The sequence below is a fragment of the Mariprofundus erugo genome (assembly GCF_005818865.1).
Classification (GTDB): Bacteria; Pseudomonadota; Zetaproteobacteria; order Mariprofundales; family Mariprofundaceae; genus Mariprofundus; species Mariprofundus erugo.
The window spans coordinates 230,394-288,064 of sequence record NZ_VBRY01000001.1 but is presented as its reverse complement, the minus strand read 5'-3'; the positions used below and the strand labels follow the sequence as shown (position 1 = coordinate 288,064).

Below are 57,671 nucleotides of genomic sequence, written 5' to 3'. Positions count from 1 at the left end.
TCGTACGCAAGGTCATGTTCGTCAAATATTCGATGGGATATGTCTGCATGCCCGGCGGCTTTGGCACACTCGATGAGTTCTTCGAATCGCTCACACTGATGCAAACACACAAAACATTTCCGATGCCGCTGGTATTATATGGCAGTGAATTCTGGGGTGGATTACTCGACTGGATCAGAAATTACGTTCTCAAATACGGACTGATCACAGCCGAGGATCTTGATCTGATCAAACTGACCGATGATGTGGAAGAGATTGTCGCCATTATGAAATACCACCGTGACTGGAAAGCACACCAGGTTGAAATCGCCCGCTCACAACAGCTGCCATAGGGAGGTGCTGATGGATGCCCTCCTGGCAAAAATCAGTTCGCCAAGACAAAAGCGTGACAAAGAGGGAGGAGCCGACCGGACGGCCAACAGCCGCCCGCAGGGCGAGGGCATGATGCCCGAGTCACTGTTCCTGTGCTTGCAAATCAGATGCCGGCTCCGTTCGCCACCACAGCAATCTCATGCTCAGCCACACCTGTATACTTGCCGATCATCCCTGCCGTAATCATCTGATCACTTCCGAATGTATCGGCTACCACCTCGGTAGCCCCTGCCTGATAAAACTGGTAGAGATGAATCTCCTTGCGTGTCCGGACAATAATCGGCAGCTCACTATCCACCGAACGGATGCGGCAAATAATTTTCATCGCTGTATGGAAATCAATCATACTGATCACGACCGCTGCCGCCCTGCTGACACCACAGGCATAGAGAAGCTCCAGACTCCCCGCATCACCATATGAGACAGGCTTTCCGCAACTGACCCCCTGCGTCACCAGCTCCGGTTCAAGCTCGATTGCCATGCACGCAATCCCTTCGCTGAGCAACAGATCGAGCGAGTGCTGCCCTACCCGACCGTAACCACAGACAATCACATGCCGATCAAGTGCACCGGCTGTTTCAAGGATACCATCCCTGATCTGCTGCCTGCTTTTTGTCACCGACTCCGGTAACAGGAGACTCACAATCTGGCCATTATAACGGATCAGTAATGGTGCCAGCATCAGGCTCAACAGCATCACCGCCAGCATCAGCTGCCCTTCAACCGGTCGCAGCACCCCCGCCTCCATAGCCAGAATGAGAATAGCGAAACCGAACTCCCCCCCATGTGCCAGAATAATGCCGGTTCGCAACGATACGGCCCCATTCCAGCCGGCCATACGACAGAACAACGCAACCAGCACCAGTTTGCCGGCAATCAACAGCAACAGCATGCCAATCACCCACCCCCACAGATCGGGCAGCAGGGAGATATTGAGCATCATACCAACGGCGATAAAAAACAGACCCAGCAGGACATCCCGGAAAGGACGAATCTCCGACTCCACCTGATGACGAAACTCGGTTTCACTCAGCATGACACCGGCGAGGAAAGCCCCCAGCGCAAAGGTCAGACCGATCTGATGGGTCATCCAGGCGGAACAAAGTACAACCAGCAAGACGGTCAGGGTAAACAGCTCCGCTGAATGAAACCTTGCCACCTCCCGGAACAGCGGTCTCAGCACCCATCGCCCGATGGCAAAAATAAGCAGCAGCGCAAACACACCTTCACCCAGAGCAACCACCACGGTCCAGGTCGATATTTCAACCGATGTACCGCTCAGCATGGCAACCAGAATCAGAAAAGGCACCACCATCAGATCCTGAAACAACAGAATACCGAGACTGTTCCTGCCATGCCGGGTTTGCAGTTCGGCCTGATCAGCCAGCTGTTTGGTCACCAGTGCCGTCGATGACATGGCAACCACACCGCCCAGCACCAGAGCACTCCCCGGCGAACGATCGGCAAGCAGTGCCAGTGCTGTCGTCACAGCTGCCGTCAACAGCACCTGCGCACTGCCAAGCCCAAGCAACGTCGACTTCATCCGGGAGAGAATGGCAATGGAAAATTCCAGCCCGATGGTAAACAGCAGCAAAACAACACCAAATTCCGACAACAGACGAATCTGATCAACATCGTACACCAGCCCCAGACCGTACGGACCAATGCTCGCCCCGACGACGAGATAAGCCAGGATCGGCGGCAACCCGATACGCAGAAAAAAAACCACAACAAACACCGTCGCAGCCAGCATAATCAGGGTATCATTGAGGGAGCTGTATTCCATCGCGTCTCCATGATTCACCTGCCGTTGGCAGGTCTCCCCATGCTTCCCCCGGGGAGAGACTGATCTGTCGCCATCCGGCGCATCAGCACTCCCTTTAAAATATTGTAAAAAGCACCTTAATGCAAGTCGGCCGCCCCTTTCATCGCCCCGTTCTCTTCTGTAGCTGATCCGCGCAGGGCAACACATCGATATGGCTATTCCCTCGCTGAAACGTATGATCGCCACTATGGAGATCGTCACCCTGATTGCACATGAGACACCGCCTGAACCGGGCGCCATGGTGGCTGCTATCGATGTAGGATCGAATGCGATCCGCATGGGTGTTGCCACGCGCGATGCCAATGGTATGCCGATTCTGATCCAGCGTTATCGGGAAGCTGTACGACTCGGACATGATGCATTCACGACCGGAGTTTTGAGCCCCGCAACGATGGAAAACGCCGTGGAAGCATTCCGGCAATTCCGCCGTATCCTTGATCAGCATCAAATCGGCATTTACCGGGCCACTGCAACCAGTGCCATGCGTGACTCCCGCAATGGGGCAGAGCTGGTCAAGCGCATTCAGGATGAGGCCAATATCCGGCTCGAACTGATCAGTGGTGAGGAAGAGGCCCGGCTGGTGCACTACTCGATCTCGCGCCGCGTTGATCTTAACAACAAGTTCACCCTGCTGGTCGATATGGGCGGCGGCAGCGTCGAGGTCACACTCTGCGATAACGGTGAGGTCATTGCCTCACAAAGCTTCAAGATCGGTACGGTGCGATTGCTCGAAATGATGGGACAGGGTGGCAACTTTAATACCCTGTTATCGGAATACCTTGATGCCACGCGCAAGAAAATTCGCGAGCAAATCGGTCGACGCAAAGCCGATCTGTGTATTGCAACCGGAGGCAATGCCAGCGCCATCGGAGAGCTGGCCAATCAGCTGCTGGCGACACCATCCATACAGACCATCACGCGCAAACAATTAGCCACACTGATTGAGAAGCTGTCCGCCCTGACCTTTGAAGAACGCGTTCGCGATCTTGGCCTGCGCCCGGACAGAGCCGATGTGATCCTGCCGGCAGCCATGGTGTTTCACGAAATCATGTCACTTGCCGGTGCAAAAATCATGGAAATGCCCGATGCAGGACTGCTTGACGGTGTCATCCTCGATATGGTGGACGGGGAAGAGCGCACCTTCCTGTCCAAACGAAAAAACCTGATCGCCTGGACTCGCAGCCTGAAAAGAAAATATCACGTCGACCAGAGATATGCCAAACACGTTGCCAGCCTGTCGCTGGCACTCTTTGACCAGTTAACCGAACTGCACAAACTGGGACCGCTGGAGCGGCTGCTGCTGGAGGTTGCCGGGCTGGTTCATGAAATCGGTATGTATATACGTGTGGGCGGCCACCACCGGCATGCCGGCTATGTCATTTCAGTCTCGCCACTGCTCGGCCTGAGTGATCGGGAGAAGATGTTGCTGGCTCAGGTTGTCCGCTACCAGCGTAAAGGGCCGCCATCCGATACACACGAAGGCTTCGCTGCCCTGCCGCAAGAGGATCAGAAGAAGGTCTGGCAACTCAGCGCCCTTCTTCGCCTTGGCATCGCCCTGAACAAAGAGCGACGCAACAGAGTCCACAACATACAGGTACATACCGACAAAAAGCAGATCGAGCTTGTCCTCAATGGCGAGGGTGATCTGCTACTTGAACGCTGGGCTGTCCTGCAAACATCCGATTATATCGAGCAGGCATTCAACCGATCGATGCATATCGACATTACCAGCCCCGAAAACAACTGAGCTCGCGATTAATAGCGGCGCTGATTGACCACAATACTGTTTCCGGCAACAAGCTTCGCCTTGTGCTTCACCTCGCCGGCCACCTCTGCCACCTCGACGTGCGACTGAAACACGCCGCCCTCACATTCAACCACTGCAATCGATAAACTCATCAAGCTGAACTGCATACGGTCACCCTGGCGATTCTCACCAACCAGATAGCCGCACTGACGATCGGAAGCATCGTAAAGCAGCAACGACTGCCGCTGAAAACTCTGCAGCACCCGCTCAAGCCGCAGACGCCATTCCGATGGCGCCAATAACATAACAAAGTCATCACCGCCTATGTGACCGATAAAATCACCGGCCGCGCCGGACTGGCGCAAAATGCCGGCAACCAGCTGGATCACCCGATCGCCTCTCTCATAACCGTAGTGATCATTGAAAACCTTGAAATAGTCCAGATCGATATATGCCAGCACAAAGGAGGCTTGTGCCTGCAGACGCATATCGATCTCGCGATTGATAATGTTATTGCCTGGCAAATGGGTCAGCGGGTTGCTGTCAAAGGCACGTTCAAGGCGAATTCCGGTAATGGCACGCAACACCGTAATCACCGAAAGAAGCCCGCAATAGCTGCCGTCACAGACCATAATCGCCGGATCAAACACACACTGCTCATCACGGGCGGTCATCGCCTGACTCACCTGCTCGATACCGGTATGGACATCCAGTATCACGGCCTGATCCTCCATCAGAATATCCACTGACTTCCGTCGGTTTAGCTCATGGGAAAATTTATGCCCGAACACCGAAAGGGTTTTGCGACGGGTGACAAGACCAAGCGGCCGCATCTGATCATCCACCACCGGCAAAGCCACCAGTTCACCATCATTGCGAAAGCGCTCCAGCACCGCCGTTGACATCATGTGCGAGGAGAGCGGCTCTACACATGTCACATGCAAGCCGGATGGTATGGAGAGCTCATCTCTCTGTTTCCTGATGTGATTCTCGCCCGTCATATCGTCAGCTCCGACCTTGACTCATCCACATAGTCACACATCACCGAACAGCCCGCCCGCCCGATCATACGCGGCAACAACACAAGCATGGAGGCAACCGTAGCGGGAGAGAGGCAGTAGCGCTGATCGGCATAAAGCATCAGACACTGCGGTTGCAATTGCTCAATCAGGGCCAGCTGGAGATTGCCGCCACGCAACATCGCAGCAGCAATGACCACGCCGGCACTGCGCAGACGGGCAACAGAAGCGGGGATTGCCCGGATCGGCATGTTCGGAGCCTCGTCACCTGTGACCACAACAACCAGCCTGCCGGCATCGATCGCAAGCATCCCGGCAGTCGTTAACAACATGGCTGCATACTGCTCATCGACAAGCTCGGCGAGTGTCGCATCCAGGTAAAGATAGCCGGGCATCTGCTGGGCGGCAAAACTGCGCAGGGCGTTAAGCATGCATACACATGCCTGCCCATCGCCATCACCGACAGCTGCAGCGTGAGTGCGACACAGGCACTGTGCCCGACTGCCATCCATAGGCTTGCCAGCCAGTGTATATAAGGGTTTGAAAACAGTGTGCAGGCCGGTGAGTGAGGCAATCATCTGTTCGGCAAGACTGATCGAGCCTCTCCCGTCGATCCATTGACTGGGTGTGGTCAATATCTGCATCCGGTATCTCCTTGACCCGGCGGGGCTCACAGTCCCCCGTTTACCGGAGTCAGGGAAAAACTAGGCAGCGTTCATGTCAACGTAATGACAAAGAATTAAACCATGCGCACAGACAGCTGCAGCCATGAGATGACCGGCAGAAAGCCGGGGCATCCCATGGCTGCAGGAGGCACGGGATAAACCTACCCCTTGATACAGCCAAGAATCTCCATCAGTTCCCACTGGGCACTGCGAGACTTGTTCGGTGAGCGGACCCGCTGATACACGCCATCCCTGCGCAAATTCCAGGCCCCCGTGTTATCAGCCAGAAATGGCCTCAGACCAAGGTTAAGAATGTCTTTTGCGAGTTTTTTATCGCGTACAGGGAAACAGGTCTCCACACGGCGGAGCAGATTGCGATTCATCCAGTCGGCACTGGCGCACAAGACTTCCGGCTCACCCCCATTATAAAAGTAGAACACGCGAGTATGCTCAAGAAAGCGGCCCAGCACGGAACGAACGCGGATATTTTCCGATACTCCCTTGATACCCGGACGCAGGCAACAGATGCCGCGTACAATCAGATCAATCTTCACCCCGCTCTGCGAAGCACGATACAATGCCTGAATAATCTCCGGCTCTTCCAGACCGTTCATCTTGGCAATAATACGGCCTTTACCACCTGCCCGGGCATTGGCTGCCTCCACCCCGATGCGCTCAATCAGGCCACTATGCAAGGAGAAGGGAGCCTGCAACATGGTTTTAAGTTTGGATACCCGCCCCATGCCGGTCAGCTGCTGGAAAATCCGGTGTACATCCTCACCCAGATCCGGTTCACAGCTCAACAGACCGAAGTCTGTATAGAAACGGCTGGTCACCGTATGGTAGTTGCCGGTTCCCAGATGCACATAACGCCTTAGCGAGCGCCCTTCGCGGCGAACGATCAGCATCATCTTGCAGTGGGTTTTGTAACCCACCACGCCATACACCACCTGCACACCGGCAGCGGAAAGACGATCCGCCAGAGCAATATTATCCTCTTCATTAAATCGGGCGCGCAGCTCGATCACGGCCACCACCTCTTTATTGGCACGGGCTGCCTTGACCAGTGCATCCACAATCGGCGAATCCGGCACCACCCGGTACAGCGTCTGCTTGATGGCCAGCACATGCGGGTCACTTGCCGCCTGCATCAACAGCTCAACCACCGGGGTAAAACGGTGGAACGGGTGATACAGCAACACATCACCTTCATTCAGAATCCTGAACAGATCCCGATCCTCCCCCTGCAGCCGGGCAGGCGTCGCCTGCTCAAATGCGGGGTACTTCAAATCAGGTCGATCCACCTGATCACAAACCAGAGCCATCCGGTAAAGGTTCACCGGCCCCTCAACCCGATAGAGATCGTCCTCTTTCAAACCGAACTTTTCGAGCAGAAAATCGGACAGTTCGGCCGGGCACTTGTTGGATACCTCCAAACGCACGGCGCGGCTGAAACGACGCTGCAGCAACTCACCGGCAATCGCCTGTTTCAGGTCCACCAGCTCATCATCCACATCCAGCTCGCTATCCCTGGTAATACGGAACTGATGACAGAACTTTGCCCGCATGCCGGGAAACAGCTCACCGACATGGGCATGAATAATCGATGAGAGAAAAACATAGCAGTTTTCGGAGGTCGCCACCTCATCCGGCAGCCGAATCATACGGGGCAACGAGCGGGGAGCCTGCACAATGGCATAGTTCGAATCACGACCGAACGCATCCTTGCCTTCCAGTGCCACCATAAAGTTAAGAATCTTGTTGAGAAGACGCGGAAACGGGTGCGCAGGATCCAGTCCGATAGGGGTTAATACCGGAAGCAGCTCACGGTTAAAGAAGCTGTGAATCCAGGCCTTCTGCTCGTCATTCCATTCAGCCCGGTGCAGAAAGCTGATCCCCTGCTCGCGTAGCGCCGGAATAAGCTCACCATTAAGCAGCTGATACTGGTCACGCACCACTCCCAGCACCTGCTCACGGATCCGCTTGAGAATTTCGGCAGCGGTCAGACCATCGGCCCCCTTACGCATTGAGCCAACAGACATCCATTGCTTCTGGATCGCAACCCGCACTTCAAAGAACTCATCCATATTCGATGAGCAGATACAAAGAAAACGTAAGCGCTCCAGCAACGGAACATTCGGGTCCGCTGCCATCTCAAGCACACGCCGGTTGAACTCCAGCATGCTAAGATCCCTGTTTAAATATAACTCCGGGCTATCAAGCGATAACTCAACTTCCTCTTTCAAGCACTCACCTCGATTCATGGGGGTCAAACTCCGAACACTATCCATTGATGGCAGCCTGTGACGGATGCAGCACGCCACACTACCGGCCCAACATGACAGCAACATGTCATTACAGGACGATTGTCATCGAACTGTAACAGGATTGCCACCAACATGACATCTTCAATCCATAGCCTTCGCAACGGAGGAAGAAAACCACATCATGAACACCCATTTTTCAGAGCCGAATAACATGGCTATCGTCATCAGCCACCACTCACCGGCCAGACAACAGGCGATTAACTGGCTTGAGCAGCAGGGGTACGAATGCATCCTGCTATCAGCGTCAGAAACACCCAGGCAGGCCCGGCTGCCCGCAGCCAGCCTGTTTGTCATTGATATCTCACCGGCCAACCGACAGGGCATCGAGATCCTGCAACAACTGCAGCTGCAGCAGCCACAGGCGCTGCTCATCGCCCTCTGCCGGGGCGGTAACAGCCCGGTCATGCGTCGCGCCCGCACCATCGGCATCGACGGTTTCCTGTATATGGATGACGCAGAAGCAACGGTTGATCTGCAACGGGGATTTGCTGCAACCGTCTCGATGTTCCAGACAGATCACGTTTTCAGAGCCGGCAGCCATAGCCGCCATCAGCTGATGCTGTCACAGCCACGCCACACGCATGTCACTACAGTGTCATCATACCCTGTTCGCATGCATGCATCTTCGACAAGGAGGTTCCCATGGGTTCCTGCAGACCATTAAAACAGGACAACAGTCCGACCTGCGAGCATAACGAGCCGGAAGCACTTTCACTCTGCTGCATCGGCGCCATGATGTTGATGCCCTATTTGCCTGATGACAGTGACCTGGACAATAACCGGCCTCTGCACCGGCCAACCTCGCACGGCCGCCCCTCCGCTACACTCTTCATTTGACCTCCCCCCCGGCCCTGCCATCATTGGCTGGTGTCCGACGCCCCGCTTTCACCCGTTTCTGTTACCCAGTTAACCGCCCGCATCAAACAGATGCTCGAGCAAGGCTTCGCCAATGTTGCGGTCAGCGGCGAGGTCTCACGCCTGACCCGCCCCTCCTCCGGCCACCTCTACTTCACCATCAAGGACGCCCATGCCGCCATCGCTGCGGTGGTCTGGCGCTCCACCGCCCTGCGTCTGCGTGAAGCACCCGAAGAGGGGGGCGAATATATCTTCACCGGCCATATCAGCCTCTACGAACCACGCGGCAGCTACCAGCTGGTCGTCACCCGCATTGAAGCGGCCGGCGCAGGCCAGCTGGCAGCAGAATTTGAACGGCGCAAACAACGCTTTGCCGGCTATGGCTGGTTTGAGCCGGGCAGGAAACACCCCGTGCCGCCGCTGCCTCACCACATTGGCATTGTCACCTCAGCCACGGCAGCCGCATATGAAGATGTCAAAAAAGTACTGGCCACCCGTCCGGCCTGGCTGCAACTGACGCTAAGCCCCTGTCTGGTACAGGGAACCGCCGCCCCTCCCACCATTGCCCGCGCACTGCAAGCGCTCATCGACATGCCGGCGCCCCCTGAGCTGATTCTGCTCGTCCGCGGTGGCGGCAGCATTGAAGATCTGTGGTGCTTCAATGATGAGGCGGTGGTTCGCGCCATCGCCGAAAGCCCGATCCCGATCATGACCGGCATTGGCCATGAAATCGACATCACACTGGCGGACTTTGCCGCCTCGCAGCGCGCTGCAACCCCTTCCAATGCAGCAGAACTGGCCTGTCCGTCACGGCAGGAGCTGCATAGACGCCTGCCCAAAGTCAGCAGCATGGCCGGCATATTACGGCAACGCCTGAACGAATCCCGCCACCGCAGCAGTGCACTTGCCCATCGACTGCAACATGCATGGCAACGCAGAACGGATGGTCGCCACCACCGCTGCGAACAATTGCACAGTCGCCTGAGTCATCAGCGCGTTCCGCTGTTGCAGCAACGCCGGGAGCGCCTGAGAGCAGTCGAGAAAAGACTCGCCGCGATGGAGCCTGGGCGACAACTGCATCAACAGCGCCACCGTCTGAGCCAAAGGGTCAATCAGCTGCACCAGGTTTTGCACCACGACCTGCAGCGCAAAACCGGACACGCGCGCCAGACACAACAGTCACTGCTACTGGCCGGCCGCGATCTGCTGCCGCCACAAAAACAGCAACTGCTACCGCTCACCCTGCGGCTGGGACAATTGCGCGCCGACTTTATTCCGGATCGCAAACAACTGCTGACCCTCTTCGACAGCCGGCTGCGCAACTATGACAAGCAGGACATTCTTGCCCGTGGCTATAGCCTGAACTACGATGAGGATGACAAACTGATCACCCGTATTGCACAATTGCAGCCGGGAGCGCTGCTGCGAGTTGAATTTCAGGATGGCTCGGCTGCTGCACGCATCGAATCAACAAAAAGGATTCCGACATGAAACGATATGCCTGCCTGCTACTGCTGGCAGCCTGGTCACTCCCTGCTCAGGCAACCGAATACACACTGACACAGGGCGATGTCATCACCGTTGAGACGACGCTTAACGACAAGGCTCCGACGCTCCACTGTTTCGGCAAATCATGGCCGCTGAAATCACTCGGCGACCACCGCTGGCGAGGCTGGATTGGTGCCGACCTGAAGAGCAAACCGGGCGACTATACCGCACAGTGGCAACATGGCAGCAAGGTACTGGCCTCCGACCATCTGCACCTGAACAAGGGCGAGTTCCGTATCTCGCGGATTACGGTTGAAAAGAAAATGGCCGAATTTGACGCAAAAACCATCGCGCGCATTCAGCGAGAGGTAAAGGCACTTAAAGCCACTTACACAGAAACAGTCCGGGCGAATCCGGATATCGTGATGCACTATCAACCGGTCAACGGTGAGGTATCCACCCCCTTCGGAGCCCAGCGCTATGTCAATGGCGAAGCCCGCTCACCGCATTCCGGCATCGATATCGCAGCCCCCGAAGGATCCCCCATCCGATTGCCACTGGCAGGAAGCGTACTGATGGTCACCGATATGTACCTGAATGGAAAAACCATCGTCATCGGCCATGGTAATGGATTAGTTTCCGTCTATTCACATATGCACGCAACCAATGTCAGCAAGGGACAATGGATTAAAACCGGAGAACAGATCGGCAGCGTCGGTGCAACCGGTCGCGCCACAGGCCCCCACCTGCATTGGGGCGTGCGCTTTAACAATGCGCGCGTCAACCCGGCCAGCCTGCTGCCACAAAACAACTCATAAGAACCCGAGGTATGCCCATGTCGATCAAGGTCCTGATCATTGATGATGAAGATTCCGTCCAGTCCATTCTGACAGCGTTCCTGAACCGCTATGTCAGCAACAGGGGCATGCAATGCGAAATTGTCACCATGGGAGATCCGGTTCAAAGCCTGTTTGAACTGACAACCTCCGGCTCTCAGTACCAGCTGGTGCTGCTCGACGTGCGTATTCCGAAACTATCCGGTGATGAAATCTACAGCTCCATCGAGCAGGTCAATCCCGACATTCTCGGACGTATCATGTTTATCACCGGCTACCCGGAAGATCTGTATGAGCGTTTTCCCGGCAAACGTTTTAATGTACTGCAGAAACCGTTCCGCTTCGAAAGCTTTTCAAACAAGCTTGATGAACTGCTGAACCGCTGACGTCACGATGTCAGAATCGACCCACTGGCAGGCTTCGCAGGCCGAACACCGTATTGCCTGGATCACTGCCGGCATCTGCATTGCCCTGCTGTTTATCGCCTCGCTGCGACCGCAATGGTTTGAGTTTTCTCTCCCCTCATTCGACAACAACACGTCATTTACCAGCCTCCATGAGGATGAGCCGGTAGCAGCCCGGCCTGAGGCCGAGGTGCCATCAGAGCCGGAGCCACAACAAGCCGAGGTCATACCGCCTCCTGCCGAGAAGAAAATCGCCACGGTGACGCCATCCACCCCGGTGGCTGAGCCTGCGAAAAAAAGTCCGGCTAAAGAGATGATCCACGAACGGCAGCCCCCCCGGCAGGTCACCAGACAACCGGCTCAGCCGGCAAACGGCTATTATGTCCAGCTGGGAGCCTTTAGTGAGCAACCCAGGGCTCAGGGGCTGGCAGACCGACTGACCAGCCTCGGCTTTCAGGCTCAGGTTGTGACCCGGGGCAAGTTGCACGCGGTATGGGCAGGCCCCGCGCCTACGCAACTGAAGGCCGAACAACTGCAAAAAGCCATCGCATCCAAATTATCCAACAAGGGCTTTATTACCCATCAGACGGGCACATAAAGCCGATGCAGCAACGCCATGGTACGTTAAACAGAGGTACGGTTGCAGCCGGCCACCCTGCAACAGCTGATGCAGGTGCAGCGGTATTGCGTATGGGCGGCAATGCTGTCGATGCGGCCATTGCTGCAGTAACCACGGCATTTATTGCAGAACCGGCCCTGACCTCCGCCGGTGGTGGCGGCTTTCTGCTGCTTTGCGATCGTCACGGTAAATCGGTGCTTTATGACGGCTTTGCCCGCATGCCTTCAGGACGCATGCCCGACGGCTACAAGGCGCTACTCAAACCTGTTGCCATTGATTTCGGTGATACCGTACAAACCTTTCATATCGGTCAGGGCTCTGTCGCCACACCGGCCTTGCCTGCCCTGCTGTTCCATGCCCATCGCCAGCACGGACGACTGCCACTGGCCGAGGCCATGGCCCCCGGCATCGACGCCGCACGCAATGGTATACGGCTCAATCACCTGCAGGCCTCGCTGCTGAAGATGTTACAACCGATTGTGACCGACACGGCAGAGGCATCCGCCCTGCATGCACCGCACGGCGAACTGATCGGCGCAGGCGATCTTTTCTGCAACCGGGCACTGGCCAACACACTTGAGCTATTGCTGATTGAAGGCATTGACGAGATGTATCATGGCGATCTGGCTCGCGCCATTGTACGAGCCTGTGTCCCGTACGGACTACTCGGCATGGAGGATATGCGCGCGCCTCAGGTTGCCACCCGCACACCGCTGGCCACCCCGCTCTTTGGCGGCACGCTGCTGACCAATCCGCCACCGTCGTCCGGTGGTCTGCTGCTTACCTGCGCTGCACTGTTATTTGATCAGCTCAAAGGAAAGGCGGAAGCCCCCGTTCTTCTGGCCGAATGCCTGCGTGCGGCAAGCATGTTACGCAATCACGGCATCACTGGAGAGTCCTTTGATGCGCGCATATACCAGCAGGATATTGCCCTGCAGACACTGGATAAACAGGCCATACAGCGGTCCGCTGATGCCATATGCGATCGCCTGCGTCATGCAGCCGACACCGGAAAAATCGATCCTGAGGCCGATAATCGCCATGGCAGCACCACCCATATCAGCATCATCGACAAGGATGGCATGGCCGTTTCACTGACCAGCAGCAATGGTGAAGGATCCGGCATTGTCGTACCGGATAGTGGCATCCATCTGAACAACATGCTTGGTGAAGAGGATATCAATCCCCTCGGTTTCCATGCCCTGCCTGCCGGCACACCACTCTCATCAATGATGGCGCCATCCATTTTCCTGCGCCATGGCCAGCCCGCCATGGTGATTGGCAGTGGCGGTTCCAACCGCCTGCGTGGTGCCATTCTGCAGGTTCTGCTGCACCATCAACTGCTGCAACAGGACCTGGAAACGGCGGTTTACGCCCCGCGTCTGCACAACGAAGCGATGCGACTTGAGTGTGAACCCGAATACATGAATGATCAGCTGCGCGAATCACTGCAGGCACTGGGGTGGAATATCCGGGAATGGCAACAACAAAGCGTCTACTTTGGCGGTGTACATGCCATTGCGCTGGATGAGCGCAACCGCATTCAGGCCAGTGGTGATCCCAGACGGGGAGGAGCGGTGGCATTTGCATGAATGAATATCTGATTGCGCTGGGAGGAAACCTTGGTGATGCGCCGGCAACACTGCGCCGTGCCCGCACCGCCATCGCAGCACTTCCCGACACCTCGGTCACTGCCTCATCGCTGCTCTATCGCACGCCGCCCATCGGCCCGCCGGGCCAGCCGGACTACTACAATGCCGTCATCGCCGTGACCACCGCACTATCGCCACTGTCGTTGCTTGATGCGCTGCAGGCAATCGAAAACTGCCACGGCCGGGTGCGACTGGAGCACTGGGGCGCCCGCACGCTTGATCTGGATATCATCGCCATGGGCACTCAAATCATCGAGCAACCACGGCTGATCGTCCCTCACCCATATATGCACTGTCGCCAGTTTGTACTCAGGCCCCTTTGCGATATTCAACCGCAGTGGCATCATCCGTTGCTGGGGAAATCGGCGACATCGCTATTGGCAACAGTTGAACAGGATGAGGGAGTGGCGCTGACAATGGGGGAAATATGGTAGAACGTCAGGAGCTCGGGACACGCAGTGCAATGGATGCACGCGGGCGCCCATTGAATCAGTGTCACATCGCCATCGAAGGCGCCATCGGCGTAGGTAAAAGTACGCTGGCGCGCAGACTGGCCGACCGTCTTGGTTCAGCCCCCCTGTTTGAGCAGATTGATGACAATCCGTTTATCGAGCTGTTTTATCAGGATCCCTCCCGCCATGCACTCTCCGTCCAGCTCTCATTTCTGTTCTCCCGTCTGAAACAGTGGCAGGCCCTGCAGCAGCAGGACCTCTTCCTGCAGGGGATGATCAGCGACTACCTCTTTGCCAAAGACCATATCTTTGCCACTGTCACCTTAAGTGATGAAGAGCTGGCACTGTATGAACAGGTGGCACGCCTTGTCAGCACCGACATCCAGCGACCGGATCTGGTGATTTACCTGCAGTCCAAGCCCGAGATCATCATGGACCGGATACGTCGCCGTAACCGCCCGATGGAGCGCGGCTTGCGCATGGATTATCTGGAAAAGATCATCACCGCCTATGACCAGTACTTCTTTCATTATCAGGAGACACCGCTGCTGATTGTGCAGACAGACCGGATGAATTTCGCCGACCATGAAGGGGCGGTGGATGCACTGATTACGCGTATCAGCAGCATGGGATCAAAAACCGAGTTCTGGGCTGACTACAGCTGATTGCGGCAGCTGTCAGGCGACAGGCAGGATTATACCCCGGCCTCGATGGCCTTGAACTGCTTCATTTTGGAAAAAACCTTGTTGGGATATTTATTCTTGCCAAGTGAACCGTTGTAGGCTGCCAGCGCCCGCTCCAGTGAGTTGTAGCGGTCCAGATAATGGCGAATGATGGCACACCCATAACGAATATTGGTTTCAACCTTGAGCAGGTTATCCTGTGGCTGTCCGAGCTCTTTCTTCCAGAAGGGCATCACCTGCATCAAGCCGACAGCGCCGACATTGCTGACTGCAAAATGATCAAACTGCGACTCCACCGCAATGACCCCCAGAATCAGCTCCGGTGACAGACGCGATTTTTTGCTATAGATATAGACCCAGCGGGCAATGCTCTCAGCCTCCTGCTCATCCGATACCCACGGTGAAATCACCCCGGCGATATCCTTGACCCAGACAGACTGCTCGAAGTCGGTTTCCTCAGGCTCCGGAGCAGGCTCCAGCATCCGGCGCATCTCTTCCTTCTCTTTCGGCATAATATCGAGCAGGCCGATATTTTTTTCCACCATCTGCCGGACAGCGGTTTGTGCCATGTGCTGCTGATCCTCACCCGTGCTGTACATCCACAGCGGTATGGTGGCGACAAAACCGATCACCATGACGCCGGCCAGCAGCGACTTGGGGGAGATCCCCCCCAATAATCGCGTCAGCCCGTCAGCATTCAAACAGCAGTCCTGCCACCACTGGCAAGCTCAGCCAGCGTTTCAGCTACCACATCCGCCACAGCGATCTCGCGACGATCACCACCGCGCCGGCCGAACTCGGCCACACCTTCAGCCAGACCGCGATCACCCATGACAACCTGCAACGGAATACCGATCAGTTCGGCATCCTTGAACTTCACACCCGGGCGCTCCTTGCGCTCATCCCAGAGGACATCCACACCCGCACGCTTCAACTGCTGATAGATATCCCCGGATGCCTCCATCACGCCATCCGACTGCCCCATCGAAACAAGAATCACGGTAAACGGAGCCAGCACATCCGGCCAGGCAATACCGCCCTCATCATGGCACTGCTCAACCACTGCCGCCATCAGGCGCGATACACCAATGCCATAGCAGCCCATCGTGGCAATCTCGCGCTTGCCCTGCTGATTCTGGAACTGCACTTCCATCGGTTCGGTATATCGGCGTCCCAGTGCAAAGACCTGTCCCACTTCAATACCACGTGAAAGTGCAATACTGCCATCGCAATGGCTGCAGCGATCACCCGCCCGCGTTTCACGCAAATCAATAAAACGCGCCTGTGCGACATCGCGCGCCACATCAAGGCCGGTCACATGCAGGTCGCGCCGGTTGGCACCTGCCACCATGCCGATGGCCCCCTGCAATCCGATATCCATCCACAGCTCAGCCTGCTGCAACCCGACAGGGCCGACAAAACCGGTGACACCGCCAATCGCCTCAATCTCGGCATCGGAAGCAAGCTCCACAGCATCGGCAGCGAGCGCATGAATCAGCTTCACTTCCTGCAGCTGATCATCGCCGCGCACACATGCAGCGACAATCGCACCATCCTGCTCGCCACCGCAAACACGGTAGACCAGGGTTTTAATCAACAGTGCCGGTTCAATACCGACAAATGCCGCCACATCTTCAGCCGAAGTCACACCCGGCGTATGCAACTCGGCCAGTGCTGCCGGAGTACCTGCCGGCACACTGCGCACCGAGACCGCTTTTTCGACATTGGCGGCATAATCGCAACCATCACAATGGGCAATGACATCCTCACCGGAATCGGCCAGCACATGGAACTCATGCGAATCATTTCCGCCGATCGAACCGGTATCTGCCTCAACCGGGCGGAAACGAAGACCAAGGCGATCGAAAATACGCGTATAGGTATCAAACATGTTGCGGTATTCAGCCATCAGACTTTCATCATCGGCATGGAAAGAGTAGGCATCCTTCATCACGAACTCACGCCCGCGCATCAGACCGAAACGGGGACGGATTTCATCACGGAACTTGTTCTGAATCTGATAGAGATTGATCGGCAGCTGTTTGTAGGAGCGCAGCTCACGACTCATCAGGTCACAAATGACCTCTTCATGCGTCGGGCCGAGGCATGACTCATGATCATGACGGTCCTTAAAACGCAGTAACTCCGGCCCGTATTTCGCCATACGATCCGATTTTTCCCACAGCTCGGCCGGCTGTACCATCGGCATCAGCAGCTCCTGGGCACCGGCCTTCTCCATCTCTTCCCGGATGATGGCCTCAATACGGCGCAGCACTCGCAGTGCCAGCGGCAAGTAGTCATACACGCCGGAGGTAACACGGCGAATATAGCCGGCTCTGAGCAATAATTGATGGGAGATCACCTCGGCATCGGCCGGTACATCCCGCAGGGTAGGAACAAAACAGTTGGAATAACGCATGGCGCCATCATAGCGACAGCCATACGGTTCAGCCAAGCAATCGATATTTCAGTGCGTCGCAGCCGCTATTTCCGCCCCCGTCAGAGGCGGAAAATCAATCACATCCGTTGCGACCAAGACGGGCGAGCAGATCAGGAATGGTGGCCTCGGCCAGACATTGGCTGTCGATATGAACGACAGGAGCATAATGGCACAGCCCCTTGCAATGACCATATGCCGTGGCGATATCAAGCTCCGCCAGATCACGTCTCAACTCAGGGCCTCCGCACTCGCTGCACTCGGGCCCCTGACACACCTCAATCCTCACATGCTCTCGCCCCATAAGCCCGGATCAGGCCACCTGCGGGCGTGACATGGTGACCACGGCCTCCTGCTTGCGGTAGTAGAAGTGGCCCATGACAGCCAGAGACAGAACAAAGACCATCACCTGCATCGCAGTCGGCGCCTCATCATAGCCCATCAGCACATGCAGCAGCTCACCCGCCATACTCTCCTGTGGCAACAGTGCCGCCGAGTTCCACAGCGGATCAGCAATCGCCGGCAACCAGTCGATGGCCACCAGGTTCCATGCCGCCTGTGAAGCCATGCCCGCTGCCAGCAACATCAACAGCCAGCCGACAACGGTGAACAGTGCTTTCACTGGTATACGAATCATGCCCAGATAGAGCATCCCGCCAACGAAGAGTGCCACAACCGCCCCGAGCAGACCGCCGGTCAACATGCTCCAGCCATCGCCGGCCACCCCCTGCGCAGCACCGAAAAGGAAGAAGACCGCCTCCGATCCTTCACGCATGACCGCTGCCATCGATACCATCGCCAGCGACAGAAAGGGCAATTCACCCCGCCCTACCAACTGCCCGACCTGCTGCATATGCTGACTTGCCTGCCGTCCATGCCGGCGCATCCACAATACGGTCCAGGCAATCAACACCGAGGCCATCGACAGCAACAGCGCATTAAACAGAAATTCACCGTTACCGCCGAATGAAGATTCCATCTGCTCCATGAATATACCGAAGAAACCGGCACCGAACAGGCCGACAACACAGCCGGTGGCAATCCATAAGCGGGATCCGGCCAGTCCGCGCGTCGCTGCCATCAACACGCCGATCACCAGCACCATCTCGAGCATTTCCCTGAACACAATTACCAGTGAAGCTATCATTTGACTCCTCCTCAGGGGGCCATTCACAGGCCCTGGTTGCTACATCCACGGCACAGACCGAAAATCACCAGCTGGTGGCCACTTACCGTAAAACCTCTGTCTGCAGCGACCGACAGCTGCAGGGATTCGATGGTCGGATGGGCAAACTCTTCAATCGCACCACAATCGGTACAGATCATGTGATCATGATGTGCCTTGTCCGCCCGCTCATAGCGCTTCTTGTCGGCCAGCTGAATCGAATCGAGCAGTCCGGCCGACTCAAGTGCGGCAAGCCCGCGATATACCGTGGCAATTCCCATCGGGGTACCAGCGTCCGCAAGTGCGCGGGCCAATTCATCGGCATCCCAGTGGCGATTGGATGCGTTAATAAAATCCAGCAACGCTTGTCGTTGTGATGTCAGCTTAACCATGGATGCAAATGATAATCATTATCAATATCATGTCAAGTGCAAAAAGTCCGTGCTATCCCCGGCGTCATCAGGAACAGAATAAGATGGTATCATCGAATGAATCCGACATGGGGGAACAGGGCGATAACCCCGGCTCTTGCCAGCCATACGCTTACGCGACCGGCGTATGGCTGGCACTCCCGTCAAAGGCGACGGGGGACGATGCATGGCATCATCAGCTCAGTGGTGCAAACAGCGACTCCATATCTTCCGGCGTCCACAACGGAGCCTGACCCCCGCCCTGCTGCTGGATGATGTTCGCCAGTTCACGCTTGCGCTCCTGCATCTCAAGAATGCGCTCCTCAACGGTGCCTTCCGTCAGCAGCTTATAGACAAACACCGCTTTATCCTGACCGATACGATGAGCACGGTCTGTTGCCTGGGCTTCCACTGCCGGATTCCACCACGGATCATAATGAATGACCGTATCAGCAGCAGTCAGGTTCAATCCCACGCCACCAGCCTTCAGACTGATCAGAAACAGAGGCACCTCACCGCGCTGGAAACGCTCCACCGGCAATTCACGGTCCCGCGTCTGGCCGGTCAATTTGACATATTCAATGCCAAGCCCCGACACCGCTTCTTCAATCAGTTTCAGCATCGAGGTGAACTGTGAGAAGAGCAGAATCTGGCGCCCTTCCTCGATCATTTCAGGCAGCATTTCCAGCAGCATCGCCAGTTTCGCCGAGGCCGGCGGCTTGACCTGTAAACCGCTCATCAGGCGCGGATCACAACAGACCTGTCGCATCTTCATCAATGCATCCAGCACCACAATCTGGCTCTGGGCCACGCCCATCGAGGCCACCGCATCACGCACCCGCTTCTGCATGGCCAGACGCACACTCTCATAGAGCTCGCGCTGCGCCCCCTCCATCTCGACAGAACGGATAATCTCGGTTTTCGGCGGCAGCTCAAGCGCCACCTGATCCTTGCTGCGCCTTAGCAAAAACGGGCGCACACGGATATGCAATGCCTCCTGACGTGCCTGATCCCCCTGCAGTTCAATGGGCTTACGGAACACACGGGAGAAAAGACGCTTGTCATGCAGGTATCCGGGCATGAGAAAATCAAACTGCGCCCACAACTCACCCAGATGATTCTCCATCGGCGTGCCGGTCATACACAGCTTGTGCGATGCATGCAGGCGACGCACCCGCTGCGCTGCTTTTGAGCCGGCGTTTTTGATGTACTGCGCCTCATCCAGAATCAGCAAATGCCATGGCTGAGCCTCGAGCACCTCGAAATCACGAACCAGCAGCGGATAGGTTGTCAGCACCACATCATGTGAGGAGATCTCACCGAATCGCAGGGCCCGATCCGGCCCATGCAGTACGAGAACAGAAAGATCGGGCGTAAATTTGCCGGCCTCCCGCCGCCAGTTGTGCATCAGGCTGGTCGGAGCAATCACCAGCGCAGGCTGTTGCAGGCGTCCCTCCTCCTTCTCGATCAGGATATGAGTGAGTGCCTGAATCGTTTTACCCAATCCCATATCATCGGCCAGAATACCCGCCAGTTGCATACGGCAGAGCATCTGCATCCAGTTCACACCTTCATGCTGATAGTCACGCAGGGTGGCTTTCAGCCCGACCGGGAGCGTGCAATCAGGCACACTGCCGATATCGGCCAGCTGCCGCATCTGCCGCAACCACGCCGTCGTCGACACCTGCACATCACCGCCTTCAAACTGTTTTTCCAGCGCCAGCATCTGGGGCACACTGAGCTTTGCTTCTGCGCCGCTACCGCTGGCAAACAGGTCGAGCATATAGTGCAGAATATTGGCGATCGCCTCACCCGGCGCCGCCAGAAAGCGTCCGCCCGGCATGGGCAGCGCAATGCTTGCCTGCTCGCGAATCGAGGCCAGCGAGCTTTCGCTCAACAGATTCGGCTGACTGCCAACCCAGCGCGCCAGCACATCAATCAGATCCACCTCTTCGCCATCATGCAGGGTAGCGGTAAACATGGCCTGCCCCATCAGGCGACTGCCACCACCTTCAGCAAGCTGCAGATGCCAGTTTTTTGCTGTCTCCATGCGGTAAGGAAAGTCATCCATCACCTCAACACGAAACCCCTGCTCTTCCAGTGTCGGGGTTTCATAAAGCATCCAGTCCGGCCACTGATCATCATCGGTCAGAATGAAATGGTTCTCATCAATATCCGCGGCGGCGGCAGTGCGATGTTCCTGCAGTGGAAACAGGCCAGTGGCCGAGAGCGCATCCACAGCTTCAGCGTGGGCCACGGAATCGGGTGAAAAATCAATCACCCGATCACCTCGAATACTGCGAATCGATTTCGGACTGGAGGTATAGGGTACCCGCATACCATCATAATCAAGATAAAGACTGGCGACATGAAACTGCTCTGGATTCCTGTAGGACCAGCGGGTTTCAGGGCGAATCGTGGTCAGGCGCAGCAGTGGCAACGGTCTGACCCGACGGTGCTCATGCAGCAACCGGTGCGGCGCAGGCACTGCCCCCGGCAACTGCCGGTTCACCGAGGCCAGCACCTCATCGGCACAATCAAGCTCTACAGCCGGCATATTCAACAGAATCTCGGCCACTGAAGCAGGCTGGCCGCTTTCGATCGGACCGCATACCCCCTTGTGCAGATCGAGGTACCAGGGGGGAGAGGTCGGCACCACAATCTCTTCGGCACTCATGGCCAGCGTCAGATACTGATCACCACGCCCGTCCAGCTGCCAGCGCCACTCACCATGCCGCTTTTCCCCCTGCCGGATGGCCGGGGCCTCCTTGCTCTGCCAGTGACAGCGCCCGCTGGCGACCACCCGTTTAAAAATTCGCAGGCCATCCTCACCCTGCAGCCGGTAACCATGCAGGCTGCCCAGTGAACGATCCATGGCCACCTCGCGCAGAATCCGCTCATCGGAAGAGAGAATATATTGCGGCGTATGGCTGCCCAGGATATTGGCCGCATTATAAGGCGTGGCCTTGCCATAACCGCCGCCCTTGAGCATACGCGCCACAATGAATTGCAGCCTTACATTGCGCTCGCCATCCTGATGCAGAATAAACAGCAGCCGTTGCCGGGTGCTGTCGGGAAACTCATCGTGCGATGGCTTGCCGTCACGCACCTGATCCAGCGCCCCCAACCACTGGGCAAATGCAAACGGAGCGGGGGCGGCAACGGCTGCCTGCTCTTCATGCGCACCGTCCTGCTCTTCCATCCATGCATACAGAGCGGCAGCCACATGCTTGCATTCACCGCCAATCGGACAGGAGCAGCTGGAGACCAGCGCCTCATGATTGCCGAAGCGGACATGCACCTGATAAGGGGTGACGCCTCCGCCCCTGACTTTTGCCATCAGCAGCCCGTCATCCATCTCCAGCTGCAAGACATGCCCCTGCTGAAAATAGCTCTTGCCACGCGCACTGTAAATGCTGCCCAACCATTGCTGAATCCGTTTCTCGCTAATCACCGGCCATTCAGCCATCCATGTTCTCCTTTAAGCCAATCAACTCATCTCTATAACGTGCAGCATCCTCAAAACGCAGGTCAGCAGCGGCTTCAGCCATCAACCGCTCCAACTCACGCATACGCTGCTGCCGCTCCCCGGCGGTGACAGGCTCAGGCTCTGCCACTTCGGGAATATGAGCGTAATCCATTTCATATACTGAACCGAGTACATCCTTGATCTCTGAACGGACGGTCTGCGGGGTAATGCCGTTGGCGGCATTATATTCAAGCTGCCTGGTACGCCGTCGCGCGGTCTCATCCATCGCCCGCTGCATCGAATGCGTCACTTTATCGGCATACAGAATCACCCGCCCCTCGACATTTCTCGCCGCCCGCCCGATCGTCTGGGTCAATGAACGCTCCGAGCGCAAAAAACCCTCTTTATCGGCATCAAAGATGGTCACCAGCGCCACCTCGGGCAGATCCAGCCCCTCGCGCAGCAGGTTAATGCCGATCAGCACATCAAACGTACCCATCCTCAAATCACGCAGGATCTCCATCCGTTCAACCGTATCGATATCCGAATGCAGATAGCGGACCCTCATTTCAAGTTGCGTCAGGTACTCTGTCAGATCCTCGGCCATGCGTTTGGTCAGGCAGGTGGCCAGCACACGCCAGCCGGCCGCGATCACAGGCCTGGCCGCCGAAATAAAGTCATCCACCTGTGACGATGCCGGGCGCACCTCCACCAGCGGGTCGACCAGCCCCGTCGGGCGGATCACCTGCTCCACCACCACCCCCATACATTTCTCAAACTCATAGGGGCCGGGAGTCGCCGACACATAGATACTTTGCGGCACAATCGCTTCAAATTCATGAAATTGCAGTGGCCGGTTGTCCAGCGCCGATGGCAGCCGGAAACCATAATCCACCAATGTGGTCTTACGGGCGCGGTCACCCTTGAACATGCCCCCGATCTGGGGCACGGTGACATGCGACTCGTCCAGCATCACCAGTGCATTATTGGGCAGATAATCGAGCAGTGTCGGTGGCGCCTCACCCGGTGTACGACCGGTCAGGTGACGCGAGTAGTTTTCCACTCCGGTGCAATAACCCACCTCCTGGATCATCTCCAGATCAAACATGGTGCGCTGCTCCAGCCGTTGTGCCTCCACCAGCTTGTTCTGATCATAGAGCTCGGCCAGCCGCTCGGCCAGCTCATCACGAATGGCATCCATCGCCCGCAGCAGCTGATCACGCGGCGTCACAAAGTGGCTTTTCGGGAAGATGGTGTATTTATGCAATGACTCGATACGACGACCTGTCAGCGGATCAAAACGGCAGATGGCATCGACTTCATCACCAAAAAACTCGATACGAACAGCAAAATCCTCGGCATGCGCAGGAAATACCTCCAGCACATCACCGCGCAAACGGAAGGTACCACGATGAAAATCCATATCGTTGCGCTGGTACTGCAGCTCAACCAGTTTATTGACTGCCGCCCGCTGATCCGTTTCACGACCCTGCTCGACATAGAGCAGCATATTGGCGTAAGCCTCAGGACTACCCAGACCGTAGATACAGGAGACGGATGAAACAATTATCACATCCTCACGCTCCAGCAGCGCCCTTGTCGCGGCATGGCGCATGCGGTCAATCTGCTCATTGATGGCAGAGTCCTTCTCTATATAGGTATCCGACTGGGGCACATAGGCTTCAGGCTGGTAATAGTCGTAATAGGAGACAAAATATTCAACGGCGTTATCGGGAAAAAACTGTTTGAACTCGCCATACAGCTGGGCTGCCAGCGTCTTGTTCGGAGCCATGATCAGTGTCGGCTTTTGCGTCCGCTCAATGACACAGGCCATGGTGTAGGTTTTACCGGAACCGGTGACACCCAGCAACGTCTGGTGGCGGGCATGCTCATCCATGACCCCATGGACCAGCTGTGCAATCGCCTGCGGCTGATCACCCCGGGGCTCAAAATCTCCTGACAGTTTAAAACGCATCGCGCGATACTACCGCGACACTCCATGCTGACCAGCCTGTGATTGCCCTGCCCGGCATCGGCGACAGCTTCCGGAAGCACCGTCTCTGCCGTGATCGCCCGCCAGTCGCCGCTTTCAGACCACGCTTTTAACCCCCGGAAGCGCTGTCCTCATGCCTGTAGCGGAGCACATCCGGCAACGCCTCTATCCGACCAGCACCTGCCGGATCACCCGACTAAAATCATCGATATTATATGGCTTTACAATGGTCACATCGGCATTGGCCAGCGCATCCTGCGGCAGCGCCAGCTCCTTGTCATAGCCGGTACAGAAAATCACTTTTGCCTCAGGTTTGATCATTCGGATCTTCTCCACGGCCTGCACCCCGCTCATGTGCGGCATGACAAGATCCATCACCACCAGCGCGACCTCATCCTGACTGGCAGAAAACAGCGCCACCGCCTGCTCACCGCTGTGCGCCTCAAGCACCCGATAGCCCAACCGCTTCAATACCCGCGCCCCCACCGTAATCACCTGCGGATCATCATCAACAAGAAGAATCAGCTCGCCATGGCCACTGACCACCTGTGTCGCGACCACATCCACCGGCACCGGCTCGGCATCAACCAGTGGCAGATAGATATGGAAGCAGGTTCCGGCATCACTGCTCTCCACCTCAATAAAACCGTGATGGGTCTTCACTGCTCCGAACACCATCGCCAAACCGAGCCCGGTTCCTTTGCCTTGCTCCTTGGTGGTAAAAAACGGGTCAAAAATATGCTCGATCAAATCGGCCGGAATACCACAACCATTATCCTGCACCCGCACATCGACATAATCGCCGGCCTCCGCCTCCGGATGGAGGCGCCTGAATGACTCATCGCCATGCACAGGCACAAGTGCCACTGAGATCTTCGGATTTTCCCGGCCAGCCAATGCATCACGGGCGTTATTGACCAGATTCATCACCACCTGATGCAGCTGGGTGGCATCACCCCTGATCACCAGCGGATGATCAGGCACATCGACCTTCAGGGCGATGTTCTCGGACAGGGCTGACTGCAAAAAGCGGATCATCTCCTTGATAAAGGAGGGTAAAGGCAGAGGCTTCATATTGACCCGATCCTTACGGGCAAACGTCAGCAACTGCCGAATCAGCTCGGATGCCCGCATGGAAAGGTGGTCGACGTTGCGGATATGCTCCAGGGTTTCGGGATGAGCTGTCTCATCCAGACCGGCCAGATAGAGGTTACCGGTCATACCTGCGAGGATATTATTAAAATCGTGGGCAATCCCCCCCACCAGCGTGCCGAGAGCCTCCATTTTCTGGGCCTGAATAAACTGCTCTTCAAGCTGCTTGTGCTCGCTGATGTCCTGAACCGTACCATTGACCGACAGGATCCTGCCTTCGCCATCGCTCACCACCTCACTCTGGCAGCGCACATAAATCTCCACACCATCCGGCCTGATGATACGGAACACCTCCGGCAACGGCGCCTGGCTGGCAAGGCACTGCTCCACCCACTTCTGCATCAGCAAGCGATCGTCAGGATGGGCAAGACTGGCAAGGCTGCCACAATCGGGAGTGAACACGGCCGGATCAAGACCGAAAATGTGATAAAGCTCATCCGACCAGGTAATCCGCCCCCCGCCATCGCAGCTCCAGCTGCCGATATGAGCCGTTTCCTGTGCCTGACGCAGCGTCTTTTCACTGACTTGCAAGCGCTCCTGAGCCAGTTTTCTCTCATTGATATCTTCAATCACCGCAATAAAGTAATCGGGCTCGCCCTGCTCATTGCGCACCAGCGCCACGGTCAGGTTGATCCATAACGGTGCGCCATCCTTGAGAAGGTAACGCTTCTCCAGCGTATAATGAGGAATCACGCCATCAATCAACTGCTGCATCAGCTTCAGATCGGCATCGAGATCATCCGGATGAGTAATCTGCTGAAAGGTCTTGCCCAGCAATTCGTCATGCGTATAGCCGAGCATGGCGGCCAGACGCCGGTTGATACGCAACCACTCTCCGTCAATACCCACATGCGCAATACCAACCGCAGCCTGCTCAAAGGTTTCGCGAAACAGCTGCTGCGAATCCCGCAGTAACTGCTCGGCCTGCTTACGTTCAGTAATCAGCTCGGAGAAAATGATAACGCCACTGATTTCACCATGGGAGTTGCGCCAGGGAAGCTCCTGCCAGCGCACCCAGTCGATGCTGCCATCGGCACGCGGGAACGGATCCTCATCACATGATTCCACCGCTCCGGCCAGGCAACGGCGGTGAATCTCTTTCCAGCGTTCGGGCAGATCGGGAAACACATCATAGTGGCTGAGGCCGGCAAGCTCCCGCTCACCAAGGTTGAAATCCGTACGCCAGCGCCGGCTGGCAGCAATATAGCGCATGTTGCAGTCAAACATGGCAATCGCTGCCGGTGCATACTGAATAAACAGATGCAGCTGCTCCCGGTGCTCCCGGATCTCCTCCATCGCCATTTTTACCGCCGTGATATCATCAAAGGTAATCACGGCCCCTGTCATCTCGTTACCCAGTGAGCGGTAGGGAAGAATGCGACAGTTATACCAATCTCCACGATGGTCGCGCACCTCCCGGTTAACCCCCTGCCGGTTTTGCAAGACTGCATCAATATCCTGCAACAGCTGAGGATGATCAAATTTTGCCGCGATATCCGAAAGCGGACGCCCGATATCGCTGGCGATCAGATTGAATAACCGGCGCGAGGCTGGCGTAAAAAAGCGAATCTGCAGTGCTGCATCAAGAAAGACCGAAGCGTTATCCGAACTGGTCATCAGGTTATTCAGATCGGTATTGGCCTGTTCCAGTGCAATAATCTTTTCCTGCAGCTCACTGTTAACCGTATTAAGTTCTTCATTATAGGACTGCAGCTCTTCCTTCGAGGTTTCCAGCTCCTCATTCGAAGACTGCAGCTCCTCGTTGGAGGACATGGCCTCCTCATTGGCCGTCTTGAGCTCCTCATTGGAGGACTCCAGCTCCTCGATCGTGTTCTGCAAATCCTCACGTGTACTCAAAAGCTCCTGCTCAAGCTGTTTGATCAGGGGCTGGCTGTCAGGCTGAAGATCATCCGTATCAAGCGGGCAGATGCTGCCCTGATGTGAGGCATTTTCGAAACTGATCAGGATTAAACCTTCGCCACCCTCAAAATCAGCCAGTGGCTTGGCTCTCAGGTTGACGTGCATCAGCTGATCATCCCGCTGGATCCTGGCCCCCTCGACACGAACGCCCTTTTTCTCCTTGAGAGCCTTATGAATCGCCGTTCGTACGCGTGCTCCCAGGCCTTCACGCAACAGCGCAAACAGATCATGGGTAGACTCACCGGTCGGATAATGAAGATAACCGGCAGTATCACCATAGTGATAGAGCACCTGATATTTGCTATTGATCAACACCGAGGCCGGCACGTACTCCTTCAGCAGTACCTGGGTGGCAATCTCGCTCACACGTGGCACTGGCGGCCGTCGCTGTAAATCAGCAGCCTCCTGCATCGAGGCGGAGGATTTAAACTGGCGCGCCAGCAGGCCGGGATTGCGCTGTTTACCGCTGTTGATACGGCGGAACAGGCGCCACTTTTTCGAAATGGTCTCGAACAGATGCGTCTGATGGCCAATCGATTCGGTATTGCCCAGCAGCAGATAGCCGTGTGGATTCAGTGAAAAATGGAAGATCTCAAGTACACGGGCCTGAGCCTCGGATTGCAGGTAAATAAACAGATTCCGACAGATAATCGCATCCAGTTTGGAAAATGGCGGGTCACTGAGCAGATTCTGCTCGGAAAAAACAATGCCGGCGCGCAGCGAAGGTAACACTCGATAATGGTTCCCCTCGTGACTGAAAAAGCGCTGCAACCGTTCGGCAGAGAGGGTATCGGCAATATTTTCAGGGTAGATGCCACTGCGAGCGCTGGCCAGGGCACGGCTGTCGATATCGGTGGCAAAAATCTGATAATCAAGGTGTATGCCTTTTCTGGCGATATGCTCCTGCAGCATGATCGCCAGAGAATATACCTCCTCACCGGTGGCACACCCCGGCATCCATATGCGCAGCGATTGCCTGCCATCCTCCCCAAGCCTGGCAATAAACTCCTTCTGCAACTCACCCCATACATCAGGATCGCGGAAAAAACTGGTTACGCCGATCAACATATCCATAAACAGCTCTTCCGTTTCTTTATGGTGGCTGAGTATGTAGGCGGCGTAATCCGCGATACTGTCGAGATGCAACACCGCCAGACGTCGCTTGATACGACGCAGCAGGGTGCTTTTGCGATAGGAAAAAAAGTCATAACCGAGCTGCCGCCGTATTGCTGAAAGAATGGCGTAGTAATCATCATTCTGATTATCCAGATGACTGATACGGGTCCCCAGAAAACCGCGCGCTCGGCAGTGCTGCAGATAACGCTGCAGTGCCGAACCTATTTCTGCCGCCGGCAAAATATAGTCGGCCGCGCCGCTCGCCATCACATTGGCAGGCATGCCATCATATTGCGCATCATCCGGCTTCTGCACAATCACCAGGCCGCCGAAACTCTTGATCGCTTTCATCCCGGCCGTGCCGTCGCTGCCGGTACCGGAAAGAATAATGCCGATCGCATTTTCATTCCGCTCATGGGCCAGCGACTGGCAAAAGCTGTCGACCGGCAGGCGCAGACCGCCCTTCCTCTTCGCCTCGTGCAAACGCAACACGCTGTGACTGATACTCAAATCATAACCGGGCGGAATGACAAAGATCCGGTTCGCCATAACCAGTGTGCCATCGGTAATATCCGATATCGGCATGGCTGTGTGACGCGCAAGAATCTCTGCCAGCATGCTGGTATGGGTCGGATCCATATGTGAGATCACAATAAAGGCCGCACCGGTATCGGCCGGCGTATGATCAAACAGTGATTTTAACGCCTCAAGGCCGCCTGCAGATGCGCCAATGGCGACAACCGGCAGATCCATCACCACTGCATGCTCTGAACTGGAGGGAGAGATAAAATGCATGGTTGCAGCATAGGCGGCAAACGACCCTTCATCAACTCATCCGAACCGATAATCATTTCCGGCCCGACCACCTGAAAAAAATCAGTGCTCGGCCTTCACCTTGATACACTTTTCGAGAAAATCATTATCCTCGATATCGAGCAGCTTGGCGGCCCGATAAAACAGAGCCTGCTCCCGCTCTGCAGCTCTCCCGTCGGCAATGGCAACAGCCCATAAATCGCGCAGCAGCTGCACGCGCTCGCCAACCGGAAGCGCCCGCAGAGCCCCCAGTGCCAGGTGGGAGTCCTGATGGGCAGGGTCAAAGGCATCTATTTTCCGGTGCACCGTCTCTTTATCAAAACGGTAAACCTGCACAAGAATTTTGCTCAGCAACTCCTTCTTGCGCTCATCGGGCTGGCCATCCAGCCATGCCATTTGCATCAGGAAATGTAACACCAGCTCCTGCAGGCGATCGCGACTAAGCTGGCTTGCCTGACTTTGCCTGCTTCTGAATAAATCAAAGAACATCTGTTCCTCCGCTTCCGCCCGCAGTGTTTGCCACATTGCCCCGGTCAGTCGACCGGGGAACGTTGGCAGTATAGCACAAATGCAGACGCGCAAGCTCGCATCACCCGCAGAGCAGCGCTTCCTTAGGCGCGCTTGATATAATGAAGGAACTGGCTGATACGACCGGCACGCAAACCGCGCTGCTCGAACTTGGTTTCCGGACGATCCTCATCACGTTCAACAAAACAGCCTGTGCCGGCAACATTTTCGAGCCCCGGGGTTGCATCGAGAATATCACGCATCCACTCGGCCAGATCCGCCTTGTCACTGGCAAGCTTGATATATCCGCCCGGCTTGAGCCTTGTCACCATCAGCTCGGCAAAATCCTTCTGGATAATTCTGCGCTTGTGATGCCTCGCCTTCGGCCACGGATCCGGATGGTTGATATGAATCCCGTCGAGCGAAGCCTCTCCCACCTGATGTTCAAGAACAAACTGGGCCGGCAGCTGCGTGATACGGGTTCGTTCAATAAAGCCGGCATCCTCCAGGCGCCCCACCGCCTTGGCCACACCCGGCAGATAGATCTCCACACCGATCAGCGTCCAGTCAGGATGGTTCTGCGCCAGGTGCACAAGAAAATCACCGTTACCGAAACCGATCTCCATCACAACAGGAGAGCCGGCCGGAATATTGGCATCGGCCAGCGTTTTCTCTTTCGGCAGCCCGATCAACGGCAACCAGTGCAGCAACCGTGCCTCCTGACCTGTGGTCACAAAGCCGTTTTTACGGCCATGGGTACGCATTTCATGCTGAATAAACTGATCTCTGAATTCTTTAGTAAGTCTCATGCCGCCAATATTACGAGCCGGCGCGCATAAGCCAACTGACAAAAAACGGACAGGTGCCGGATGAATCAGCGCCTCCTTATGCTACGTTCATCCAAAATGGAATCGGCAGCGCCCGCAAGCGCACCACAATCTTCTGCTGCTCGGACATGACAAGCTTCTGAATCAACTCACTGAATGGACCAAGGGAAGTAAAAGCAAGGCCTGCCTGACAACGGCCATCCGCCTCATGCACCCAGCGGACTATCGCCTCGATATAGATTTTGTTTGCATCCAGCCGCCATAAACATCCCACCGTTTCTCCAGGCTGCAGCCCCACCTGTGAGGCCAGCTCCAGCCCCACACCGTCGACGGAGATATCATGCATGGTGGCAACCACCATCTCCCCATGCCGCATCAATCTCAGCTCCGGCGCCGTTTCCGGCTGCACACGTACCACCTTGCGCCGCTCCCGCCGGGCCGGCTCAATCGCCAGCACCTCCAGACGCAAGCTGCTGGCGACAACCTTGCCACCACCAAAGCGTACAATCCGGCTACCATCAGGACACATCGCATATGCCTGCCGCTGCTCTCCCGCAGCAGCAAACACCCGGGCCACCTCTGCTGACAGAGCCACCTCGATATGCATCGCTGCACCGGTCAGATAACCGGCACGGGCAGAGACAGGCATTTCGTGATAATAATTATGTAGTTGCACAAACCCCTGCTGCGCCCAGCCTGAGCTGTATGCGCCAAACTCACTCAGCTTGAACGGCACCAGCATCTGTCTGGCGAAAGCCGCCAGAATCGACTGCTGCAAGGCCTTGATCTGATCCAGACACTGCGCCAGCAGTACCAGCGACTTCGGCTCAGCCGTTGCTGCCAGTTGCTGAATCAATGCGTTTTCGCAGCTCATCAGGAGGTGCAGCAGTGTGTCGGGCATCGCCCCTGTAGCCACCAGAAGATCGGAAAAATCAGCCGTTGAGCGCTCCACCGGCTGACAGCACAACAGACTCGCCAGTGCAGCACAGTCCTGCTGCCCCACTTCAGGCAACCCGCTTTGCAGGATCTTTTTAAGCATTGCGTGCATGTAACCCTGATTCCCCCTGCGCCCGAATGGCTGCAACTGAACTCAGCACAACCGTATACAGGCAAGCAAGTTAGGCGCCATCGATCCGTGCAAGATTATGCATGCCTGCCCGCCATCATCAGGGTAGCATAGGCAACCGAATGATATTTCAACCATCAGATCATCATCAGGAGCAACCCATGTTACGTACCGCCGCACTGCTGGCCCTTATCACCCTGCCAGCCCTGACAGCAAATGCAGCTGCCACCTATACCTACGCCATTGATCACGGCACCCCCGGCGTCATTGTCAGTGAATCAAAAATGGCCCGTATCGTTATCCAGGCATCCGGTGACTGCACCAATATTCCTTATGAGGTCATCACTGACGGAGTCAAATCCATCACCGGCAATTTCAATCTGAAAAAGCCGCTCTCGCTGCCGCTCGACTTTACCACAGTCACCCTTTCCTGCGATCAGGAGGGCGTCAAGGCAGCCATCAAGAAAGAGACCAGCCCGCTGATGTTCTGATTGATGGACGCAGGGCATGCCCTCCGGCATGAATGGCTCCGCGCACTCAACACATCACAACAGCGATGGGCGCAGACGACCGGCAGGTGCAGCACTGATGCTCACCTGCACGAATCAAACAATCGAAAGGAGATGCGTATGCTGCTAAGTACCACACCTGTCATCGAGGGAAAACAGATCACTGACTATAAAGGCGTTGTGGTCGGTGAAGCCATTCTGGGCACCAATATCTTCCGGGATATGTTTGCCGGCATCCGCGATATTGTTGGCGGCCGTTCGGCTGCATATGAAAAAGAGCTGGCCAAATCACGGGAGATCGCCTTCAGCGAGCTGAAAGAGCGGGCTGCCGAGCTGGGCGCCAATGCCGTAGTCGGCATTGATATCGACTATGAGGTCGTTGGCAAGGATGGCAGCATGATGATGGTGAGTGTATCGGGCACGGCAGTTACCCTGAGCTGAACGGGGACAGAAAAGCGCTGATTCACTCAGCGCTTTTCTGTCCGACCGGCTTTATGAACCTTTATAAAACTTCTTCATCTTTTTGGTAATCATTTTACGTTTCAACGGGCTGAGATAATCGACGAACAGCTTGCCATCAAGATGGTCAAACTCGTGCTGCAAGGCCACTGCCTGAAACCCTTCAAAATCCTGCTCATGCTCAACACCGTTTTCATCAAACCAGCGCAGACGCACAGCAGCCGGACGGCTCACATCACCATAGGTCTGGGGAACCGACAAACAGCCCTCTTCCCAGGTCGCCATCTCTTCGCTCTTCCAGACAAACTCGGGGTTAATCCAGACCTTCAGCTCACGGCGCCCCCCCACCTTGTTGCTGTCATCATGGCGGACCTCTTCATCACGCCATACCGTATCGGTGATCGCCAGTCGCAAGGGGACCCCCACCTGGGGTGCGGCAAGCCCTACGCCGGGGGCATCGTACATGGTATCCGCCATATCAACGATCAACTGTTTCACATCATCAGAAAGCGGAAAACTGACAGGCGAAGATACCTGCAGCAGACGCGGATCGGGATAGATCAGAATCTCTCGAACAGCCACTAGAACGTCCCCCCATCCCAGCCAAACATCGCCGCTTCGGGTGCGGCAAACTCGATATAGATACGGGCAGGATCAAGCCCTGTTTCACGGGACAGCAGTGCACACAAACGCTGTGACAACGCGGCCGTCCGGTCTGAAGTCAGCCCCAGACTTTTCAGCTCCACAAAAGCCAGCGGTGCATCGGAACCGGCAAAAAGCATCGGCTTTGCATCCGATATCTCCACCATCACATAACGCTCGGGTTTCCCCAGTGCGGCCGCTGCCTCTGCCGAAAGCACCCGCAACAGCCCGGCTGAGTCAGCCACCTCAATGTTGGTATGAACGTGCAGATACGGCATCAGCCCTCCTTACCGGCAGCAGCCGCTTCGCGCGCCTTTCTGGCGGCCTCCTCACGCTCCCGGTTTTTTTCAATACGCATGCGCTTGGTCGCATAAAATGCAGCCCACCAAAGCCCTGCACCAGCAACCAGTACAAATATGATCAGCGTCCAGTCCATTATCCGACCTCCACAGCAACCGCAGCATCACCCGATGCAGCCCGGGCTGCAGCACGTGCAGCAAGGCGGCGGTTGATCCAGTTCACTCCGGCCAGAATAAAGCCCAGTGCAATAAACGCACCCGGCGGCAAAATAAACATCAGCACATCAGGATAGCTGTCGCCAAAAACCGAAAATCCGAACAGCTCACCCTGACCGAGCAACTCGCGCACCCCGCCCAGCAGAATCAGCGCGAAGGTAAAGCCGAGACCGACGGCGACGGCATCCACCACCGAATCGGCCACACTGTTCTTGCTGGCAAAAGCCTCCGCGCGACCAAGAATGGCGCAATTCACTACAATCAGCGGAATAAACAGACCAAGCACAAGATACATCTGATGCATCCACGCATCCATCAGCATGCCGATAATCGTCACGAATGCGGCAATGATGGTGATATAGGCAGGGATGCGCACATTTTTCGGAATCACGCCCCGCACCAGCGAAACCACCAGGTTGGAGCCAAGCAATACCAGCAACGTCGCCACCCCCATCCAGAAACCGTTCTCGGCCGAGGTGGTTACCCCCAGCAACGGACACATACCGAGCAGCTGGGCGAAAATCGTATTGTTATGCCAAAAGCCGTCGACAAAAAGTGCCTGCCTGTTCATTTGCCCACCTCCGCTGCAACTGCAGCATCTGTCGAGTCACCAAAACGGGTGACAATGGCGGCACGGTTAGCCCGATAAAACTCCAGTGCCCCCTTGACTGCCTTGACAACTGCACGTGGCGTAATCGTGGCACCGGTAAACTGATCGAAATCACCACCGTCCTTTTTTACCAGCCAGCGAATATCATCAAGGCCGTGATCACGGAAACTGTCCAGCCATGACTGATTGCGGACAATGCCATCACCCAGCCCCGGGGTCTCTTTGTGGTCGGTGACACGGATCGCCAGCAGACGTCCATCCGGGCGCAGACCAATCAGAATATGAATCGAGCCGGAATAACCATCAGGTGCCACCACTTCCCAGGCGAGCCCTGCCAGCGCATGATCCTGACGGGCCGGATAAATCTCATGCCCCGCCACCACAGCCGCTTCCGCCTGTGGATCGTTATTATGGCCAGGCAACACCTGTTCAAGCGCGTGATGCAACGTCTGACGCTGCGCTGCAGCAATCGGCTCGCGGGTAAACAGATCGGTCATCCCCAGCAACACAGCAGCAATGGCCGCGACCAGAAAAAGAGCCAGCACCATCTGCAGTTGTTCACGATCAAAGCGCATCATACACGTCGTCCGTCATGACCATAGACCCTTGGCCGGCAGTAATGGTCAATCAATGGCACCGCACAGTTCATCAACAGCACAGAAAACATCGCGCCCTCCGGATAACCGCCAAAACTGCGAATGGACCAGGTCAAAACCCCGCAACCCACACCGAACACAATCTGCCCCAGCGGCGTCACCGGCGATGAAACAGGATCCGTCGCCATAAAGAATGCACAGAGCATCAGGCCACCGGCGAACAGATGGAACATCGGTGGTGCAAAATGAGCCGGATCGATGGCATTGAACAGCGCCGCCAGCAGCGCCACCGTTGCCAGATAGGAAAACGGGATATGCCATGTGATGCTGTGCCTGGCGAGCAGGAAGACCCCGCCGATCAGCAATGCCAGCACACTGGTTTCACCGATACTGCCCGTTTCAAAACCGAGAAAGGCATTAAGGTAGCTGTAGTTGTAAGCCGCCAGCGCCCCTTCAACCGGCACACCAAGCGTCCATTCCGTTTTCACATGGCCAAGTGGCGAAGCCATCGAGATGGCATCCAGACTGCTCTTCAGCGCATCAGGTCCGGCAAAAAAGAGGGTCAGGCAGGTGGAGAGATCATACAAATCAACCGGTGGCGTTGCCGCTGACATCGGCACAAGCCAGCTGGTCATCTGCAACGGGAAAGAGATCAGCAGGATCACACGTGCTGAAAGCGCCGGGTTAAAAATATTATACCCGATACCGCCGTAAATCTGCTTGCCGAGCACGATGGCGAAAATACTGCCCAGCACCGCCATCCACCAGGGCGTCAGTGCCGGCAATGTCAGAGCAAGCAACAGACCGGTCAGAGCAGCGGAGTTATCAAGCAGGGTGGAGAGTGGCTTGCCCATCAGCTTCAGGCAGACCGCCTCCGTAGCCAGTGACGCCGCCATACAGAGCAGAATCAGCAGCAGAGCCAGCCAGCCGAAAAGATAGACACTCACCGCAGCAGCAGGAAGCAGCGCCAGTATCACGGTCAGCATCATCACACGGATGGTATCGCCACCGTGTGCATGCGGAGATGAGAGCATCAACAACATCAGTCTTTCTTCTCCTCGCCGGCAGCATCCGCGCTGCCGTCATCACTCTGCCCCACATGGGCTGCACGCACAGAGGAGCGGCGGGCTGCACGCGCCTGCTTCTCCTGCTCAATACGCATCTCGCGCGCTTCGGAGCGACCACGGGACTCTTCGGCAAAGTGTTTCTCACGCCGTTGCTGGGCAATCTGTCCCTTGCCATAACGGAAGTAGTGCACCAGCGGAATATGCGACGGGCAGACATAGGAGCAGGCACCGCACTCAATGCAGTCAAACAGGTTATAGGACTCGGCCCGCTCGAACTGATCGGAGCGGCACTGATCGGCCAGCAGATTGGGAACCAGACCCGCCGGACATGCCTCACTGCAATGACCACAACGGATACATGGCTGCTCCGGCTGATGGGCCGCCATAAATGTGGGCTCACGCATCGCCAGCATGCCATTGGTGGACTTGACCACCGGCAGATCAGGATGGCGCAACAACTCACCCATCATCGGTCCGCCGTGCAGCAGGCGCACCTGCTCGAAGACATCCAGCCCGCGTTGGGCAAATACATGGCGCATGGGCGTACCGATACGGACCAGCAGGTTGCCGGGACGCGGCATGGCATCACCACTGACGGTGACCATGCGCTCGGTCAACGGGCGTCCCTGCATCACCGCCTGATACAGCGCCCGGGTCGTACCGACATTCTGGCACAGCACACCGATATGCATCGGCAACTTGCCGGCAGGCACTTCCCGACCGGTTAAGGTATAAATCAGCTGCTTCTCTCCGCCCTGCGGATAGCGGGTCGGCAACACAACAACCCGCACATCAGCCAAATCATCGCGGGCCTCCAGAGCCTGCTGCAGCACTGCGGCCGCATCCGCCTTATTATCCTCAATGGCAATAATCGCCGCATCGGTTTTGACCATATGCATGATAATGGCCAGTCCCGCCAGAATTTCGTCGGCATACTCCAGCATCAGACAATGGTCACTGGTCAGCCATGGCTCGCACTCAATACCATTGAGAATCACCGTTTCGATCGGAAAACGGGCATCCTGCACCAGCTTGATAAAGGTCGGAAACACCGCACCACCAAGCCCCGCCAGGCCGCACATGCGCACCCGTTCACGCAACAGGGCCGGCTCCATACTGCGCCAGTCAGCAAGCGGAGCCAGGCTCTCATCCACCGCGTCATCGCCGTCGGTTTCAATAAAAATGGATGGAATGCCCATGCCGGACGGATGCGGTATGGCATGATCCCCGATGCGCACCACCCGGCCTGATGTCGGCGCATGCACCGGTACAGAAACATAGCCTTCGGATTTGGCAATTTTCTGTCCGCGCAGCACCCGGTCCCCCACCGCCACCAGCGGTGAGCAGGCAACGCCGATATGCTGTTTCATCGGCATAATATGCAGAGGTGCCAGCGGACACAGCTCACTTTTCAATCCGGCGGAGAGTTTGTGCTGCGGCGGGTGAATACCCCCGACAAAGCTGTGTGCCATCATGCCCAGCCGCTGGGCCAGATTTCTAAGCATGGCCGGCATGCTGCTCCCTCCTCTCGTGCCCGATACGGGAGCGCCTTGTTTCCGGTAGCGGCCATGCCCAGTGCTCAATCAGCTCAGGTTTCACCAGCATATCGATACAATCAACCGGACAGGGCTCCACACACAGCTCGCAGCCGGTACAGTGGTCGGCGATGATCGCATGATACTGCTTCGGCGCTCCGACAATGGCATCCACCGGGCAGGCCTTGATGCACAGGGTGCAACCGATGCACTCATCCTCACGGATAAATGCGACCATCGGAGCTGCAGCTTCCTGCTCAACCGCCTTCGGCTCCACCCCCATCAGATCAGCAATGGCAAGCATGGTCCGTTCACCGCCGGGCACACAATGATTGACGTCGGCCTCATGGCCGGCCACCGCCGCCGCATAGGGCTTGCAGCCGGGATAACCACACTGACCGCACTGGGTCTGCGGCAGCAGCGCATCAATCTTCTCGGCCATCGGGTCGCCCTCGACATGAAACACCTTCTGGGCAATCGCGAGAATGATTCCGGCCAACAGCGCGAATGCGCCCAGGCTCAACAGGGCATACAATAAACCGGCCATGGCGACTAGATTTTAACCAGGCCGGAGAAGCCCATGAAAGCCAGTGACATCATGCCGGCAGTGATCAGCGTCAACGGTGACCCCTTGAACAGGGATGGTACGGGCGAAATTTCAATGCGTTCACGCAAGCCGGAAAACAGCACCAGCACCAGTGCAAAACCGACCGCCGCGCCAAAACCGTAGAGGGCGGATGTCACAAAGGTCTGCTCCTGCTGCACATTGAGCAGCGCCACGCCAAGTACCGCACAGTTCGTGGTAATCAGCGGCAGAAAGATACCCAGCGCCTGATAAAGTACCGGACTGGTTTTGTGGATCATCATCTCGATAAACTGAACCAGTGCCGCGATGATCAGGATAAAAAATATCGTCTGCAGATACTCGAGCCCCAGCGGCACCAGCACAAATTCCTGAATCAGCCATGAGGCGGCCGAGGCCAGCGTCATGACAAACATCACGGCAAAAGACATACCGATCGCTGTTTCCACCTTGCCTGAGGTACCAAGAAACGGGCAGATACCGAGGAACTTGGTCAGCACAAAGTTATTGACCAGCACGGCAGAGAGCATTATCAGGACAATTTCGGTCATGGCGCGGGAGTATAGGGCCACTCTGCTATCGCGTACACCGGCCAAACCCACACTTTTACCGACCCGACATCCGGATCACCATAAATATCCATGACAGCGACCACCACCAGCCGCATCATTGGCGCCATGAATCACGACCACAACGACTCACCGCTCACCTTTCCATGCCGTTTCCCGATCAAGGTCATGGGGATCAACAGCGAGCTGTTCAGCCAGCAGATGGCTGCCATTGCACGCAGCCATATCACTGATATTCAGGAGAGTGATATCCATACCACATCCAGCCGGACGGCAAAATATCTCTCGGTCAGCATCACCGTCACCGCCGACAGCAGAGAGCAGCTGGACAACCTCTATCGAGCTTTCAATGGCCACCCGGATGTACGCATGGTGCTGTAAGTCCTCTCAGGCCTTATAAACACCACCACACCACTACCCCCGCTTTGGCCAGTTCGCGAGGAATTCAAGAATTGCCACCATCGCCTCATCCTTGCTCATATCGGCACGCGGCAGGATGAAATCGGCACACTCTTTATAAAGCGGATGACGGATCTTCGCCAGCGCCCGCAAACGTTTGCGGACATCACCACCGGCAATCAACGGCCGGTTACTATCGCCCTTGATGCGCCTGGCGAGAAACTTCGGCGAGGCTTTCAGCCAGATCACCGGCGGATGCGCCTTCAGCAACTGTCGATTCTCCTCGCGCATGATAGCCCCGCCACCGGTAGCAATCACAGCCGGTCGCCCCAGCACCTCACGCAGTGCTGCAGTCTCCCTGTCGCGAAAGGCCTCTTCCCCCTCCGCCGCAAAAATGGCGGGGATCGACATACCCGCCTTGTCGACAATATATTCGTCGAGATCAATCAGCTCCAGCTCCAGCGCCCGCGCCAATCGCCTGCCGATACTGCTCTTGCCTGACCCCATCAATCCAACCAGTACCGGCGCTACCACTCCGCTCATCTCCATTGCTCCCGCCATTGTCGTTATCGGCCTGCCCGGTTCAAGCCTCCGGACAGCGGGACAAACGCTGACGACCGGGATACAAACCGGCAAGGCAAACCGTTAAAACCGCAATGGATATACCCGCCTTGAATCTTCTGGCACATCACTTGCCTAAGAATTATCCTTAGCCGGTTACGCCATAACCTTCCACCGAAGACAAGGAGAGCGCCAGCCATGGAGTTAACCGCACACTTCGACATCCCGCTGGTGGCGCTGTCGATTGTTACTGCCATGATCTGCTCACTGGTCGCGCTGGAAACCGTACCCCGCATCAATACCGCCACAGACAGATCCAGCACACAGTTATGGATCATTGCCTTCGGCCTCGGCCTTGGCACCGGTATCTGGTCGATGCATTTTATTGCCATGCAGGCCTGGCACCTGCCGATTCCGGTGCATTACGACATCACCCTGACCGTGTCATCACTGCTGCTGGCCGCAGCTGTCAGTGCGATTGCCATCACCCCGCTGCAGGGAGGGGAAAAACTGACATGGTCGCGCTTGCTGCTGATGAGCGTCATCATGGGTACCGGCATTGCCGGCATGCATTACAGCGGCATGGCAGCCATGCGCATGAATGCAGACATGCAGTATCAGCCTTCGATCATCATCGCCTCGATTATCATCGCCATCGCCGTATCCGCTGCGGCCCTGGCAATCGCCAACCGGCTGCGTCAGACACGCATTTTCGGTCAGGCCGGCATCAAGATTACTGCTGCCATGCTGATGGGGCTGGCCATCGCCTCAATGCACTACACCGCCATGATCGGTGTCCGGGTAACCGCCCTTCCCCCCGGACAGGCAACCACCATCGATGCCATAGCGCCCGGCATCATGGCCGGCTTTATCGTAATATTCGCCCTGCTGATTCAGGCCGGCATTATTGTCGCCGCACTGCTGGATGAGTCCAATGGCCGGGCCAGAGCATCGGAAGCAAGAATGAAGCAACGTGCCGATATCAATCAGGCGCTCTCTGCCATTCTTGCCACGGCCATTGAACGGCTGCCGCTGCCGGAAACACTCGACAAGACACTGGATATCATGCTCTCGATCGACTGGCTGAGCTTCCAGCAACAGGGCAGCATCTTTCTTGCTGATCATGACGAGCGCAAACTAAGAATGATTGCCCAGCGCAACCTGGGCAAGGACCTGCAGAGCCGCTGCTCCGTTCTCAATTACGGCCAGTGCCTGTGCGGCAAGGCGGCGGAAGAGGCCACCATCATTTTCCGTGACCATATCGATGCCGATCATCACCACACCTTTGATCATATGGACAACCACGGCCATTACTGCACTCCGATTCTGAGTGATGGTATCGTGCTCGGTGTCATCAATCTCTACGTCAAGGCCGGCCATACCCCCCTGCCCGAAGAGAAGGAGTTTCTGAATGCTGCGGCGGATGCCATTTCAAGCATTATCCGCACCCGCAGAATCGAACAACACAGCAACCTGATCTCTGCCGCTATCGATCAGGCCGGTGAAGTGGTCATGGTCACCGATCAGTTTGGCCGCATTGAGTATGTCAATCACGCATTCAGTGAAATCACCGGCTACACGGCCGCCGAAGCCATCGGACAAACCCCGTCCATCCTGAAAAGCGGCAATCAGGACAACGGTTTTTACAAACAGATGTGGGATACCATTCTGGCGGGAGAGGTATGGCAGGGAGAGGTTGTCGAACGACGCAAGGATGGCAGTTACTACCCGGCCATGCTGACCATCTCCCCCACCCGCATCGGCAGTGACAGCATCACCCACTTTGTCGGTATTCATGAGGATCTGAGCGAGCACAAAAAACTGGAGTCGCAATTCCGCCAGGCGCAAAAGATGGAGGCACTCGGTACTCTCGTCGGCGGCATTGCCCATGAATTCAACAACATGCTGGCCGGCATGATGGGCAACGTTTTTCTGGCCAAGCGCCACGCCCGTGAGCATCCCGAAATGATGCAGAAACTGGACAGGATTGAGACCGTCGGCTTCCAGGCTGCGGACATGATCAAGCAGATGCTGGTCTTTGCCCGCAGCGAAGAGGTCGAGATGGACAACCTTCCGCTTGCCCCGTTTCTTGTTGAAACCATCAAGCTGCACCAGTTGGCTATCCCTGAAAATATCAGCCTTGAACAACAACTAAGCCGTGAGGATTTTCATGTCAGGGGCAATCCCACACAGTTGCAGCAGGTGATTCTCAATCTCTTCGGTAATGCGGTCGATGCCGTGCAGGGTAAAACCAGTCCCAACATCACCATCCGGCTTGAAAGGATCAGCGCCGGCCATGCGCCGCAGGCATTAACAGGAAGAGCCGGCGATTATGCCCACCTATCGGTTGAGGATAATGGCCATGGCATCGCCCCGAACCATCTTGAGCATATTTTCGACCCGTTCTTCACCACCAAGGAGCCCGGCAAGGGGACAGGATTGGGACTTGCGATGTGCAGTGCCATCATCAAATCGCACCGCGGTCTGATCGAGGTTTCCAGCACCGAGGGGCAAGGCACCGTATTTCATGTCTACCTGCCACTGGTGGAACATATCAATGCCACCGACAGCACCATGAAAATCGATAAACAGATGCAGAGCAACGGTGAAAAAATACTGATCGTTGATGATGAGCCCAACCTCAGTATTGCCACTGCCGAATCACTTGAGTCGATCGGTTTTCGTGTCATGACGGCGTCCAATGGCAAACAGGCCCTCGATATCTGCAGAGTCATGCGACCGGACATCGTCCTGCTGGATGTGGTGATGCCGGTCATGAATGGCCCGGAGGCTGCGCGCGCCATTCGCGCAAACTACCCCGATACCCGGCTGATCTTTTCCACCGGTTACGATCGGGGCCAGCTTGAGGGGCAGACCGAAGGGCTGGAGTCAATCCCGGTGCTGAGCAAGCCATTCAGCATCCCGCTGTTGTACAGAACCATCAGGGAACAGCTTGCCGGGCAGCAGTAACGGCATTTCCCCCTGTTGTTCGCGCATCCGGTTAAGCATGTGAAACAGCTGCGGGCGACTGATCAGCCAGCGCTCAAGGCGGAATTTGCCGGGGTAATTTGCCAGCATCAGCCCCGCCAGCATCGTCACCAGTCCTGGTCCCGGCGTTAGCAGCATCACCGCCCCGGCAAACAACAGCAACAGTCCCAGCCCGTTCTTCAACATCGCGATCACCCCGGCAAAACGACGATGGCGCACACGACTGCCTCCCCGATGCCGGCGCCGATGCACAAAATAATCCGCTGGAATTTGAGCCACCACAAATGGCATGGCCACAAGACTGACAAGCAACAACAGCAGTGATATGGCGGTCATTTCCAGCCACCAGCTTTCAACAAATGCCACCATTGCGATCCATACAGAGGTCATACTGTGACGCCAACATCCGGGGCAGTGCCGGCAGCCGATGCAAGCGCCTTCACACAACCAGGCTGCATCACCTTAATCAAGTAACAGCTCCACTCTCGGAGAGGCCTTCACCTTTGCCCCGTCTATTTCGGGGCGGCAACCATACAGCTGATCCGCCGCCACCCCGTGTGCGGCAATTGCCTGCTGCACGTGGCCGGAACGCTCACCGGCCAGCTGCAACAGCTGGTCATCACTCATGGCCGGCAGCGAAGGCTGTGTCGGAGCCTGATCTCCTTCAATACGGGTCGCGACCCCGCAGATATGCAGACGCAGCCCCTTGCTCTTCATCAGACTGGCAATTTTACCGGCGTATTCATTCATGGCCTCCGACAGTTTCGCCTCACGCGGAGCAAACAGCATCGGTGTCAGCCTGGGCTTGGCCGCAGCACTGATCATGTCACCTGCCAGATTGGCCGCCACAATGATCGAACCATAAGGCTGCAGGGCGAGGGCGGCATAGGTCATGGCACCCGATGAAAAAGAGGAGAGCAGCGCCTTGTTGATGATATCGTGAATATTGATATCCGGATCATCGAGTGAGCCACTGACCGGCACATCAAGCGCGATATCGCCCCGATCATCACGCAGCATATCCAGCGACATATCCAGCGGCATGGAAAAACCCTGCTGCTTTTGCCCAGCCTGCGCACTATCCCCCAGCGTCAGGCTGCGCAGAAGCAGCTTGTTGCTCGCTTCAATATGACCATTGGCCATGGTCACCCGGCTGTCCAGATCCAGCTGACCGGTATGAATGGATTTACCGAAATCAGGCTCAACATAGCCGGTCAGGGCCGGCAGTCGAATCCGCTTCAGTCCGATCACAATATCGGCAGAGGGCTCAGTCTGTAAATGCACATGCCCTTTGGCCGAGGCTTCGGCACTGCCATCGAGTTCAAGCTGCACATCCATATCCGCCGCTTGTTCACCACTGAAGTCCAGTGTGCCAAAACGCATATGCCTGACCGTCATATTGACGGCAAACGGTGGTGAAACAGTTTCATCATGCACGGCAATGGTACTGCCTCTATCCACCGTCAGCGCATTGATCATGACATGCGGAGCAGTCCGGGCAACCGGTGCAGCGGCCTTCTCCTCGTGCCCTGAGCCCGCCGCAGTGGTTGCCACCAGTGGCTCGGGAAGGTCCGGAGCACCATCCTTCGAACGCCCCAGCTGCAAGGCCATCCCCCCCATCTGCACCAGGCCGATGCGATAGTGATCATGATCCATGCCGGCCCGCTCCACACGGATGCGGGCAATGTGGCCGGGAGAGCGCTCCCCCTCAACAGGTAATTGCAGCCCGTTCACGACCAGCGAACTGAAACCACCCTTTTGCATGCCATCAAGATGCAACCCGGCAAGACTTGCCTCATCCACCCCCAGCAGTTTCATCTTCCCGATGCTGCGATCCACCGACAACCCGGCCAACTGCACAAGGGCCAGCTGTAACCGCTGCCCTGCACGCAAGGCGAATGATTCCGCCCGCAGCTGTTGCAGTGCGAGCTGATCGCCGGATGCCTGAGCAGCTGTCATGCCGTCTGCCTGCAACTGTTTGAAACCGGCCTCGCCATCACCGTTAAATGTCAGCTGGCCGAGCTGCAAAGCGGTCAGCGTCAGACGAAGATCCTCTGCGCCCCCCTGCCGACCACCACTGATACCGGTCAGGAGAAGCTTTTTCAACGTTCCCTGCAGCTTTTCATCAACGGCCAGTGAATCCGCCTGCAACCGCTGCACTTCAAAATGGTCCCCATTAGCCGGCACATCCGCATGGATGCCGTCGGCAGCAAGTGCCGCCATCGTCAACGCACCATTCGGCGCAAGCGTCACTTTGCCGGCATGCACACCATTGATCTGCAACGAGGCCGGACTGCCATGCGCTTCTGAAGCCCTGACAGAGGAGAGTGCGATGCCATCCACCGAGAGTGAGCGATCCCCGCCGGCATGCAGCTGTTTCACCTCAATCCGGGCAAGCGAAAGAGAGCCCGACCCGCTCAATGCATCACTGATCGTCGGCTGCACCATGCTCACCGTGGCCGCCGTCAGACCATCGTCCGCCCGATAGGCAAGATCACGGACATCGATTGCATCCGCCCCGAACAGCTGCTGCCCGTTCATATCGCGCAGCAGCACCTGCGCCAGCCCGAGCTGCAAGGGGCCGAGCGTCACGGCCGCCATATCACCGCTGAGCATCCATTGCCCGGCCACATCCAGTCGGCCATAGGCCAGCTGATATCCTGCCGCCACCAGTGCCACAGGCCCCGTCTGAAAACGAAGACTCATATGCTCGCCGGATTCATCCCGCCCCTGCAGATGCACCATCATCAGATCCAGTGGCAGTGCAAGCGTAAGCGGCTGATCTGCAACGATCCCGTCAACATGCAGGTCCACCTGACTCAGATGGACATCGACCGGAGCAATGCGCCAGCGGCTGCTACCGGCATCCACGGCATCCGCCCCTGCAGCTGAATCAAAACGGATATCACCACATTGCCACTGCCCCTGCGCATCCTGATGAACAGACAATTGTCCTCCATGCAGATAAAGCGACCGGATCAACAGTGTGCGATGCCATAGCGGGGCCCAGTCCAGATGCAGCGATACCCGCTTCACCCGCACCCCGTCACCGGCATCCAGCCCGATCAGCGTCATCGAGCCGGAAAAGAGATTCAGGTCGATATCCTCAATGGTGGCTGTTGCCGCACCATGGTCGCGCAGCCAGTGCATGGCTCCGAAACGGATCATTTCAGGCAATAACGACAGCAGCGCACTCATCGCCAGCAGCAACAGCGCAACAGCCCATACAAGCCAGCGCAAGCGGGGGCGATTCGGCATATCGGTCATACATCACTCCTTTGCGGGCAAAGCCTGTGTCTTCGATGACACGTGTACAATAAAAGCATTGCTGCCCATGAGCGCATCAGCAACCATTAGAGCATAAATGGCCGCTATCGACAATCACACGTCATTGGCCCCTGTCTTGCTCATTTTCGTTGGCTGCTTATCGGAGCAATGCAGATTGCATCAAATACAGCATGGAGGTTTGTTGCAGTGAATATTGAAAAAGAAGAACGCGGCTTCACACGCCTGAAGCTCCCTATCGACGTCACCATCTTCACAGAGGATCAGGGCAAATGCCATGGCACCGCCCACGACATCAGCATGAGCGGCGTCAATGTCCAGCTACCTGAGTGCACCCTTCATATGGATTCACATGTAGCAGTACAACTCGACTTTTACGGCCTGCTGCTCTCAATGAATGCAAAGGTTGCGCGACAAATCAACCACGAGGTCGCCCTGAGCTTTGATAATATTGAGCTGGAGAGCTACGAACACCTGGCCCGTCTGATTCAGCTCAACAGCCTGGAGCCGGAACAGATTGAGCGCGAACTGCATGACCATATCGGCCTGCGCGAGCGCCAGCCTCTGCGACGCCACCGCGATCACCCCACCCCGCCGGCAACGGATGAATAACCACAGCATGGACGGGATCGCACCACTCTATCCAGCAGGGCCATGGCTGGTCCGCTAAAGCCTGCGGAGGCACAAACATATGACAGACCAACTCTCAATCCGGCAACTGCTCAGCGTCATGGTGGATCAATCCGCATCCGATCTCTATCTGATGGCCGGAGCTCCACCCGGCTATCGCATTCAGGGCAGCATCCGCAGGCTTGGAGACAGTCCGTTAAGCCCCGGCCTGCTCGAGAAACTGGCCGGCGACCTGATGAGCGAGAAACAGAAGGCCGACTTTGCCAATGAGATGGAGATGAATCTCTCCACCGCCCTGCCCGGCATGGGACGCTTCCGTGTCAACATCTATCGCCAGCGCGGCACGGTCGGCATGGTCATTCGCCAGATCACCACCGAAATCCCGACCATCGATCAACTTGGATTACCGGAAATATTCAAGGATATCGTCATGAGCAAACGCGGCCTGGTATTGATGGTCGGAGCGACCGGGTCGGGTAAATCATCATCCATGGCAGCCATGATCGATCACCGCAACAGCTCACAGGCCGGTCACATCATCACCATCGAGGATCCGGTCGAATTCATGCACAGCCATAAAAAGAGCTATGTCACCCAGCGAGAGGTAGGATCGGATACCATCTCATTTCAGCGGGCACTGAAAAACACCCTCCGGCAAGCACCGGATGTGATTCTGCTCGGCGAGATCCGCGATCGCGACACCATGGAGCACGCCATCTCTTTTGCTGAAACCGGTCACCTGGCCATGTCCACCCTGCATGCCAATAATGCCAATCAGGCTCTGGACCGCATTCTCAACTTCTTCCCGGAAGAGCTGCACCAGCAGGTCAGCATGAACCTCTCCCTGAACCTGCGTGCGATTCTGTCTCAGCGACTGATCAAAACGGTCGACGGCTCGCGGGCGGCAGCCATTGAGATTCTGATCAACACCCCCCGTATTGCCGATCTGATCCTTAAAGGTGAAGTGGATACCATCAAGGAGGCGATGGCGGCAGGCGAGCAACAGGGCATGCAGACATTTGACCAGGCTCTGTTCAATCTCTGGCAGTCCGGCCGCATCTCCGATATAGAGGCACTGCGCAATGCCGATTCAGCCAACAATCTCCGACTGCAAATGAAAATGGCATCGATCGGAGGCGATCGCAGCAGTGGGGAGAAAGGCAGTGCCGATGATATCCTGCAAAACAACCGTCCCGATCATGATGGTAATTTCAAGCTGAGTATCTGATCGACGACAACCGAAGAGCGACTCAGGCGGTTGCCACCAGTCGCTCATAAAGTGAATGAAGCAGCGCCTTCGACTCACTGGCACTTCTCGGATCGCAGGCAAAGACCAGCTCGGCAGGAATATCGAGATGACCGGCAATCGCAGCGCGGTTCCCGGAGAGAGATGCCGGGTCATGGCGACTGATGCCTACGACAAATGGCAAGGCTGACTGACGCAGAAAGTAGTCGTGAATATAGCTGACCTCGGCAATCGATGCCGGGTCGGAACCATCAACAAGAAAGACAATGCCATCCGCTCCGACCGCCAGGATCTCCCACATAAAATCAAAACGGCGCTGCCCCGGAGTCCCGTAGAGATGAATCTCTGCATCCGCCTGCTGATAACAGATGCCATGATCCATCGCGACGGTCGTATACTCCTTAAGCTCGGCAACATCATCACAGGCAATTTCATTGGTACACAGCACCGGCACATCACTGACACTGCGAATCAGTGTCGATTTCCCTGCATTGACCGGTCCGGCAACCACCAGTTTTACAACCCGTTTTTCCAACATGATCCCCTTAGGAAGCGTTGATTCATTCGGCGCTTCCGAGCGAGCCATGGACGGCTCGCCAAATTAGACGCGTAAGCACTTGATTTGTAAGCAAAGATAAAATGACTCTGGCATCATGCCCTCGCCCTTCGGGCGGCCTTTGGCCGTCCAATCGGCTTCCTGCCTCTTTGTCACGCTTTTGTCTTTGCGAACTGATTTTTGCCAGGAAGGCAATAAATCAGCATCTCCCTTATCGAGCACAGCATCAGCCATCAATGTCGATGCGTCTGGCATCGGCATGATCATCACAACATTGCAAATGCACCGATATGACCGACCCGGGCAACAGAGCCGGCGCCCTCCCGGGCCATTCAATCAGACAAATCCATGGTGGCTGAAAATAATCACGAACACCGAGCATTTCTATCTCCTCGGCATCATCAAGCCTGTACCAGTCCATATGTGCGACACGACAACCATCCGCATCATACTCCTGAATAATGGCAAACGTTGGACTGGGCAGAGCCTGATCCCTGACACCCAGAGCCCGCATCACCGCACGGGAAAAAAAGCTTTTGCCTGCACCGAGATCGCCATGCAGGGCCACAACATCACCGGCCTTCAGTCGGGCAGCCAGTCCACAGGCCACCTCAACCGTCGCAGCCTCATTGACCGCCAGAAACTGCACTCCGGATTAGCGGTAAGTGACCAGAGCCTTGATGACATCATGCTTGCAGATCAGACCGATCACAACATCGCCATCAAGAACCGGAAGGTGATGCACACTGTTATCACCCATGATGGAGGCAATTTCGCTCAGCTCCACATCCGGCCCCACTGTTTTCACATCCACGCTGGCCAGTTCACCGGCCGTAATCGCCTTCAACCGTGTCAGCTCTTCCTCGAACTGTGATTCTCCCATCGGGATCACCATATCAAACAGTGCCACAGCTGTCGGCACATGCAGATTTTTCTGCTGATCGATCAGATCTGTTTCAGTCACTACTCCGATCAGCGACTGCTCCTCATCCACCACAAGAAGCCCCGTGATGTTCTCATCGGCAAAGCGCTGAGCCAGCTCATGAATATTCAGGCCGGGAAGACAGCACGGCGGTTCTGCATTCATGATATCGCGAGCATAAACCCTTGAATATGGCATCGTCCCCTCCTAGTACCCACGCATAGTATAACCACAATGCGGCTGAGTAAAACCCTGATAGATGGGTTCATCGCGAAAGCCCTGGAACCAGTGCCGGTAAAGATAAGCTGATGCCGCTTGATCCCCCCTATAGATTGGCCGCATAGGGTGATTCACTACAGAAAAAGGCTGCGGATGCAGCGGCCAGGAGCCTGTCGGACTTCAGCAATCCGGAGCAAGCAGGAGCAAGCCATTTGAAGCCATGGCATGGCCTCAAATGGCGCGATAGCAATGTCTGCAAGAAAAAATATTCCGGGATTGAGGAGCATAGTGGTGACTATGCGACAAAAGCCCGGGGCATTTTGGGCCGCTATCCCTGCCGCGCAGTAGATTTGAGTTAAGTACGACAGACTCCCGGGAGGGCAATCAATCAGCATCTCCCTGGCAGAGTAGCCGTGTCGCTTTAAAAGCATCGTATCGCGTACAGGAAATCAAAAACTTTCTTCAGCCATATTTCCCGCTCATGCGCGATGAGCCTGAAAAAGCAGGGACGGCTGTTAACGCCGTCCCTGCTGAACGATCAGGCCCGGTGATAAATCTCGGAACCTGTTTTGACAAACACATCCGATTGCTCGGCCATGCCGGCATCAATGGCTTCGAGCGTATCCAGGCCGTGATCACGGGCATAATCACGTACATCCTGGGTGATTTTCATCGAGCAGAACTTGGGCCCGCACATCGAACAGAAATGGGCAACCTTGGCCGAATCTTTCGGCAGGGTCTCATCATGGAAGGCACGTGCGGTATCCGGATCAAGCGACAGATTGAACTGATCCTCCCAGCGGAACTCGAAGCGGGCCTTGGAAAGAGCATCATCACGCTGCTGGGCACCGGGATGTCCCTTGGCCAGGTCTGCCGCATGGGCAGCAATCTTGTAGGTAATCACACCGCTCTTCACATCATCACGATTCGGAAGTCCCAAATGCTCCTTCGGAGTGACGTAGCAAAGCATGGCACAACCATACCAGCCGATCTGGGCTGCACCGATACCGGAGGTGATATGATCATAGCCCGGTGCAATATCCGTAGTCAGCGGCCCCAGCGTATAAAACGGCGCTTCATCACAATGCTTGAGCTGCTCATCCATATTTTCCTTGATCATGTGCATCGGCACATGTCCGGGCCCTTCAATCATCACCTGAACATCATGCTGCCAGGCAATCTTGGTCAACTCGCCCAGTGTTCTCAGCTCGCCGAACTGCGCCTCATCATTGGCATCGGCAATGGCCCCCGGACGCAAACCGTCACCCAGCGAGAAGGAGACATCATAGGCCTTCATGATCTCGCAGATCTCTTCGAAGTGGGTGTAAAGGAAGTTCTCTTTATGATGAGCCAGGCACCACTTGGCCATAATCGAGCCACCACGTGAAACGATGCCGGCAAGACGTTTGGCGGTCAGCGGCACATAACGCAGCAGCACACCGGCATGGATGGTGAAGTAATCCACACCCTGCTCAGCCTGCTCAATCAGCGTATCGCGGAAAATCTCCCAGGTCAGATTTTCGGCAACACCATCCACCTTCTCCAGTGCCTGATAGATCGGTACGGTACCGATCGGCACAGCCGAGTTACGAATAATCCACTCGCGTGTTTCGTGAATGTTTTTACCGGTGGAGAGATCCATAATGGTATCGGATCCCCAACGGGTCGCCCAGGTCATCTTCTCAACCTCCTCCTCGATTGAGGAGGTCACAGCGGAGTTGCCGATGTTGCCGTTAATCTTGACCAGAAAATTACGACCGATAATCATCGGCTCAAGCTCAGGGTGGTTGATATTGGCCGGAATAATGGCGCGACCACGGGCAATTTCATCACGCACGAACTCCGGCGTAATCACCTTGGGAATGGCTGCCCCCCAGCTCTGGCCCGGGTGCTGTCTGGTGATCTCATACTGATGCTCACGCCGCTGATTCTCACGAATCGCCACATACTCCATCTCCGGCGTAATGATACCTTTACGGGCATAGTGCATCTGGGAGACATTTTTGCCGCTTTTGGCCCGCAGAGGGGTGCGCACATGGGCAAAACGGAGCTCATCAAGTTTTTCATCATCACGGCGCTCACGCCCGTAATCACTGCTCAGGTCGGTAAGCGCTTCGGTATCACCACGCTCTTCAATCCAGGCAGTTCGAATCGGCTGCAGACCGAGCTTCAGATCAATGACCGCGTCCGGATCCGTATAAGGGCCGGAGGTATCATAAATCAGGATCGGAGCATTCTCTTCCACGCCATCACGGGTTGTGGTGGGCGAGAGCGAAACTTCACGCATGGGCACACGAATATCAGGCCGCGATCCCTCAACATAAATCTTGCGGGAGTTTGGAAATGGCTGCTGTGCTGCCTGTTCACTGTTGATTTTATCCGTTGAGCCTGCCTGTGTCGTCATCGTTCCTCCAGAAATCCTGCTGTTTAGCGCGCGCAATGATACCCGAGCGAGCGACTAGGGTATAGATGGCTTATGACAGACCGGCATGATTCATGCCGCCAACATCAACAGATATCTCTTACATGCGCAAAAAAAGACAAGTAACCAGCCACTTACACCGGGCGCAAGGGTAAATCCCCTGACCTGCCGGATACAGCGGCCCCCATCATAAAACGGGCATTCCGGCAGAGCGACCAACCATGCGATCACTTGTCGGACGTAGAAAATAAAAAGCCGGGCCACAGGTGACCCGGCACTGGTTCAGCAAGAACGAACCGGCAGAAGCATCCGCTTCATTTATCCGAGGTCTCGAGACGCTCCTCCCGATCAACATGCACATCGCGCGGTGCCTCGATACCGATACGAACCTGGCCGCCCTTCACATTCAGCACCTGAATCTGAATGTTGTCGCCGATGGCAATGGTTTCACCCTTCTTACGTGTCAAAATCAGCATGGTATCTCCTGTCGGATACCCTTAATAGCCGAGTATTCGACTTTATGCAAGGAGAAGAGCTGCATCGCTGTTTTACGCATCAAGTCCGAAGGCTGTATGCAAAGCGCGCACGGCCAGCTCCACATATTTCTCTTCGATCACGACAGTGATCTTGATTTCACTTGTCGTAATCATCTGGATGTTCACACCCTCGGCTGCAAGCGTATCAAACATGGTTTTGGCAACGCCTGCATGTGAACGCATACCGACACCGATCACCGATACCTTGGCCACACCCGCATCACCCTGCACATCGCGCGCCTCAATTGAGCTGCACAGTCCACGCATGATCTCCATGGTCGCATGGTAGTCGCCGCGCGGCACGGTGAAGGTTATATCGGTATAGCCCTGCTCCGACACATTCTGCACGATCACATCAACATTGATGCCCGCATCGGCAACCGGCCCGAAAACATTGGCCGCAATGCCCGGATGATCGGGAATGCCCAGAATTGTAATTTTGGCCTCATCCCGGTTATAGGCCACGCCGGAAATAGCTGCTCTTTCCATCATATCATCCTCTTTTGTCACCAGTGTTCCCGGAACATCCCTGAAGCTGGAGCGCAAATGTATCGGCATATTATAACGCATGGCCAACTCCACCGAACGCGTCTGCAATACCTTCGCTCCCAGCGAGGCAAATTCCAGCATTTCCTCATAATCAATGCGATCCATCTTGCGCGCTGCTGATACGATGCGCGGATCAGTGGTATAGATACCATCCACATCGGTGTAGATGTCACATACATCGGCATTCACCGCTACCGCCAGTGCCACAGCCGATGTATCCGATCCGCCACGACCGAGCGTGGTGATATTGCCATGCTCATCAATACCCTGAAAACCGGTCACGACGGGGACTTCACCCGCCTGCAGCTGCAGCTGCAGATGATCGCTGCGAATATCCCTGATACGCGCCCGCTTATAGTCACCACTGGTCACTACACCAGCCTGGCCACCCGTATAGGAGAATGCCGCAATACCGCGACGGCGAAGCTCAATCGCCAGCAATGCGGCACTGACCTGCTCACCGGTTGCGACCAGCGCATCCATCTCCCGCTCGCAAGGAAATTCATCCATTTCCGTTGCCAGGCCGATCAGCCTGTTGGTCTCGCCGCTCATCGCTGACACAACCACCGCCACCTGATGGCCGCGCGCAAGCTCTGCCTCAACGATATCGGCCGTGCAACGGATACGGGCAATGGTGCCAACCGATGTCCCACCGAACTTCTGTACGATCCGCATTACTGATTCTCCTGTTCACTCGTGGCAGAGGTTGCAATACCAACCTTGCTCATATTCAGTCCCCGCAATGTATCCAGCACGAACACCACCCGTTTGTGGCGCGCATCAGCATCGGCACGCAACACCACCCGCATATTCGGATCCCCGTGCGAGGCATTCAGAATACGCGACCGCAACTCATCATCCGCGACAGCTTCATCCTGTACAAACAGCTTGCCATTGGCATTAATGGCAATCGTCACCTGCTTGATCTCCTGTTGCTGGGCCGTGGCATGACTGGAAGGCAAATCCAGCTTCAGGCTTGAGGTGACATTAAACGTCGTGGATACCATAAAAAAGATCAGCATCAGAAAAACCACGTCGACCAGCGGAGTGATATCCACCAGATAATCGGCGCGTTTTTTCTGACGTAACTTCACGAACGCTCTCCCTTCAGCAACTCGACAAAGCGCATGGCATGCTGCTCAATCTCCAGCACAAAACGGTCCACACGCGACTCGTAAAAGCGATAACCGACAATCGACGGAATCGCCACAGCCAGACCAAAAGCCGTGGTATTCAACGCCTTGGAGATACCGCCTGCCAACACGTCCGCCTTGCCGACACCCACCAGCGATATCTGCTGAAACACCTCAATCATACCAATCACGGTACCAAGCAGACCAAGCAGCGGCGCAATCGCGGCAATCACACCGAGCACACCGACAAAGCGCTCCAGGTGTGCCACTTCCTGGCGGCCCGACTCCTCCAGAATCTCTTTCATCACCGAGCGCTGTACGCCTCTGTTGGCCAGCGCCACCCACAGAATGCGGCTCATCGCTGTATTGTGATTCTGACAGAAGGTCATCGCGGCCTTCACATCACCATCACGCACCGAGGCTTCCACCTGCTGCACCACCCCCAGCGGAATCACAACCGAACGACGCAGGCTCCATGCACGCTCAAAAATAATGGTCAGTGACAGGATTGATGCAACCAGCAGGAAATACATCACCGTGCCGCCCTGTTGAATAAACTCTATCACCTGCACCTCCATTCGCTATCAGCATACCGGGTCATCATCACCCCGCCAAAGCGGCCGCAATTATCATGATGGGTAAGCAAAAGTCACCATTGGCCCTTTTCAAGACTGCGCAGAGCCAGTTGCCGCCGCCCTGCCGCCTGCTGCCACTGAACCGATTCCGGCGCCCCGCCCCCGGCCGCCGGCCAGCGCACCAGCACGGCTCCGTCGGCACTATTGCGCACGATCGCCCCTGCCTGACGGTAACGCTGCATCACCGCATCCGCTGGCAAGCCATAACGGTTATGCCAGCCACTCTGGGCAACCGCCAGTCCGGGAGCAAACATACGGACAAAATCGACACTGCTGGAGCTCATACTACCATGATGCGGCATCAGCATCGCATCCACACCGCCCGCCACGGCAGCAGCAAGCTCCTGTTCCCCTGCCAATTCAATATCCCCCGGCCATAACAGCCTCGTTTTATCACCCCAGCTGACGGCCACAACCAGCGATGTGTTGTTTTCATTTTTCGGCGCAAAGCCACGCGGCGGCCACAGCACATCAAAACGAACATCCAGACCGCCCCGCTCAACATGCCAGCCATCACCTCTGGCCAGCCAGCGCACCCCGATTTGCTGCTCGCGGGCATATGCGATCATGGCACGCACGGCCGGGTCGGCATGCACCGCCGGCACATCGGGCAAGCCGATCTGCCCGGTCACATTCAGTGACTGCAGCAACGTCCATGCACCGCCCAGATGATCCGACTGGGCATGGCTCAATATCAGCATATCCGCATGGGTTACCCCCAGCTGCCGCATGCCGCCAGCGACCATGCTACCGCCATTGATACGGCTGCCGGGCCGCCCCGGCACATCCGTCACGACGGCATATCCCCCCGGCAGCAGCAGGGTTGATGAAGCTCCCTGCCCCACATCCCAGACCACCCAGAGTGGCGCATCCACACTCCGCTCATCGCTGACCCGTAGCAGATAAAAACACAACGTCAGCAGGGCAAGCAGCCCCGCCAGTCGCCGACGTCCGCGCAGAAGCAACCGGCCCGCCATCAGCATGCCAGCCATATAGACGGCTCCGAGCCATAGCGGCGGATATACTCCCCACAACTGACCGGCCGGCAGCGTGGTCAGCCACGTCAGCAATGCTGTTGCCATCTGTACCACCCGGCCGGCAATCTGCATCAACCCAACTGCCGCATCATGCCATCCGAGGAGGGCAAATATTTCACCGGACAATGCCAGCGGCATCACCAGCAGGGAGTACAGGGGAACCACCATCAGATTGGCCACCAGTGCATACACCGGCAAACGGCCAAAGGCGGCAACCGATACGGGCAGTGTTGCCAGCAACGCCAGCAGGGAGATAACCAACAGCGCCGGCACTGCCCGCCGCAGGCGAGCCACCCCGACTGCTCTCTCATGATCACTTGTCTGCAACATCCGGGTCGCCCATATCAGCAGAGCGGCTGTGGCAGCAAACGACAACCATAGCGATAACGAGACAACCGCCGCCGGATCAAACAGAAGAATCAACGCCAGTGCTGCCAGCAAAATATTCAGCGGCGCATGACGCGCTGCCAGAAACCAGGCGATGGCCGCTGCCGCCAGCATCAGTGCAGCACGCATGGCCGGCAATGGCCAGCCTGCAACCATGGCGTAACCGCCTGCAGCGATCACCCCTGCCGCCATGGCAACATCACGCACTCGCAAGCGCACAATCCATGCCTCCCTGCGGGTCAGCATCCAGCGAAAAAGCAGTGCCATCCATGCCGCCACCATACCGACATGCATCCCCGAAATCGCCAGAAGGTGGGCTGTTCCGGTCGCGGAAAAAACCGACTTCACCGGTTCGGTCACGCCTGAGCGATCACCAAGCAGCAGTGCCTGCAACACCCCGCCGGCGTCTGCAGGCAAGCCCCCGATGACATTGGCAATACGGGCCCGGCCGTTCTGTAGTGGTGAAGCATCCCGGCCGGCCAACTGCACGCCAGCGGATACACTGCCGATCAGTGCGATATGGTGATCAAAACACCAGGCCTGATAATCAAATCCACCCGGATTAAGGTGGTTGCGGGGACGATGCCAGCGAGCTGTCATCCTGATCCGGTCACCGGGCTGAAACGTGCTATACGACTCCCCGGCATGGTGATAGAGATAGAGCAGCGCATGGCCACTCAGGCGCGCACCATCCTGACGCCGGATATCACTCAACTGCAGACGTTGCAGGGCACTGTCGCGGTGAACTTCATCAATTCGGGCAGTCGCGGTCACTGCTCCGTTCAGCCAGTCCGCTGTCACGCTTACCCGGGCCGCATCCACCAGCAAATCAGCCGCGCCCCACAGCCCGCCCAACAATAACCACAATGCCACCATCCGGTGCTGCCATACAAAAAGCAGCAGCAACAGCAGCCATATCAGCAGTGCAGGCACCACTCCGACCAGATCACTGCGGGCCAAAACCAGCCCTGTCGTCCAGGCCAGAACCGGCCACAACAATGGCAACCGGCGGCACTGCAACCAGCTGACATCAGCGGAACCGGATGACGGCACCATCAGATCAACGGCTCAACCGTCCGGGTAAACGATCCTGCCGCGAATCAGCTGGTCCACGCCCAGCATCTGGCGCTCGATATCATCCAGATACAGCGCACCGGCTATCGTTTCAGCGCCCATCCCCGGCCACAAGCTGACAGCATCGCGACCACCAATGAGCATCGGAGCCTGATAAAGCACCAGCTCACTACTGTAGCCTGCCTCAA

At 56.4% G+C, this 57,671-nt stretch carries 53 protein-coding genes (2 of these 53 cut by a window edge); 16 read left to right on the top strand and 37 right to left on the bottom strand.

The window, feature by feature from the left end; genetic code table 11:
• Positions 1-332 carry the 3' portion of an LOG family protein gene (locus FEF65_RS01325; protein WP_202978175.1) on the top strand. It extends 343 nt beyond the left edge of the window, so only the last 332 of its 675 coding nucleotides appear in the window; the start codon falls outside the window, past its left edge; its stop codon occupies positions 330-332.
• A 143-nt stretch (positions 333-475) separates the two neighbouring features.
• Here FEF65_RS01325 and FEF65_RS01320 read toward each other — a convergent pair whose 3' ends face one another.
• Positions 476-2,158, bottom strand: coding sequence for a cation:proton antiporter (locus FEF65_RS01320; protein WP_138237970.1), 1,683 nt, complete (start codon positions 2,156-2,158; stop codon positions 476-478).
• A gap of 190 nt (positions 2,159-2,348) precedes the next feature.
• Here FEF65_RS01320 and FEF65_RS01315 point away from each other — a divergent pair, with 190 nt between their 5' ends.
• Complete coding sequence (locus tag FEF65_RS01315; RefSeq protein ID WP_238701101.1) at positions 2,349-3,944, top strand: Ppx/GppA phosphatase family protein; 1,596 nt, start codon at positions 2,349-2,351, stop codon at positions 3,942-3,944.
• 8 nt (positions 3,945-3,952) lie between these two features.
• On the opposite strand, the gene FEF65_RS01310 is transcribed toward FEF65_RS01315, so the two are convergent.
• The 3 genes from FEF65_RS01310 to ppk1 form a co-directional block, all read right to left on the bottom strand.
• Entirely contained in the window at positions 3,953-4,945 is a 993-nt protein-coding gene (locus FEF65_RS01310; protein WP_138237969.1) for a GGDEF domain-containing protein, read from the bottom strand.
• A complete protein-coding gene (locus FEF65_RS01305) occupies positions 4,942-5,607 on the bottom strand; it encodes a hypothetical protein (RefSeq protein ID WP_138237968.1) in 666 nt (221 codons plus the stop codon). The genes FEF65_RS01310 and FEF65_RS01305 overlap by 4 nt, the downstream gene beginning before the upstream one ends.
• A gap of 182 nt (positions 5,608-5,789) precedes the next feature.
• Positions 5,790-7,892, bottom strand: a complete 2,103-nt coding sequence (gene ppk1 / locus FEF65_RS01300; RefSeq protein ID WP_170304401.1) for a polyphosphate kinase 1 — start codon at positions 7,890-7,892, stop codon at positions 5,790-5,792.
• A gap of 184 nt (positions 7,893-8,076) precedes the next feature.
• Between ppk1 and FEF65_RS01295 the strand changes: the two genes are divergently transcribed.
• The 8 genes from FEF65_RS01295 (at position 8,077) to FEF65_RS01260 (ending at position 14,926) form a co-directional block, all read left to right on the top strand.
• A complete protein-coding gene (locus FEF65_RS01295) occupies positions 8,077-8,619 on the top strand; it encodes a hypothetical protein (protein WP_161595148.1) in 543 nt (180 codons plus the stop codon).
• 203 nt (positions 8,620-8,822) lie between these two features.
• Positions 8,823-10,301: an exodeoxyribonuclease VII large subunit gene (gene xseA, locus FEF65_RS01290; protein WP_238701100.1), complete on the top strand. Its 1,479-nt coding sequence runs from the start codon at positions 8,823-8,825 to the stop codon at positions 10,299-10,301.
• On the top strand, positions 10,298-11,116 hold the full coding sequence (locus tag FEF65_RS01285) for a M23 family metallopeptidase (RefSeq protein WP_138237965.1): 819 nt from the start codon (positions 10,298-10,300) through the stop codon (positions 11,114-11,116). Before xseA ends, FEF65_RS01285 begins: the two co-directional genes overlap by 4 nt.
• 17 nt (positions 11,117-11,133) lie before the next feature.
• On the top strand, positions 11,134-11,520 hold the full coding sequence (locus FEF65_RS01280) for a response regulator (protein WP_138237964.1): 387 nt from the start codon (positions 11,134-11,136) through the stop codon (positions 11,518-11,520).
• 7 nt (positions 11,521-11,527) lie between these two features.
• Complete coding sequence (locus FEF65_RS01275; protein WP_138237963.1) at positions 11,528-12,136, top strand: SPOR domain-containing protein; 609 nt, start codon at positions 11,528-11,530, stop codon at positions 12,134-12,136.
• A gap of 5 nt (positions 12,137-12,141) precedes the next feature.
• Positions 12,142-13,749 (top strand): gamma-glutamyltransferase, encoded by a 1,608-nt coding sequence (locus FEF65_RS01270; protein ID WP_138237962.1) that lies wholly within the window; start codon positions 12,142-12,144, stop codon positions 13,747-13,749.
• Positions 13,746-14,243, top strand: a complete 498-nt coding sequence (gene folK / locus FEF65_RS01265) for a 2-amino-4-hydroxy-6-hydroxymethyldihydropteridine diphosphokinase (protein WP_138237961.1) — start codon at positions 13,746-13,748, stop codon at positions 14,241-14,243. Before FEF65_RS01270 ends, folK begins: the two co-directional genes overlap by 4 nt.
• Positions 14,237-14,926 carry a deoxynucleoside kinase gene (locus tag FEF65_RS01260; RefSeq protein WP_138237960.1) on the top strand — a complete coding sequence of 230 codons (690 nt, stop codon included), beginning with the start codon at positions 14,237-14,239 and terminating at the stop codon, positions 14,924-14,926. The genes folK and FEF65_RS01260 overlap by 7 nt, the downstream gene beginning before the upstream one ends.
• 29 nt (positions 14,927-14,955) lie before the next feature.
• On the opposite strand, the gene FEF65_RS01255 is transcribed toward FEF65_RS01260, so the two are convergent.
• The 11 genes from FEF65_RS01255 to FEF65_RS01210 all read right to left on the bottom strand — a co-directional run bounded on the left by FEF65_RS01255 (position 14,956) and on the right by FEF65_RS01210 (position 31,801).
• On the bottom strand, positions 14,956-15,645 hold the full coding sequence (locus FEF65_RS01255; RefSeq protein WP_138237959.1) for a lytic transglycosylase domain-containing protein: 690 nt from the start codon (positions 15,643-15,645) through the stop codon (positions 14,956-14,958).
• Complete coding sequence (locus tag FEF65_RS01250; RefSeq protein ID WP_138237958.1) at positions 15,642-17,363, bottom strand: proline--tRNA ligase; 1,722 nt, start codon at positions 17,361-17,363, stop codon at positions 15,642-15,644. The genes FEF65_RS01255 and FEF65_RS01250 overlap by 4 nt, the downstream gene beginning before the upstream one ends.
• Positions 17,364-17,457: 94 nt before the next feature.
• Complete coding sequence (locus tag FEF65_RS13325; RefSeq protein WP_161595147.1) at positions 17,458-17,616, bottom strand: hypothetical protein; 159 nt, start codon at positions 17,614-17,616, stop codon at positions 17,458-17,460.
• A gap of 78 nt (positions 17,617-17,694) precedes the next feature.
• Entirely contained in the window at positions 17,695-18,528 is an 834-nt protein-coding gene (locus tag FEF65_RS01245; protein ID WP_138237957.1) for an FTR1 family iron permease, read from the bottom strand.
• Between the two features lie 23 nt (positions 18,529-18,551).
• Positions 18,552-18,938, bottom strand: a complete 387-nt coding sequence (locus FEF65_RS01240; protein WP_138237956.1) for a Fur family transcriptional regulator — start codon at positions 18,936-18,938, stop codon at positions 18,552-18,554.
• 214 nt (positions 18,939-19,152) lie between these two features.
• Positions 19,153-22,425 (bottom strand): DEAD/DEAH box helicase, encoded by a 3,273-nt coding sequence (locus tag FEF65_RS01235; RefSeq protein WP_138237955.1) that lies wholly within the window; start codon positions 22,423-22,425, stop codon positions 19,153-19,155.
• Positions 22,418-24,400, bottom strand: a complete 1,983-nt coding sequence (uvrB, locus tag FEF65_RS01230; protein ID WP_138237954.1) for an excinuclease ABC subunit UvrB — start codon at positions 24,398-24,400, stop codon at positions 22,418-22,420. Before uvrB ends, FEF65_RS01235 begins: the two co-directional genes overlap by 8 nt.
• Before the next feature lie 183 nt (positions 24,401-24,583).
• Positions 24,584-29,401 carry a PAS domain S-box protein gene (locus FEF65_RS01225; protein WP_138237953.1) on the bottom strand — a complete coding sequence of 1,606 codons (4,818 nt, stop codon included), beginning with the start codon at positions 29,399-29,401 and terminating at the stop codon, positions 24,584-24,586.
• A gap of 81 nt (positions 29,402-29,482) precedes the next feature.
• Entirely contained in the window at positions 29,483-29,908 is a 426-nt protein-coding gene (locus FEF65_RS01220; protein WP_138237952.1) for a TerB family tellurite resistance protein, read from the bottom strand.
• A 122-nt stretch (positions 29,909-30,030) separates the two neighbouring features.
• Positions 30,031-30,735, bottom strand: coding sequence for a tRNA (guanosine(46)-N7)-methyltransferase TrmB (trmB, locus tag FEF65_RS01215; protein WP_138237951.1), 705 nt, complete (start codon positions 30,733-30,735; stop codon positions 30,031-30,033).
• Between the two features lie 76 nt (positions 30,736-30,811).
• On the bottom strand, positions 30,812-31,801 hold the full coding sequence (locus FEF65_RS01210; protein ID WP_138237950.1) for a PilZ domain-containing protein: 990 nt from the start codon (positions 31,799-31,801) through the stop codon (positions 30,812-30,814).
• 179 nt (positions 31,802-31,980) lie between these two features.
• Between FEF65_RS01210 and FEF65_RS01205 the strand changes: the two genes are divergently transcribed.
• Together FEF65_RS01205 and FEF65_RS01200 are read left to right on the top strand one after the other, a co-directional pair.
• The gene (locus FEF65_RS01205) at positions 31,981-32,310 is read left to right on the top strand and encodes a hypothetical protein (RefSeq protein WP_138237949.1); all 330 of its coding nucleotides are present in this window, start codon (positions 31,981-31,983) and stop codon (positions 32,308-32,310) included.
• Positions 32,311-32,448: 138 nt separating this feature from the next.
• On the top strand, positions 32,449-32,769 hold the full coding sequence (locus tag FEF65_RS01200) for a heavy metal-binding domain-containing protein (protein ID WP_138237948.1): 321 nt from the start codon (positions 32,449-32,451) through the stop codon (positions 32,767-32,769).
• A 51-nt stretch (positions 32,770-32,820) separates the two neighbouring features.
• On the opposite strand, the gene def is transcribed toward FEF65_RS01200, so the two are convergent.
• From def to rsxA, 9 genes are read right to left on the bottom strand one after another with little or no spacing between them, the layout of a single operon-like run.
• Positions 32,821-33,369, bottom strand: coding sequence for a peptide deformylase (def, locus tag FEF65_RS01195; RefSeq protein WP_138237947.1), 549 nt, complete (start codon positions 33,367-33,369; stop codon positions 32,821-32,823).
• On the bottom strand, positions 33,369-33,707 hold the full coding sequence (locus FEF65_RS01190; RefSeq protein WP_138237946.1) for a phenylpyruvate tautomerase MIF-related protein: 339 nt from the start codon (positions 33,705-33,707) through the stop codon (positions 33,369-33,371). Before FEF65_RS01190 ends, def begins: the two co-directional genes overlap by 1 nt.
• On the bottom strand, positions 33,707-33,865 hold the full coding sequence (locus FEF65_RS13465; protein WP_170304400.1) for a hypothetical protein: 159 nt from the start codon (positions 33,863-33,865) through the stop codon (positions 33,707-33,709). Before FEF65_RS13465 ends, FEF65_RS01190 begins: the two co-directional genes overlap by 1 nt.
• The gene (gene rsxE, locus FEF65_RS01185; protein WP_138237945.1) at positions 33,865-34,515 is read right to left on the bottom strand and encodes an electron transport complex subunit RsxE; all 651 of its coding nucleotides are present in this window, start codon (positions 34,513-34,515) and stop codon (positions 33,865-33,867) included. Before rsxE ends, FEF65_RS13465 begins: the two co-directional genes overlap by 1 nt.
• On the bottom strand, positions 34,512-35,132 hold the full coding sequence (locus tag FEF65_RS01180; protein ID WP_238701098.1) for an RnfABCDGE type electron transport complex subunit G: 621 nt from the start codon (positions 35,130-35,132) through the stop codon (positions 34,512-34,514). The genes rsxE and FEF65_RS01180 overlap by 4 nt, the downstream gene beginning before the upstream one ends.
• On the bottom strand, positions 35,129-36,193 hold the full coding sequence (locus tag FEF65_RS01175) for an RnfABCDGE type electron transport complex subunit D (protein WP_138237944.1): 1,065 nt from the start codon (positions 36,191-36,193) through the stop codon (positions 35,129-35,131). The genes FEF65_RS01180 and FEF65_RS01175 overlap by 4 nt, the downstream gene beginning before the upstream one ends.
• Complete coding sequence (gene rsxC / locus FEF65_RS01170) at positions 36,193-37,731, bottom strand: electron transport complex subunit RsxC (protein WP_138237943.1); 1,539 nt, start codon at positions 37,729-37,731, stop codon at positions 36,193-36,195. The genes FEF65_RS01175 and rsxC overlap by 1 nt, the downstream gene beginning before the upstream one ends.
• Complete coding sequence (gene rsxB / locus FEF65_RS01165) at positions 37,715-38,299, bottom strand: electron transport complex subunit RsxB (RefSeq protein WP_138237942.1); 585 nt, start codon at positions 38,297-38,299, stop codon at positions 37,715-37,717. Before rsxB ends, rsxC begins: the two co-directional genes overlap by 17 nt.
• Before the next feature lie 5 nt (positions 38,300-38,304).
• Positions 38,305-38,886 (bottom strand): electron transport complex subunit RsxA, encoded by a 582-nt coding sequence (gene rsxA / locus FEF65_RS01160; RefSeq protein WP_138237941.1) that lies wholly within the window; start codon positions 38,884-38,886, stop codon positions 38,305-38,307.
• A 90-nt stretch (positions 38,887-38,976) separates the two neighbouring features.
• Here rsxA and FEF65_RS01155 point away from each other — a divergent pair, with 90 nt between their 5' ends.
• Entirely contained in the window at positions 38,977-39,285 is a 309-nt protein-coding gene (locus FEF65_RS01155) for a YbeD family protein (RefSeq protein ID WP_138237940.1), read from the top strand.
• 33 nt (positions 39,286-39,318) lie between these two features.
• Here the strand turns inward: FEF65_RS01155 and FEF65_RS01150 are convergent, their stop codons facing one another.
• The gene (locus FEF65_RS01150; RefSeq protein ID WP_238701097.1) at positions 39,319-39,846 is read right to left on the bottom strand and encodes a shikimate kinase; all 528 of its coding nucleotides are present in this window, start codon (positions 39,844-39,846) and stop codon (positions 39,319-39,321) included.
• A 216-nt stretch (positions 39,847-40,062) separates the two neighbouring features.
• Between FEF65_RS01150 and FEF65_RS01145 the strand changes: the two genes are divergently transcribed.
• A complete protein-coding gene (locus tag FEF65_RS01145; RefSeq protein WP_138237939.1) occupies positions 40,063-42,834 on the top strand; it encodes an MHYT domain-containing protein in 2,772 nt (923 codons plus the stop codon).
• Here the strand turns inward: FEF65_RS01145 and FEF65_RS01140 are convergent.
• Both FEF65_RS01140 and FEF65_RS01135 read right to left on the bottom strand, forming a co-directional pair.
• A complete protein-coding gene (locus tag FEF65_RS01140; RefSeq protein ID WP_138237938.1) occupies positions 42,754-43,242 on the bottom strand; it encodes a hypothetical protein in 489 nt (162 codons plus the stop codon). The two genes, FEF65_RS01145 and FEF65_RS01140, sit on opposite strands and share 81 nt — an antisense overlap.
• 72 nt (positions 43,243-43,314) lie before the next feature.
• The gene (locus FEF65_RS01135) at positions 43,315-46,119 is read right to left on the bottom strand and encodes a DUF748 domain-containing protein (RefSeq protein WP_138237937.1); all 2,805 of its coding nucleotides are present in this window, start codon (positions 46,117-46,119) and stop codon (positions 43,315-43,317) included.
• A 207-nt stretch (positions 46,120-46,326) separates the two neighbouring features.
• Here FEF65_RS01135 and FEF65_RS01130 point away from each other — a divergent pair, with 207 nt between their 5' ends.
• Both FEF65_RS01130 and FEF65_RS01125 read left to right on the top strand, forming a co-directional pair.
• Positions 46,327-46,749: a PilZ domain-containing protein gene (locus FEF65_RS01130; RefSeq protein ID WP_161595146.1), complete on the top strand. Its 423-nt coding sequence runs from the start codon at positions 46,327-46,329 to the stop codon at positions 46,747-46,749.
• A gap of 79 nt (positions 46,750-46,828) precedes the next feature.
• Positions 46,829-47,995 (top strand): PilT/PilU family type 4a pilus ATPase, encoded by a 1,167-nt coding sequence (locus tag FEF65_RS01125; protein WP_138237935.1) that lies wholly within the window; start codon positions 46,829-46,831, stop codon positions 47,993-47,995.
• A 22-nt stretch (positions 47,996-48,017) separates the two neighbouring features.
• On the opposite strand, the gene FEF65_RS01120 is transcribed toward FEF65_RS01125, so the two are convergent.
• From FEF65_RS01120 to ribD, 10 genes are all read right to left on the bottom strand, one after another.
• The gene (locus FEF65_RS01120) at positions 48,018-48,599 is read right to left on the bottom strand and encodes a GTP-binding protein (RefSeq protein WP_138237934.1); all 582 of its coding nucleotides are present in this window, start codon (positions 48,597-48,599) and stop codon (positions 48,018-48,020) included.
• Between the two features lie 196 nt (positions 48,600-48,795).
• A complete protein-coding gene (gene tsaE / locus FEF65_RS01110; protein ID WP_138237932.1) occupies positions 48,796-49,218 on the bottom strand; it encodes a tRNA (adenosine(37)-N6)-threonylcarbamoyltransferase complex ATPase subunit type 1 TsaE in 423 nt (140 codons plus the stop codon).
• A gap of 6 nt (positions 49,219-49,224) precedes the next feature.
• Positions 49,225-49,689 (bottom strand): CBS domain-containing protein, encoded by a 465-nt coding sequence (locus tag FEF65_RS01105; RefSeq protein ID WP_138237931.1) that lies wholly within the window; start codon positions 49,687-49,689, stop codon positions 49,225-49,227.
• Positions 49,690-50,248: 559 nt separating this feature from the next.
• Positions 50,249-52,114 carry a phosphomethylpyrimidine synthase ThiC gene (gene thiC / locus FEF65_RS01100; RefSeq protein WP_138237930.1) on the bottom strand — a complete coding sequence of 622 codons (1,866 nt, stop codon included), beginning with the start codon at positions 52,112-52,114 and terminating at the stop codon, positions 50,249-50,251.
• A gap of 332 nt (positions 52,115-52,446) precedes the next feature.
• Positions 52,447-52,608, bottom strand: a complete 162-nt coding sequence (csrA, locus tag FEF65_RS01095) for a carbon storage regulator CsrA (RefSeq protein ID WP_138237929.1) — start codon at positions 52,606-52,608, stop codon at positions 52,447-52,449.
• Between the two features lie 72 nt (positions 52,609-52,680).
• The gene (locus FEF65_RS01090) at positions 52,681-53,892 is read right to left on the bottom strand and encodes an aspartate kinase (RefSeq protein ID WP_138237928.1); all 1,212 of its coding nucleotides are present in this window, start codon (positions 53,890-53,892) and stop codon (positions 52,681-52,683) included.
• On the bottom strand, positions 53,892-54,311 hold the full coding sequence (locus FEF65_RS01085; protein WP_138237927.1) for an ExbD/TolR family protein: 420 nt from the start codon (positions 54,309-54,311) through the stop codon (positions 53,892-53,894). Before FEF65_RS01085 ends, FEF65_RS01090 begins: the two co-directional genes overlap by 1 nt.
• Positions 54,308-54,928, bottom strand: coding sequence for a MotA/TolQ/ExbB proton channel family protein (locus FEF65_RS01080; RefSeq protein ID WP_138237926.1), 621 nt, complete (start codon positions 54,926-54,928; stop codon positions 54,308-54,310). Before FEF65_RS01080 ends, FEF65_RS01085 begins: the two co-directional genes overlap by 4 nt.
• A 71-nt stretch (positions 54,929-54,999) precedes the next feature.
• Complete coding sequence (locus FEF65_RS01075; protein ID WP_138237925.1) at positions 55,000-57,465, bottom strand: DNA internalization-related competence protein ComEC/Rec2; 2,466 nt, start codon at positions 57,463-57,465, stop codon at positions 55,000-55,002.
• Between the two features lie 12 nt (positions 57,466-57,477).
• Positions 57,478-57,671: the 3' end of a bifunctional diaminohydroxyphosphoribosylaminopyrimidine deaminase/5-amino-6-(5-phosphoribosylamino)uracil reductase RibD gene (ribD, locus tag FEF65_RS01070; RefSeq protein ID WP_238701095.1), read on the bottom strand. 904 nt of this gene lie beyond the right edge of the window; only the last 194 of its 1,098 coding nucleotides appear in the window; its start codon lies off the right edge, out of view — the gene reads right to left on this strand; it ends in the stop codon at positions 57,478-57,480.

Bases quoted from the DNA above. Each gene is read 5' to 3' on its own strand.
- FEF65_RS01285 (WP_138237965.1), top strand. From the start codon at position 10,298: ATGAAACGATATGCCTGCCTGCTACTGCTGGCAGCCTGGTCACTCCCT.
- FEF65_RS01175 (WP_138237944.1), bottom strand. From the start codon at position 36,193: ATGTTGTTGATGCTCTCATCTCCGCATGCACACGGTGGCGATACCATC.
- uvrB (WP_138237954.1), bottom strand. From the start codon at position 24,400: ATGCGTTTTAAACTGTCAGGAGATTTTGAGCCCCGGGGTGATCAGCCG.
- FEF65_RS01220 (WP_138237952.1), bottom strand. From the start codon at position 29,908: ATGTTCTTTGATTTATTCAGAAGCAGGCAAAGTCAGGCAAGCCAGCTT.
- ppk1 (WP_170304401.1), bottom strand. From the start codon at position 7,892: ATGAATCGAGGTGAGTGCTTGAAAGAGGAAGTTGAGTTATCGCTTGAT.
- FEF65_RS01235 (WP_138237955.1), bottom strand. From the start codon at position 22,425: ATGGCTGAATGGCCGGTGATTAGCGAGAAACGGATTCAGCAATGGTTG.
- FEF65_RS01310 (WP_138237969.1), bottom strand. From the start codon at position 4,945: ATGACGGGCGAGAATCACATCAGGAAACAGAGAGATGAGCTCTCCATA.
- FEF65_RS01080 (WP_138237926.1), bottom strand. From the start codon at position 54,928: ATGGAGGTGCAGGTGATAGAGTTTATTCAACAGGGCGGCACGGTGATG.
- FEF65_RS01150 (WP_238701097.1), bottom strand. From the start codon at position 39,846: ATGAGCGGAGTGGTAGCGCCGGTACTGGTTGGATTGATGGGGTCAGGC.
- FEF65_RS01205 (WP_138237949.1), top strand. From the start codon at position 31,981: ATGTTACGTACCGCCGCACTGCTGGCCCTTATCACCCTGCCAGCCCTG.
- FEF65_RS01260 (WP_138237960.1), top strand. From the start codon at position 14,237: ATGGTAGAACGTCAGGAGCTCGGGACACGCAGTGCAATGGATGCACGC.
- FEF65_RS01075 (WP_138237925.1), bottom strand. From the start codon at position 57,465: ATGGTGCCGTCATCCGGTTCCGCTGATGTCAGCTGGTTGCAGTGCCGC.
- FEF65_RS01210 (WP_138237950.1), bottom strand. From the start codon at position 31,801: ATGCACGCAATGCTTAAAAAGATCCTGCAAAGCGGGTTGCCTGAAGTG.
- FEF65_RS01190 (WP_138237946.1), bottom strand. From the start codon at position 33,707: ATGCCGTATCTGCACGTTCATACCAACATTGAGGTGGCTGACTCAGCC.
- FEF65_RS01315 (WP_238701101.1), top strand. From the start codon at position 2,349: ATGGCTATTCCCTCGCTGAAACGTATGATCGCCACTATGGAGATCGTC.
- rsxB (WP_138237942.1), bottom strand. From the start codon at position 38,299: ATGGCCGGTTTATTGTATGCCCTGTTGAGCCTGGGCGCATTCGCGCTG.
- folK (WP_138237961.1), top strand. From the start codon at position 13,746: ATGAATGAATATCTGATTGCGCTGGGAGGAAACCTTGGTGATGCGCCG.
- FEF65_RS01140 (WP_138237938.1), bottom strand. From the start codon at position 43,242: ATGACCTCTGTATGGATCGCAATGGTGGCATTTGTTGAAAGCTGGTGG.
- FEF65_RS01125 (WP_138237935.1), top strand. From the start codon at position 46,829: ATGACAGACCAACTCTCAATCCGGCAACTGCTCAGCGTCATGGTGGAT.
- FEF65_RS01135 (WP_138237937.1), bottom strand. From the start codon at position 46,119: ATGACCGATATGCCGAATCGCCCCCGCTTGCGCTGGCTTGTATGGGCT.
- thiC (WP_138237930.1), bottom strand. From the start codon at position 52,114: ATGACGACACAGGCAGGCTCAACGGATAAAATCAACAGTGAACAGGCA.
- rsxC (WP_138237943.1), bottom strand. From the start codon at position 37,731: ATGCCGGCCATGCTTAGAAATCTGGCCCAGCGGCTGGGCATGATGGCA.
- FEF65_RS01280 (WP_138237964.1), top strand. From the start codon at position 11,134: ATGTCGATCAAGGTCCTGATCATTGATGATGAAGATTCCGTCCAGTCC.
- FEF65_RS01145 (WP_138237939.1), top strand. From the start codon at position 40,063: ATGGAGTTAACCGCACACTTCGACATCCCGCTGGTGGCGCTGTCGATT.
- FEF65_RS01105 (WP_138237931.1), bottom strand. From the start codon at position 49,689: ATGCCATATTCAAGGGTTTATGCTCGCGATATCATGAATGCAGAACCG.
- FEF65_RS01200 (WP_138237948.1), top strand. From the start codon at position 32,449: ATGCTGCTAAGTACCACACCTGTCATCGAGGGAAAACAGATCACTGAC.
- FEF65_RS01295 (WP_161595148.1), top strand. From the start codon at position 8,077: ATGAACACCCATTTTTCAGAGCCGAATAACATGGCTATCGTCATCAGC.
- FEF65_RS01305 (WP_138237968.1), bottom strand. From the start codon at position 5,607: ATGCAGATATTGACCACACCCAGTCAATGGATCGACGGGAGAGGCTCG.
- csrA (WP_138237929.1), bottom strand. From the start codon at position 52,608: ATGCTGATTTTGACACGTAAGAAGGGTGAAACCATTGCCATCGGCGAC.
- FEF65_RS01090 (WP_138237928.1), bottom strand. From the start codon at position 53,892: ATGCGGATCGTACAGAAGTTCGGTGGGACATCGGTTGGCACCATTGCC.
- FEF65_RS13465 (WP_170304400.1), bottom strand. From the start codon at position 33,865: ATGGACTGGACGCTGATCATATTTGTACTGGTTGCTGGTGCAGGGCTT.
- FEF65_RS01240 (WP_138237956.1), bottom strand. From the start codon at position 18,938: ATGGTTAAGCTGACATCACAACGACAAGCGTTGCTGGATTTTATTAAC.
- rsxE (WP_138237945.1), bottom strand. From the start codon at position 34,515: ATGAACAGGCAGGCACTTTTTGTCGACGGCTTTTGGCATAACAATACG.
- trmB (WP_138237951.1), bottom strand. From the start codon at position 30,735: ATGAGACTTACTAAAGAATTCAGAGATCAGTTTATTCAGCATGAAATG.
- FEF65_RS01120 (WP_138237934.1), bottom strand. From the start codon at position 48,599: ATGGCTCGCTCGGAAGCGCCGAATGAATCAACGCTTCCTAAGGGGATC.
- FEF65_RS01225 (WP_138237953.1), bottom strand. From the start codon at position 29,401: ATGCATTTTATCTCTCCCTCCAGTTCAGAGCATGCAGTGGTGATGGAT.
- FEF65_RS01180 (WP_238701098.1), bottom strand. From the start codon at position 35,132: ATGATGCGCTTTGATCGTGAACAACTGCAGATGGTGCTGGCTCTTTTT.
- FEF65_RS01155 (WP_138237940.1), top strand. From the start codon at position 38,977: ATGACAGCGACCACCACCAGCCGCATCATTGGCGCCATGAATCACGAC.
- FEF65_RS01270 (WP_138237962.1), top strand. From the start codon at position 12,142: ATGCAGCAACGCCATGGTACGTTAAACAGAGGTACGGTTGCAGCCGGC.
- rsxA (WP_138237941.1), bottom strand. From the start codon at position 38,886: ATGACCGAAATTGTCCTGATAATGCTCTCTGCCGTGCTGGTCAATAAC.
- FEF65_RS01275 (WP_138237963.1), top strand. From the start codon at position 11,528: ATGTCAGAATCGACCCACTGGCAGGCTTCGCAGGCCGAACACCGTATT.
- FEF65_RS01245 (WP_138237957.1), bottom strand. From the start codon at position 18,528: ATGATAGCTTCACTGGTAATTGTGTTCAGGGAAATGCTCGAGATGGTG.
- FEF65_RS01250 (WP_138237958.1), bottom strand. From the start codon at position 17,363: ATGCGTTATTCCAACTGTTTTGTTCCTACCCTGCGGGATGTACCGGCC.
- FEF65_RS01320 (WP_138237970.1), bottom strand. From the start codon at position 2,158: ATGGAATACAGCTCCCTCAATGATACCCTGATTATGCTGGCTGCGACG.